The organism is Herbaspirillum sp. 1130, assembly GCF_017833835.1.
GTDB lineage: Bacteria > Pseudomonadota > Gammaproteobacteria > Burkholderiales > Burkholderiaceae_D > Herbaspirillum > Herbaspirillum huttiense.
Map to the genome: position 1 here is coordinate 622,364 of NZ_JAFICQ010000004.1, position 56,405 is coordinate 678,768.

The following is a 56,405-nucleotide window of genomic DNA, read 5'->3' on the forward strand; positions in this document are numbered from 1 at the left end:
AGCGCGTGTGCCGCGCTGGCGAAGGAGTGCCGTCCGATCGTCTTTTCCCGGCCTGGCGCGAAGAACTGGTCGCGGTGCGGCGCGATGCGGGTGTGGTCTTGCAGCAACTGGCGATGCAGGCGCTGCAGGGTGTTTCCGGCTCACCGGGGCCGGCTGCGCCGCAGGCCGGCGCGGAGCCGGCGACGGCGACGGCGACAGCAGAGGCTTCCGATTTTCCTGATAGGCAGGCGCTGCGGGCCTTGCTATTGTCGAGCAACCTCGAAGCGCTGGACTTGGCCGAAGCCATCGGCAAGCGCCATGGGCTGATGCAGCAGACGCGCTACCAGCAGTTGTGGGAACTGATCGAGAAGCTCGATTTCCCGGCGGCATTGGCCCATCTCGATGACCATTTCGGAGAACCTCGTTGAAACGCATCCTGGAAGAACTCTCATCTCTGCGCGGCAGCCGTCCGCGCGTACTGCTGTGCGATGACCAGCCCATCAACATCCGTCTCGCCAATGCCCTGCTCAAGGGTGACTACGAGATCTTCATGGCCACCAGCGGCCTGCAGGCCATCGAGCTGTGCGAAAAGGTGGTGCCGGACCTGATCCTGATGGATGTGAACATGCCCGGCCTGAACGGCTACGAGACCTGCGAACGGCTCAAGCAGAACACCGCCACGCTGGGCATTCCGGTGATCTTCCTGACCGGTTTGCAGAGCGAGGAAGACGAGGTCAAGGGCTTCGATGCGGGCGGCGTGGATTTCATCAGCAAACCGATCAACGGCACGGTGCTCAAGGCGCGCGTGCTGACGCACCTGACGCTGAAACTGCAATCCGATTTCTACCGCAACATCGCCGTCACCGATTCGCTCACTGGCCTGTTCAACCGCCGCAAGTTCGACAGCGAGCTGGCCGAGAAATGGGAGCTGTGCAAGCGCTCCGGCCAGGCCATGTCGCTGCTGATGATCGATATCGACTACTTCAAGAAGTACAACGACCACTACGGCGACCAGGCCGGCGACCACTGCCTGGCCGAAGTGGCGCACGCCATCCGCAGCAACTTCCACCGCAGCTATGATTGCGTGGCGCGCTACGGCGGCGAGGAATTTGCCTGTATCCTGCCCATGGCAGGCCGCGAGCAGGCCTTGAAACTGGCACGCGACGTCTGCGACGCCGTGACCCGCCTGCACCTGCCGCATGCCCGCTCCGAAGCCAGCGAATTCGTCACGCTCAGCATCGGCGTGGCCTCGGTCGATGTACCCGGTCACAGCAGCACGCCGGCCGCGCTGATTGCCCTGGCCGACCAGAACCTGTACCAGGCCAAAGCGCACGGCCGGGCGCAGGTGTATTGCGCCACCCCCGTCGAGGACGCTGCCTTGCAGTCCTCAGCGTCCTGATCCCCGCTGCAGCACCGTCCGAACAACACAGCCGGCCCTGAGCCGGCCACCGGCGTTGGCGCTGGAGATGCGCATCCAGCCGCAAGGCAGGAGAGAGATGGCCGCCGTCCTGATCGCGATCCGGCCGTTGTGTCGGCTGCCCTTCCCCATCGGTCGCTGCGCCGCAACGCGATATCGAAAAATAACGAGGAAATATCCGAATAAATTTGAATTTACCGGCCTGAATTTCAAGCTTCGTCGACTATTTTCGACATCCCGGTAAAACTGCGTTTTTCTTCCCGCATGTCCTTGTCAACTGCAACAGTTTCCCCGGCAAGGGAGCGGTGAAGCCCATTGAACCCGTTCGATGCGTCCCTATCGGTCAAGGAAGAAAAACATGACAACTGCACATCTCGCTCATATCGTCGGTGGTGAAGATTCTCACGGCGGACCGCTGGTCCGCCTGCTGGAAGCCGCCGGATTCCATGTCGCCCATCACCCCTCGGCCGACCAGTTTCTGCAGCACACCACCGGTACCGCGCGTGGCGGACTGGTTCTGGAAGTCCACATGCAGAACCTCGACGCGCCACGTCTGCGCTCGCTGCTGGATGAACGTGAACTGGGCCGGCCGCTGATCGTCATCACCGGCGCACCGCCGGCCTCCACCCCGGAGGACAAGCGCTACGGCCCGCACGACCCCGGCCAGCGCCTCATGAGCGTTCCGGCCGGCGATGCCGGCACCCAGCCGATGGTGCGCCAGCAGCTGGTGGAAGCCTTCCGCGGGGCGCTGATGCCCTTCGATGAATCGGGCCCGCAGATGCGGCAGCAGCAGGAGCACCACCAGCGGCTCAAGACCCTGACCCGGCGCGAACGTGAAGTGCTGGAACGTCTGGTGAAAGGACGGTTGAACAAGCAGATCGCCGCCGAACTGGGGACCTCGGAACGGACCGTGAAGGCCCATCGCCAGCAGGTCATGCGCAAGATGAACGCGGGCTCGCTGGCCGCGCTGGTGGCGGCGATGACGCGCTACTGAGTGAAGAAAACTGACGGGGCGGCCGATGCCGCCCACTTGCCCTGCCCCTGCTCCATCACGGTCACCGGAGCTCAGCCGGTGACCGACTCCTCCGACTCCACCCGATTGCGTCCACCGCGCTTGGCCTGATACAAGGCCTGGTCGGCGCGCGCGTAGGCTTCCTCGAAATCGCTGCCGGCGGCGGCCCAGGCCACGCCGAAGCTGGAGGTGACCGGACGCGCCGGCAGGCACTGGAAGCGGTCACCGGCAATCGCCTGGCGAATCCGTCCGGCCAGGATCACGGCCTGCTCCAGCGCCACGCCGGACAGCAGGATGGTGAACTCCTCGCCGCCGACGCGCCCGATGACGCCATTGCCTGCCAGCGTGGTGCGCAGGCGCGCGACCAGCTCGCGGATCACCGCATCACCGGCCGGATGGCCGAATTCATCGTTGATGCGCTTGAAGAAATCGATGTCCAGCACGATCAGGGACATCGGAGATTGCTGCAGGATCTGGTGCGCCTGCTCGAACACAGCGCCGCGATTGAGCGCACCCGTGAGATTGTCATGGCGCGCCTTGTAATCGAGCTCATCGCTCAGTTGCTTCAGGCGCGCATTGAGCAGGTTCAGTTCGCGCTCGGTGCGGTCGCTGCGCGAGATCAGGCGGCGGCTCTGGCGCATCAGCTGGCCATAGTGCTGCACCAGTTCTTCCAGCGCCGCACGATGGCTGGCCGGCTCGCTGGCAGGATCGGCCAGCACCGCATTGGCGCGGTGCAGGGCTTCGGCTTCGGCCGCGAAAAGGTCGCCGCCGTGCATCAGCTCTGGACCGCGTGATCGTGGAAGACCAGCGCGGCGAAATCTTCCTGCAGCTCCTGGCCGAATTCGAAGATGGTGTCGTCTTCCTCGTCGTGGTACCAGTTGAGGACCACTTCGGTGCCGCTCTCGGCCTTCTCGTTCAGGGCATCGAAGAGCGAGAACAGCATCTTGGTGCTGGAGCTGTTGAAGTAGGCCAGCGCCACGTTGACGGTGATGGTGCTGCCCTGCTCATCGTCGGCCAGGAAGCGGCGCAAGGTGGTGATGATCTCGCCCCAGAACTGGGCGGCATTCTCGGGATAGGATTCGCCCTTCAGCGAAAGCGTGCGCTGGTCGAAGCGGAAGTCCACTTCGGGAGAGCTGGCGCTGGCGGCGATGAATAAATTGTCCATGGTGTCGTGTGTCAGAGGCAGCGGGCCCTCAGATGGTGGCCCGGAGATAGAAGGTCTGCGCGCCATCGGCGGCGGGCTGGGAGAATTCGAAGTCCAGCGGTGCACTGGCATCGCGCGCCACCGTCAGGAAACCCAGGCCCGCACCCTTGCTGTCGGCCGGTGTTTCGGCGCGCAGCATTTCCTTGTAGGCCGCCTTGATTTCTTCATTGGTCAGCGAGCGCAGGTGTTCCAGCTTCTCGCGCAGCTTGTCGGCCATCTCTGCATCGACCGGATTGGCGCAATGCAGAAAGTAGCGGCCATCGGTCTGGGTGATGTAGACCGCCCCGTGGCGCATTGGCGGCTCTGTGACTTTTCCTTCCTTCTCATGCAGATCTGCCGAGTAGTGCACGATGTTCTGCGCCATCTCGATGAAGGAAGAAAACAATTTGCGCCGGGTCTGCGCCAGCGCGCCGGTATGCTCGGCGCGCAGCTTCACGGCCTCGGCCATGGCGGCGATGATGGTCTGGGAAAAATAGCCGACGTAGTAGAAGACGATGTCGCGCCGTGCGACATAGCTGTGGAACTCCGCCCACTCCTGCTGGATACCGTTCATGCGTGTGTTCCGTGTTGAGAATCTGGTTGAGAGCCTGGCTGCGCGGCATCCAGGCGGACGCCGAAGAAGCAGATGTCGTCACGCCGCCGCTGCGTACCCTGGTAATGCCCGTGGATGTCCATCACCACGCGGCCCAGTGCCGGCATGGCCAGGCTGCCGTGTTCCAGCAGGGTACGGCGCAGGCGCTGCTTGCCGAAGGCGATGTGCTTAGGGCCGCCGATCTGGTCGATCACGCCATCGGTGCAGACGAAGATCATGGACCCCGGCGCCAGGTGCTGGCTGTGGTTGTCCCACTGCATGTCGTCGGGCGTATCGACGTAGCCCAGGCCGACGCGCTTGCCTTCGATGGTCAGCACCTCGGTGCCATCGGCCACCAGCAGGAACAGCGGCATCTTGGCGCTGCTGCTGGTGAGGGTGCGGGTGGCGCTGTCGAACCAGAAGAAGCAGGCATCCATGCCGTCGTCCGATTCGGAGGGCTTGCCGGACTGGCCATGCTGTCCCAGCACGCGCTTCATGCTGCGGTTCACTTCACGCATGAGACGTGCCGGATCATGCGGTCCGTGCAGCTCCAGCGCCTGCTTCAGTGACGACGAAGCGATCAGGGTCAGGAAGGCGCCCGGCACGCCATGGCCGGTGCAATCCGCGACCGCAGCAAACCAGCCGCCGGGATGCGGTTCGAAATGATAGAAGTCGCCGCCGACCACATCGCGCGGTTCCCACACCAGGCAGGCATCGGCCAGCGCCTCGGTCATGGCCGCGCGCGAGGCGCTCAGCATGGCGCGCTGGATCACGCTGGCGTAGTCGATGCTTTGCATGACCTGGCGATTCTTCTCTTCCTGCATCGCCACCAGTTCGCGCATCAGGGCCAGGCCCGCACCGAGCCCGGCCAGCTGGCCCTGGTCGACGATGATGAAACCATCGGCCAGGGTCTTGTCGCCCGAGGCCACGGCCAGCGCACCCAGAGTTTCGATGGGGGTATCGGCTTCGACGATGAGGGGGTCCTTGTCCATGAACGCGATGCAGCTCTTGCGCTCGTAGAGCTCGCGGTGATACGGCTTGGACATCTGGGACATGAAGATGTGGCGGCTGATGAGCCCGATGGGCCGCTGCCGCTCCACCACTGGCAGGCTCACCAGCTCCTTGTGCTGGCCGAAGATCTCCAGGACGGTAGCGTTGTTCTCATCGAACTGCACCACCGGCACCTGGACCGCCAGCGCTCCCGCTGTCGGTTGGAACAACTTGCTCCCTGTCGCCGGAGTCAGACTGAAATGACTTTCCACCGTGCTCGCCCGCGTCGTGATTTTTGGATAGACCGCGGATCATATTTCATTCCTGTGACAACAATGTGACGCTGTTGAGCGACAAGTTATCTTGCAAACGAGACGGACAGTCTCATCGCATCGCAATCCGCGTTCACGGCTTGCACTGCAAATGGCGAGTGACCGTTTCCCACTGCGCGTGCCAACCAGCGAGATCGGCGCAACGCCAATGCACCAGCGACTGGATGCTCGACTGCAGATGAATCAGCGGATCGGCCAAAATCGGTTCGTGATGTGCGATACGGTTGCGGAACCTGCGCAAGCGCTCCAGTTCCGTGTGAATTACCTGCCGCGCTTGTGCGGGCCGAAGCGGATGCGGAAAATTGGGAAAGCAATGCAGGATCTGACTGTCCCAGATACGTCCTTGATAGCGCACGGTGAACAGATGGCACCAGAAAGCGAACCTGAGCTCGGCGATGACCTTGCCTGTGGCACCGCTCTGCATTTTGCCCCGCGCACGCATCAACTCGGACTGCGGCTGAAAATGCGGTCCTTTGGGATTGGGCAGGCTGCGCTCGAAGTTACGATTCCATGGCCAGTCCTTCCCATAAATACTGCAAAGGGCGCTGTCCACGGCATTTCTGACAGTGACCTCGCACACGTGCAATGACGCAAAGAAGGCCGCAGACATCAAGGCATGCCAGCTGTACTTGTCGATAGGATGGGTATTGGTGGAGAAGCCCGCCGCGCCCTGAAAGGTTGCCAGTCGGGTGGCTGAAAGCGCGCCGATGATGTTGTCGATTTGCGATGCCGTCAAGGTATTGCCCATGTTCCATCTTCCTATCCGTTGGCGCGTGTGCTACCATTTTTCGGTGAGCTTGTGGACACGCGGGCGTCAGCCTCCCCCACAGGACAGATGATATGGAACACGGCCCACTTCGGTGGGCCGTTTTTCATATCAAGCTTGAACGATCAAATTTCTTCCAGACGACTCGCGTTCTTCAGATCACGAAGAACCCATGCGTCCCATCCCTCCCCAATTGTTCCACCAAGCCGAATTCCCAATCGAGATAAGCCTGCATGGCGCTGGCCGCATTGTCGGTCCCTTCATAGGGACGACGATAGCGGTCGATGCGCGATGACAGCAGATGGGTCTCGCCTTTCTCCAGTGGCAGACCGGCCTGTGACCAGGCCGCATTGCCGCCCTCCAGCAGGAACACCGGCTGGCTCACCAGCGCCTGCAGGTCCGGCACCGCAAACTGCGCCAGCAAGGCGCTGCCGCACGTGATCACGAAACGCGTGGCCGAGGGGAAGCGGCGCGCTGCCGCCGCAATCTCCGAGCGCAGCACAAACCAGGCACCCGGAACATGTCCGGCCACATAGCGCGCGCTCAGAGCCACATCCAGCACCACCGTGCCATCATTGGCCTGCAGCCAGCGCTGCAGCTGCTGCGCGCTGATGCGCTGCTCGGGCCGCAGTGCCGCCACCGGCAGCTCGCGCGGGGCGTCGCCGCTGACCGTGAAATCGGCCGCCGTCACGCCGTCGACCACAAATACTTCCCACGCCATCTGTGCCAGCCATGAGGCAGTCATGTCAGCACGCACGCCATCGTCATCCACCAGCACGATGCGAGCACCACGCACGGGGGCATTCATCTCGGTCTCCTGCACCAGCTGCCCGCCAGGCGCGGAGAGGAAGCCCGGCAGATGTCCGGATCGGTATTGCTCGGGCGTCCGTACATCGAAACGGTAGACGGTGCGGTCCGGCTGTGCCAGGTCACCCAGGCGTGCCAGTGCAATGCGCTTGACGCCCGCACGATCAGCCACGCTGCGCGCCTGCCGACGCGCCTGTTCACGCTGGCTGGCCTCGACCGTTTCCGGGAAGCGGCGTGCCTGCCCGTGTTCCAGCGTCTGCCCCGCCAACGTCCAGCCGATGGTGCCATTGCGCAATGCATGGACCGGATTGGGCAGCCCGGCATTGACCAGCGACTGCGTACCGATGATGCTGCGCGTACGGCCTGCACAGTTGACGATCACGCGCGTCCTGGGATCGGGCGCAATGGCGGGCAGGCGCAGCACCAGCTCGGCACCGGGCACGCTGATGGAACCGGGGATGTTCATGTTCTGGTATTCGTCGAAGCGGCGCGCATCGACCACCACCACGTCTTGACCGCTGTCGAGCAGGGCCTTGACCTCTTCGGCCGCCAGCGACGGTGTATGACGCTTCGATTCGACCAGTTCGCCAAAGGCCTTGCTGGGCACGTTGACGTCCTGGAACAGCTCGCCCCCGGCCTCGCGCCAGCCCCGCACGCCACCGGCCAGCACGCTCACGCGCGTGTAGCCGAGCGCACGCAGGCGCAGGGCGGCGCGGACCGCCAGGCCTTCGCCATCATCGAGCGTGACGATGCGGACATCGCGGCGCGGCAGCCGGGCAAAGGCATTCAACTCCAGATGCGAGAACGGAAAATTGGCGGCAAACAGCGGATGGGATTGCGCATGCGGCGCTTCCTCGCGCACGTCGAGCAGGGCGATTTCCTCGCGCGCCAGCAAGGCGGCGCGGACTTCAGCATAGGAACTCACGGGCAGGGAAGCAGTAGCGTGTTCTTGACTCATGGTGTGGCAGCGTCGGTGGACTGGTCCCAGATATTGGGCAAGGTGGAATTGGAATAACCGGAGATGAACGGCACCCGCCGTCCATCGGGATGGTAGACGGAACGCCGCACGGCACCGATGTTGGCACCATAGACGTGGATGCTGATCGAGACCTGGTCGGCAAAGGCATTGCTGACCTGATGCACATCGTGCAGCGGTGGCAGATCCGGCGACACCGCCTCGACCTGCCCGGCCTGCAACAGCGCGCGTTCCCCCACGGGCTGCAGCTGCTGCTCCTGCCAGGCGAAGGACTGCGCATGCTCGGCCCCGCGCAGCACGCCGATCAAACCCCAGACCGTGTGGTCATGTATGGGTGTGCGCTGGCCCGGCCCCCATACAAAGCTCACCACCGAGAAACGCTGCGCCGAATCGGCATGCAGCAGGAACTGCTGGTAGCGCTCGGGATGCGGCTGGGCATAGGCATCCGGCAGCCAGTCATCGTGGGCCACCAGGTTGCGCAGCAAGGCAGCGCCGCCATGCAGGATGGCGGCCTGGTCAGCACGCGCATCGAGCAGCCCGGCAAACCCGGTCACGAACTCGCGCAAGCGCCAGAGCTGCCGGGTGGATGAATCGGGTGTGGACATGTCTCCCTCTCTGTGGACAACGGATGGCTGCGGTCCGCAGCAACCGGTCTGCGCCGGCTCAGACCCAGACTATAAATCATTTGCGCCATGCGCTTGCGACCCGCCCTGCACGGCGTCGCCAGCGCAGGCAGGCGGCGTTTCAGGCGATGACGTTTTCTGCACCATGACCGCCGGCCTTGGCCTCGGCGGCCTCGGTCTGGCGATGGCGCACTTCGGCACGGATCTGCTGCGGGTTCCTCAACAGATTGAGGATGGGGCAAGTCGCCTCCACGGCTTCAAACAGGGCTTGCACTTCCTCCTTTGACGCGGGCGAGTCGAGATGCACCACATAGCCGATGTCATGCGGCCAGACCGGAATGTCTTCATGGCCGGGACGGCCGCCGCGCGGGTCGATGCGGCCGCTGACTTCCACCTCCAGCGAATCGATGGGGACCTGCCGGTGTGCTGCCTGGATCAGGAAGATGTGGGTAACGCACGAACCCAGCACGCCCAGTTGCAGCTCCGGCGAACTCGGCCCCAGGTTGTAGCCGGCGAAGTCCGGCGGGCTGTCGCTGATGACCTGGTGGTCGCGGATGCGGATGCGGCGCACGCCGCTGCGGCCCTCGGCGCTCACGCGCGCAGCCAGCTGGTTGGGGCCGGCATTGCCGGCCGCGATCAGGGCTTCACGCGCCAGCACGGCACTGCGTTTTTCACTCAGGTAATGGTTCAGGGATGTCATGGCGTCCTCCTGCAGGCAAGGGTGGATGAGGCGAAAAAAGGCAGCCAGTGTCCCGCCACGCCACGGCCGCGAGCAAGGAAGCAATCCGCATATCGATAGCCATTTCCTGTCGCATATCCATTGTCGATCTTGTTCGTTTGCGATCACGCGGCGCTATTGCATATTGGCGTTCTTACAAAGCTGGGCTTGCATTGTCCATGCCGGTCCCAGCCCTTCCTTCCATTTGCGGAGCCACGCCACCATGACCCAAGACATCCTGCTGCCCGACCAAGACCTCCACGCCGATCTCGCCAGCCCCAAACGCCGCAGCCTGCTGCGTGCCGGTGGCGGTGCCGCGCTGGCCGCACTGACCGGTGTGGGCGGCACGCTGGCGGCCAGCCAGGCCTGGTCGGCCGGCCCGCCACAGAAGGTCACCTTCGCCTGGAGCCAGGTCGCCTTCTGCCTCTCGCCGGTGGTGGTGGCGCAAGAAAAGGGCTTCTTCGAAAAGAACAACCTGCAGGTGGAATTGCTGAACTGGGGCGGCTCCACCGACCAGCTGCTCGAAGCCCTGGCCACCGGCAAGGCCGACGTCGGCGTGGGGCTGATCCACCGCTGGCTCAAGCCGCTGGAATCGGGCTTCGACGTCAAGGTGATCGGCTCGGCCCACGGCGGCTGCCTGCGCATGCTGGGCGTCAAGGAGGCAGGTGTCTCGGACTGGAAGCAGCTCAAGGGCAAGACCATTGGCGTCTCCGACATCAACAGCCCGGCCAAGAATTTCTTTGCCATCCACCTGGCCAAGCGCGGCGTGAACGTGGAGAAGGACGTCGAGTGGCGCGTCTATCCGGCCGACCTGCTGGACGTGGCCGTCAAGAAGGGCGAAGTGCAGGCCATCGCCGACGGCGACCCCAATCTCTACCTGATCGAAAAGCGCAATCGCGGCGTCTTCGCCGAGATCGGCAACAACGCCAAGGGCGAATACCAGGACAAGATCTGCTGCATCACCGGTGCGCGTGGCGAGTTCGTGCGCAACAACCGGCCGGCGGCCGCAGCCGTGGTGCGCGCCATCATCCAGGCCTCGGACTACGTGGCGGAAAACCCCAACGAAGCCGCCAAGCTCTACGCCAAATATTCTCCCAAGATTCCGGTGGAAGACCTGCGCGCCCTGCTCACCGACCTCACCTATCACAACCACCCGACCGGCACCGTGCTGCGCTCCGAAGTCGAATACTTCGCGCGTGACTTCCACACCGCAGGCGTGCTCAAGAAGAGCACCGATCCGGCGCGCTTCGCCAATCACGTGACGGTCGATGTACTGGCCTGATCGCCAGCCCGCCCTCTACAACGGAGCATGAAATGACTACCACCACTGATCACCTGCCCGGGCAAGCTGGCGCTGCGCCGCAAGCGGCCGCCCTGCAACGCGTTGCGCGCCTGAATCTATGGCGCGGCGGCCTGCTGGCTGCCGTCACCTGGCTGGCACTGGGCACGCTGGTGCTGCAATGGCCGAACAAGGAAGTCGGCTTTTCCGACTGGGCCTATACCGATGAATTCGGCGTGGCGGCGCTGACGGTGGCCGCAGTGCTGGCCCTGCTGTCGGTGGGCGGCCCGTGGACGGCGCGCGTGGTGTTCCTGCTGCGTCCGGCGGCACAATGGCTGATCGCCCTGCCGCTGCTGCTGGGCGTGTGGGAAATCCTCACCGCCAAGCTGGGCGTGCTGCCCACGCCCTTCTTCGCCCCGCCGCAAGCGCTCATCGAAGTCTATGGCGAGGACTGGCCGCGCCTGGGTCTGTCCACCGCGCATTCGCTGCGGCTGCTGGCGCACGGCTTTGCCAGCGGTGCCACGGTCGGCTTCGTGGTCGGCGTATGGATAGGCTGGTCGCGCATCGCCGGTTACTGGGTGCATCCGGTGCTGCGCTTCCTGGGTCCGGTACCGGCCTCGGCGCTACTGCCGCTGGCCTTCTTCTTCGCACCCTCCAGCTATGCCGCCGCGGTGTTCCTGATCGCACTGGCCAGCTTCTTCCCGATTGCCGTGCTCACGTGGTCGGGCGTGGCCGCCGTCAGCAAGAGCTACTACGACGTGGCCCGCACGCTGGGCGCGTCGGAACGCTTCCTGGTGCTGCGGGTCGCGATTCCGGCGGCACTGCCGCAGGTCTTCGTCGGACTCTTCATGGGACTGGGCGCGGCCTTCTCGGTGCTGGTCACCGCCGAGATGATGGGCGTGAAAGCCGGGCTGGGCTGGTACCTGCAATGGGCCCAGGGCTGGGCCGCCTACAGCAACATGTATGCGGCGCTGTTCGTGATGGCCATCCTGTGCTCGGGACTCATCACGCTCTTGTTCAAGGTCCGCGATCACGCCCTGTCGTGGCAGAAAGGCACCGTCAAATGGTAAGCATCACTTCTCCCGCCGCCGTCCCTGCGGCCACTGCGGAGGCCGGCGTGACCGGCGCGCAGATCGATATCGAACAGGTCAGCCACTGGTTCGAGCGCAAGGGCGGGCAAGGTCCGCTGCAAGTGCTGGACGAGGTTTCGCTCAAGGTTGCGCCCGGCGAATTCGTCGCCCTGCTCGGTCCCAGCGGTTGCGGCAAGTCCACCCTGCTGCGCCTGGTGGCCGGGCTGGAACCGGCCACGGCCGGCCACATCCGGCAAGACGGCCAGCCCATCACCCGGCCTGATCCCTCGCGCATCGTGGTGTTCCAGGACCCGACGCTCTATCCCTGGCGCACCGTCTGGGACAACGTCGCCCTGGGCCTGCAGGCACGCGGCCTGCTCAAGCAGCAGCGCCATCGCGTGGACGATGCGCTCACGCTGGTGGGCCTGGAGGAATTCGCCGATGTCTTCCCGCATCAGCTCTCCGGCGGCATGGCCCAGCGCGTGGCCTTGGCGCGGGCGCTGGTCAATGCTCCGCAACTGCTGATCCTGGATGAGCCGCTGGGCAAGCTGGACTCGCTCACGCGCCTGTCCATGCAGAGCGAACTGGTGGCGCTGTGGCAGCGGCGCGGTTTCTCTTCGCTGCTGGTGACGCACGATGTGGAAGAGGCGCTGTTCCTGGCGCAGCGGGTCATCATCTTCGGCCAGCGGCCGGCCGCCATCCGCGCCGAGATCCAGGTCGACCTGCCCTACCCGCGCCATCGCGGCGATCCGAAGCTGGCGCAGTTGCGCCACGAAGCCTTGCGCCACCTGGGCCTGGATGCCAGCTGGTAAGCGATGTCGTGGACGGATAGCCTGCAGCTCGATTGGGAAGCCTGCATCAACCTGATCCTGCAGACCATGCAGGCATTGCAGCTAGGCCTGTTGCAGTTGCTGGGCTGGCTGCATCTGGTGCCGACCATCGATGGCCAGCCGGCCTGGCCCTTTGCACTGCGCCTGTCCGGCGAAGTGATGTTGATCGACCGCAACGTGGTGCGCGCCCTGCTCGCCGCGCTGGCCTGGCAGGGCGCAGCCTTGCTGTTGCTGGCCCTGGCCTGGCGCTGGCGGCGCGGCCGCTGGCCGCTGCTGGGCGTCGCCGTGGCGCTGGGCTGGTGCGCGCCGTGGCCCGATGCCGCGCTGCTCACCACGGCGGCCACGCCGACCAGTTTCCAGACCTCTCCTGCGCCTTTTTCAGCCACCAGCATCGTGCGCGGTGAGCAAGTCTATGCACGCCATTGCCTGGCCTGCCATGGCGCCGATGGACGCGGCAACACGCCCCTTGCCCTGTCGCTGCCGATCGCCCCGCCCAACCTGTCCAGTGGCTTGCTGTGGCGGCGTTTCGACGGCGACCTCTACTGGAGCCTGCGTCATGGCAAGGGCAGCATGCCCGGCTATGCCGAGCGCCTGAGCGTGACCGAGCGCTGGGACCTGATCGATTTCATGAAAGCCAATGCCGCCGGCGTGGCGGCCCGCGAGACCGGCACCTGGCCGCGTCCGGTGGCCCTGCCCGACCTGGCGCTGGATTGCCGCCGCGCTGGCGTGACGCATGCACGGCAATGGCAGGGCCAGCGCATCCGGCTGGTGGTGGCCGGGACCAGTGCACCGGCGGAAGACCCTCGGCTGCAATCGGTGCTGCTGGGCAGCGACGGGCGTGCACCGCGCAGTGCGGTCGGCACCATCGATTGCGCCAGCCATGACGCCAGCGCCTTGCGCGCCATCGCCATCCTCACGGGTCTGACGGTGTCGCAATTGCCCGGTACCGAACTGATCGCCGACCGCGACGGCTGGCTGCGTGCGCGCAGCAGCGACGGGGCCTGGTCGCAGAGCGACATGCTGTGCCGCTCTCCCCTGGCAGGCGCGGCGGCCAAACCCGCCAATGCAGAAGCGGCCGGCGGCATCGACCAGCTCATCGCTGCCATGGATGCCGAACCGGTACGCTTCATCAAGGGTGGCTTCGTGCATTAGCGGCCGGCACGCACCTCATCTTCAGCCTCTCCGTCATCACCGTCAGTGAGCGGCCGTACCCACATCACGGTGCGGGACTACAGACCGGCTCGTATGGACTTTTTACTATTAGAACCCATACATGGAGGACAGCATGAGCGATACCAAACCCGAAGGCCTTCCGCCCCAGCACCAAGCCCATCAACCCGGCAGCGAACAAGAGATGCACCCGCGCCCGCACAGCGCACCGGCCGGCCAACCCGGACGGCGGCTGGCAGGCAAGGTCGCGCTCATCACGGGCGGCGACAGCGGCATTGGCCGTGCCGTGGCGCTGGCGTATGCGCGCGAAGGGGCAAAGCTGGCCATCGTCTATCTGGATGAGGAAGAGGATGCGCGACTGACCCAGAAAGACATCCAGGCCATGGATGCACCCTGCCTGCTGATCCCGGGCGACGTCGGTTCGCCGGAGTTCTGCCGCAGCGCCGTGCGGTCCGTGATGGATGCCTATGGAAGGCTGGACGTGCTGGTCAACAATGCGGCCCAGCAGTATCCGGCCCAGAGCATCGAGCAGATCTCGGCCGAGCAGCTTGAGCACACGTTCCGCACCAACATCTTCTCGATGTTCTATCTGGTCAAGGAAGCCATGCCCTTCCTCACGCGGGGCGCGCGCATCATCAACACCACCTCGGTGACCGCGTATCGCGGCAGCAAGCATCTGGTGGACTATGCCGCCACCAAGGGCGCCATCGTGGCCTTCACGCGTTCGCTGTCGCAGCAGCTGGCACCGGCCGGCATCCACGTCAATGCAGTGGCACCGGGGCCGATCTGGACGCCCCTGATTCCCGCCAGTTTCAGTGAGGAAGAAGTGGCCAGCTTCGGCAAGAACGTGCCGCTGGGACGGCCGGGACAGCCCGATGAGGTGGCACCGGCCTATGTCTTTCTTGCCACCGAAGGCGCCTCCTACATGACCGGTCAGGTGCTGCATCCCAATGGCGGGGAGATCGTCAATACCTGAGCTTGTCTGCAGGCATTGCCTCAAGCTGTCCCTACATGCAGGGACGGCGGGTTGCCTCAGGAAAACCCCGATGGCAGCCATGTTGCCGCCGGTGCATGATGAGCTTGCCCCATGACTTCGCGAGAGTCCACTCATGCACAAGACCGCCCTGATCGCTACCACCCAGCCCGAAGTCAGCCGTGCGCTGACCGAATGGCTGGCCATCAACGACATCGACATCCAGATCGCCAGCAGCGGCACTGACGCCATCGAGCACATTGCCCTGGACCGCCCTGACGTGGTGCTGGCCCAGCTGGCCATGGAAGGCATGAGCGGCCTGCGTCTGGCGCATTACCTCAAGGCGCAGGAGCAGCTGGCCGACGTGCCGGTGATCCTGCTGTGCCGCGATGAGCGCGAGATGGATCTGGTCAAGGGCAAGTGGCCGGCTTTTCTCTGTGCCGGCGCGCTGCATCCCGCCCTCATCTCCGAACTGAAGCGCGAGCTGGTCAACTGAAACTCAGGCGACCGTCTTTGCCGCACGCCGGCGGCGGCGCCATTGCGCCACGCCCAATCCTGCGCCCGCCACGGCCGCCAGCAACAGCGCCGCGCTGAGCGCGCGATGCTGCGCGACCCAGCGGCGCGTGCTGCGCCATGCCTGCACGTACGGGAAGCGGGCGGCGGCGGCAAAGTCCGGCTCCACGCAGTTCTGGCCGAAGTCGGCCGAGAACGGCACGGCCGCCCCTTCCTTCACGTAGCGCAGATAGAGTTGTTCTGCACGCGGCTGATCGTAATAGACGAAATTCACCCCTTGGCACAGCACCGCCGCGAAGGCTTGCGAGCGTGCGGGCAAGGCATCGGCGGATTTCATGACGTAGTCCGCCGCGATATCCCGATAATGGAAACGCTTGTAGGGCTTGGCTTCAGTGGCGGCATAGCGCTGGCGCTCGCCATCGGTCACCAGCGGACCGGGGAGATCGGCCTGGGCTCTGGCTTGCGGGTTGTCCGGCAATGGCTTGTCCTCGTTGCCATACATGCCCATGCCGCGTCCGGCACCGCCCGGATAGCTGCCGCCGTAGACGGCATAGTCCGGTCCCTGTTCATAGCCCATGATCTCCATGCCCTGGCGGCGCGCAATGACGGCGGCCTCGTACCAGCCCTGGGCACGGCTGCTGGCGCGCCAGGCATGCTGCCCGCGGTCCAGTGCCTGGCCGTACTCGCGCGCCTTGGCGCGCATGCGCCAGCCGGCCGGGACTTCGTGGCCCTCGGCATCGTAGGTGCTTTGGATGAAGCGCTCGTCGCGGTCGTCCGGGAAGTAAGGCAGCGCTTCTTCCACGCGCCCGTCGCGTACCAGGCGCCGCGCCAGCAGCTGGCGCAGGTTGTCTTCGACGGTGATGGCCGACAGGCCCACGGCCACCCAGCGCACCGACTGCGGTCCTCCACCCTGCTTCTGCACTGCCTTGGCCACGGCCTCCGCTGTCGGCATGGGCGAGGCCGGGGCATGGGCATCGACGTAGGTTTTCAGTTCATCGGTGGTCAGCACGCGCTCGGCCACATAGGCCATGTCATTGGCGTAGGCATAGTCGCCGTAATAACCGCCGCGTGACTGTCGCGCGCTCTCGCTGGCGGCCCGATGGAACTGCGCCAGCGCTTCCACATATTGCCCGCGCGAGAGCGTCAGCACGCCCTGTTCGCCCATGAGCAGGCTGGCATTGGATGGGTCCAGGCTGGCGTCATTGCGCGGGAAGGCCTGCGCAGCGCGCGCGTAGGCTTGCACGGCGGCGGCGGTGTCCCCCTTGCGCAGCGCCAGCTTGGCGCGTACCCACCAGGACAAGGCGGTCTCCTGCCGGTTCGCCAGCGTGGCAGCGAGGTCGTAGCGGCCGGTGCGATAGGCCAGCGCGGCCACGCGGTCGGCCCCTTCGATCTTTTCCGGGCCGCGCCGCTTGAGGGCATCGACCAGGGTCACCAGGACGCTGTTGGGCTTGACCTTGGCACTGCGCGCCGCATCGGGATAGCCGGACGAACCGCTGTTGGGCGCGGACGGATCGTAGTAACTGTCGCCGTTGCCGCTGCCTTCGGCCATGTCGCCCACGCGCGCCAGCGCATAGGCCACCAGCAGGCGCTGTGCGACCGGATCATCGATCAGCGCCGCGCTGATGTCGGCGTGTCCCAGGCTCCATGAGGCCAGTGCCGTCAGCGAATCCTGCGCGTTGGTTGACCCGCGTGCCGCCTGCTCTGCATACAAGCGGATCGCCTGCTTGAAATCGGACGGCGGGATGGTCTCGCCGCAATCCCGCCCTTCATTGAAATCGGACCAGTTGCAGGGACCGCTCTGCCCCGACAGCATCAGCCGCGCCTGCTCGCCGTAACTGGCCACGGCCAGCCCCAGCGGATCGGGCGCGCCGCCCACGGCCAACGTGCGCGCTCTGGTGAAACTGGCAATCGCCTCGGCACGCCGTCCCTCAATGGCGTGCAGACGGCCCAGCATGAAGGCCGCCCATACCGCGCGTTCGCTGGCCTGCTGCGGCGGCAGTGCCAGTACCGCTTCGAAACGTTGGCGTGCCGCTGCCAGGGCATTGGCGCGAAAGTCCTGCGCCCCTGCCGTGTAGAGACGAATGGCCGGCGGCAAGGCCGCACCGGCCGCATAGGCGGACTCGCCATCGGAAGCGGCGCGCATGGCCTGCAGGGCAGCCCACTGCGCGCCCTCCAGCTGGCCCTTCTCGATCATGCGCAAGGAATGCGGATCGTCGGGCTGGCCTGCAGCCTGTTCGTAGCCGCTGCGTTCATCGGCTTGCAGCTTGTCGGCCGGGGTCACCAGATGCGCAGCTTCCCAGGCGAAGGAATTGGCGGGCGTATTGCTGAGGGTACCGGCGCGGTCATCCAGCAATTGCAGCGGAAAATCCGGCCCGCAGGCCACCACCGTGGCCGCACCCAGCACCAGCAGGCTGCTGGCGGCGCAGGCGATTTTGGTCATGCGGCCCAGGCGGGGCAGGCTGCGCTGGCCCGTGGCGCGGGGGGCAACGGCAGAACACTTCATTTTTGTCATCAGGATCCCATTTCCAGTGTGAGTTCGGGGGCCGGCGTGCCGTCGGCACAGCGCAGCCAGCCGATGGTACGGCTGCTGCCGGCGCGCAGCAGGCCAGCCTGGCCCAGGCGCAGGTAGCGTCCCCGGGCATCGCTTTCCAGCGTGTAGCCATTGATGCCGTCACCACTGCAGACGTTCCCTGAAGACGCTGCATCCCGTGGCGCGAGGTTCACCCGCACGCGCAGCGGCAAGGGCGCGTCGGCATTGCCGGCATTGTCGATGCGGATATCGGCGGGCGCGTCGTTGCCCTGTCCGGCGACCAGTTGCACCGCCAAGCCTCCCTTGAGCGGCTTGCGTTCCAGCACGGCCAGCCAGGTCGAGAGACTCCAGGCGCGGCGGTCATCGCCGGTCGGCAGGCGAAACCAGATCAGCCCGGCCAGTCCCGGCGGCGGGGCCGCTTCCACTTCGGCCACGAAGCGCGCCATCACTTGCGGTTCAGCCATCAGTTCACGCCCCAGGCCGCCGGTCAGGAGCGCACGTTCGCTTTCGACTGCGGCGATGCGGCCCTGGCTGTCCCAGCTCACGCGCGAGCCATAGGCCGGCAGCGCCACGTGCCAGGGGCGGCGCGTCTGCGCGGCGTACTGGCGCATCCAGTCGCGGGCGCGCTCGCCATCGAAGAGGCCCAGGCGCGGATCGAGCACGGCGTGGACCTGCAGCGTGGAAGCATCGGCCACGGCCAGTAGTGGCGCCAGCTGCGGGCTGGCCAGCCAGGTCGGCAAGGCCGTCACGGTCAGATCCGTCGGGGCAATCCGGGCCTTGAGGCTGCGCAGGAAGGCGGTGTATTCGGGCAGGCGCGCCGTGGCGCAGTCGTAGTCGATTTCCAGCGCAGCCGGTTGCAGGCCGCGCTGGCGCCAGGCGGCCAGCAGTTCGAGCAGATGATCCTGGATCGCGGCCGCATCGAAGCGCGCCAGCTGGCCGTTGATGCGCACCGTCATCAGCAGCGGGCGGCCGGTATTGGCCAGCGCCTCGGCGTCGGGCGTGATGTCGATCCAGCGGCCGGAGGCCCCCAGTTCGGCCGCCAGCACGTGCCAGCGCGCCACCTGGGCATTGGAAGCGGAGAGTGCGGTGCGCAGGGACGGAGTCCACTGGCGCTGCCAGATGTAGACGTCCTGGGATAGCTTTTCGGCAGGGAGGGGATGGCGGGAACACGCCGCCAGCAGCACCGCCAGCAGTATCCAGGTCAGACACAGGCAACTGCGCCCGGCAAAGCGCGCGGGCAGGAAGGCGAGGGGCATGGTCGTCGGCGAGGTGGAGTTCCGGTTGGCCGGCATTGTACGCGAGCCGACGCCCAAAAAACCAAGGCCCGGCACCTTGCGGTCACCGGGCCTGGTCAGCCTTGCAGGCGGGGCGCGATCAGGCCTTGTAGCCCTTGCTGCTCATCGGCACGAAGGCCAGCAGCACGCCCAGGATGGACAGGCCGATCACGTACAGCGCCGGCCCTTGCGGGTCAGCCTTGATCCACAGCGAGATCAGCACCGGCGTCAGTCCGCCGAAGACCGCATAGGCCATGTTGTAGGCGAAGGACAGGCCGGTAAAGCGCACCGGCGGCGGGAAGGCGCGGGTGGAGACGATGGGGGTCAGCGAGATGCTGCCCACGAACAGGCCCACCAGTGCATAGCCCCAGATCAGCGACTCGGGCGAACCCGGCAGCTGGCCGTAGAACCACCAGGTCGACAGGCCCAGGCCACCCCAGCCGATGATCATGCTGGCGCGGGTACCGATGCGGTCGCACAGCCAGCCGATGGCCAGGCAGCCGATGGTCAGCATCAGGGTGCCGGCGCAATTGGCCTGCATCACCAGCTTGGCCGGCAAGTGGTGTACGGTCTGCAGGTAGGACGGCGTCATCAGGATCACCACCACCACCGCGCCCGACAGGCACCAGGTCATGCCCGCGGTCAGGACGCTGGCGGCGCGGTGTTCGCGCAGCACGGTCTTGAGCGGCAGTTCATTGGATTCCTTGCGGCGCGCCGCCAGCTCGCGGAACACCGGGGTCTCTTCCAGATAGCGGCGCAGGTAGACCGAGACCAGTCCGAACACGCCGCCCAGGATGAAGGGAATGCGCCAGGCGTAGCCCGCCACTTCAGCCGGTGCGTAGACGCTGTTGATGAAGATGCCCATCAGCGAACCCAGCAGGATGCCGCCGGTGATGCCGGCGGTCAGCGAACCGACGCCGAAGCTGTAGCGGTTGGCCGGCACGTGTTCGGCCACGAAGACCCAGGCACCGGGCATTTCACCGCCGATGGCAGCGCCCTGCAGGGTACGCATCAACAGCAGCAGGATGGGCGCGGCCACGCCGATGCTGGCGTAGGTCGGCAAGAGGCCGATGACCAGCGTGGGGACCGCCATCAGGAAGATGGACAGCGTGAACATGCGCTTGCGGCCGATCACGTCGCCGTAGTGGGCGATGATGATGCCGCCCACCGGACGCGCCAGGTAACCGGCGGCGAAGATGCCGAAGGTCTGCAGCATGCGCAGCCATTCCGGCATGTCGGCCGGGAAGAACAGCTTGCCGACCACCGCCGCGAAGAACACGTAGATGACGAAGTCGTAGAACTCCAGCGTGCCGCCCAGGGCGGACAGCCCCAGGGTGCGGTAGTCGGAGGAAGTGAGCGGTCGGTGCTGGGACTCGTTCAGAGCCCCGGTAAATTCAGCAGATTCAGCGGAAGTGGTCATGATGGTTCACTAACGGCAAAGCGGCGACCCGGTCCGCCGCCACATCGCCCCGGGACAATGACGCCCATGGCAATGCCGCAGCGGGCCGGATGGCCTGCTTCAACTTGTTCGTTCGGGTGGCCGCAGAGGGCATGCCAGGAAAGATCAGGACATGTCTGCGAAGGACAGATTCAGCGGAAAACGTAAAGCGAAGAAATACGATTTAGCGTCGAAACTTGCTTAATGATACCCCAAAAACCGGCAAAGCTTCCGCAACGCAGCATTTCTTGCTGCCCGGGCAGGGGCTGGCAGCATCCCTGCCGGTTCCGGGCCGATATGAAGTTTCCTGACCTGGAAAAGCAAAGAAGCTCGCCAGGCAGCCACTGCTGCAAAGCGAGCTTCATGACAATGTGAAGCAACTGACCAAAATCCGGGAGCGCCCTGCCCGCCCCCGCACATGCGAGCCGGCAGCGGCAGCGCAGCCTCAGGATTCCAGCACGATATCGACCGCCGAGGACCGGCGCAGCATCAGGAAGCCTTCGCCATAGATGTTACGGATTTGCATGGGCGCTTCCTCCAGCGAGCGCAATTTCTGGCGCACGCGGTAGATCAGGGCATCGATGCGATGCGCATCGTATTCCTCGCCGCCGGAACGCAGCAGGTCGAACAATTGCGCGTGCGAGACCGGATAGTTGGGGCTTTGCAGCAACGCCGCCAGGGCAGTGCTTTCCTTGTCGGTGAATTGCAGTGCCACCGAGCCATTGCTGGAGAGGCGTCCCGAGCGGCGGTTGAAGGCCCATTTCTCCGACTGCGGCGAACTCTGGTGCGGCGCGGTCTTCATGCGGCGCGCCAGGGCCGTCAGCGTGGCCGAGACTTCTTCCAGCTTGACCGGCTTGACCAGGTAATAATCGGCCCCGTCGCTCATGCAGCGCACCCGTTCCTCGCTGCGGGTAGCAGCGGTCAGGATGATGATGCCCATGGACGGGAAATTCTGCCGCAACGATGCCAGTTCGGGCAGCAGGCTGCCGTCTGGCAAGCCGATGTCGGATAACAGGATGTCGGGCTGACGACTCTTGAGGATGTCCCTGGCCTGGCCCAGTGCCGAGCAGACCGAGATCTCGTAACCCAATTCCCCCACATGTGCGCTCAACGTGTTACGCCAGTCGAGATCGCTTTCTACGATAAGTACTTTCATCACTCTTGTGTTCCGGACGAAACCTGTTTTTATGACTGCCGGAGCATCCCCGCTCCCCCTCCGGAACCTGACCCCGGAGCCAGCTGCAGGCGTGGAAATGCTTTCCATAATCACAACGTTATACAGAAAATATCTGCGGATAAAATCATAAAAACTCGCAGATGCCTTACACCTGAAAACTCCACTGGGCCTGGCTTTGCGCGTGTTGGCGCAAGAGGCCGGTGACCGTCCCGAGCAGGTGGTCGACCGAACAGGGTTTGAGCAGGAAAGCGGCGATCGTGGGAATGCGCGCACTGGCCGCCGGCAGGTGGGCGCTGATCAGCACCACCGGAATCGGGGAAAAACGTTCATGCGACTTGATGTAGCGCGCCAGCTCCATGCCATCCATGCGCGGCATGCGCAGGTCGGTCAGCACCAGGCTGGGGGCCTGCTCCTGCATCTGCGCGATGGCATCCACGCCATCGGCCGCCGCCACCACCTGCAGTCCGCCCTGCTGCAAGATGCCGCACAGCATCTCGCGCGACTCGGGATGATCTTCCACGACCATCACGGTCGGTGCCTTGCTGATAGTTGCCACCACGTCTCCCTCCTGCCCTCTGTCCCGCACCAGATGTCACGGTGACTTGTTGTGACTGATGGTGATGGTTGGCGACAAAACGCGATATCAGGAAATTCCTGAAACTTGGACAACATTGCGCAAACGCAAGGCACAAGCGGGGCCGGCACGCAGCCAGGGGCGTGCGGGCAAAAGCGAAGGGAAGCAAGACGCAAGGCCGCGCCCGGCCAAGGCAGAGCTTGGCTGCAGGCGGACTCAGACGGGGGGATGGATCAGGGGCGTGCGGTCAGCAGGCGCTGGATTTCGGCCAGCATTTGCTCGAAGAAGACCGGCTTGCGCAGGAACAGGTTGTGACTGGATTGCGACAGATCGTGACGTTCCGGGGCACCACTGCACAGGATGATGGGCAGCGTGGCGCCTCCCGGCAACGCGCGCAGGGCCGCACACAGCTCCAGCCCGTTCATCACCGGCATCATGCAGTCCGAGATGACCAGGTCCGGCCAGGCCTGCTGCGCCTTGGCCAGCGCGTCGGCCCCGTGCACGGCGGTCACCACCCGATAGCCATGCAGCTCCAGCAGCATGGCATAGGTATCGGTGATATCGATCTCATCGTCGACGATCAGGAGCAGGGGCAGTGCCGCCTGCTGTGGGGGTGACGCTCCGGACATGGTCAACGTCCATCCGCAACCGGCGCGGCAAGTGGGGTCACCAGGCCATCGATCTCGATGCCGGCATCCGAAATGTTCATCAGGCGGCTGGCACCGTCGTAGCCGTTTTCGCGCAGTTTCATCACGGAAATCTGGCGGCGGTTGACGCTGTCCTTCACTACGTATTCCAGCAGCATCATGTTTTCGTACAGCTGCGAGGAATTGGGGTCGACCTGCGGCTGCGATTCGCGGAAGTACGGCAGTTGCTCGGTGATGAAGGTGGTCACGCCGCGCGCGCGCAGTTCATTGGTCAGCGCCACCAGGAAGGGACGCATGCGCTGCTGCTGCACCACGATGCTGCGCAGGCCATCCACGCCATCGATCAACAGGCGCGTCACGCCACGGCGCGCGATGTTGTCCAGCATGCGCTTGGCGAGGTCGTCGCACAGCATTTCCAGCGGCAGCTGCCACATCACCTGCAGCGCGCCGCTGTCGATATGTTCGTCAAGCTGCATGCCGGCCTTGCGGGCCTTGGCCAGCAGGCGTTCGGGGGATTCGTAGAAGCCCAGGATCAGGCATTGCTGGCCGTCCTTGAGGCCTTGTTCGATGAAGTGCAGCCCCATGAGCGTCTTGCCCACGCCGGGGCTGCCCAGCAGACAGGTCAGCGAACCGCTGACCACGCCGCCGCCGATGCACTTGTCCCAGGACGGGATACCGACGCTGACATAACGATCCGAGGTACCCGGCACCTTGCCGGCGCGAGTGGCGGTGGCTTCGAAGCGGGGGAAGATCTCGACCCCGCTCTGGTTGATCTCGAAGACGTGCTTGCCCAGCAGGTGATTGGCCCCGCGCAGCTTGAAGACCTTGATCTCGCGCTCCAGCTGCATGCCGGACTCGTGCTGGCTCAGTTCGATGACGCCATCGACCAGGGTGTTTTCGGACTCGGGCATGTTGCCTTCCACCGGCGACAGCAGCAGGGTGGTGCAATTCATGGTGAACACCAGCGCATTCAGGGAATGCATGAATTCGGACAGGTTCAGGTCCGACGGACCGGAATCCCGCACCGAGCGGAACCCGTCGATGATCAGCATGGCCGGGCGATGGCGATTCAGTTCGGCACTGATCAGGCGCAGCAGGCCGCGCAGGCCTTCGCTGGCCAGCGCACCGTAGCCGCTCAACATCTGCATCTGGTCGCCGACCAGGCTCTCATCGAAAAAGTCAAAATTGCTCACATGATTGAGCATCTTGGCGTGCGATTCGGCGATCAGCGTCAGCAGCATCACCTTGTTGCCGCTGCGTGCCTGCGCAAAACCGACCTGCGAGGCCAGCGTGGTCTTGCCGCTCCCGGCCAGTCCCTGGATCAGATAGAGGCTGCCCGCCGGCAGGCCGCCGCCCAGGATTTCGTCGAAACCGGCAATGCCCGTGCTGATCAACGAAATGCGGCTGGGCCGCAGCGTCGCAGCGGCAGCAGGTAAGGGAGACTGCGGGAGATGGCTCATGTGGATGAAGGCTCGGTGCTTATTATTGTGCAAAGATTTAATGAGTTTTTCGTCATTATACGATTGCCCACGGTATGACTAAGGTTGTCATACACCGCAAAAGTTGCACCTTGGGGAGGTAAATACCTGCGCCGCGCGCAGGCGCGCGAGCAAGGCCGCAGGGGCCGGGAAGGCGGCGGGAGGTAGGGGGCTGGCCGCAAGCTCATCAGTACGCGTGGCCGGCCACCCAGGCCCGGCCACGGACTGCGGGCAATCAGCGCAGCTTGAAGACGCTGACCGTATTGGCCAAGCCGGCCGCCTGTTCCTGCATGGATTGCGCGGCGGCGGCGGCCTGCTCCACCAGGGCCGCGTTCTGTTGCGTGACTTCGTCCATCTGCGACACGGCGCGGTTGATCTCGTCGATCCCCACGCTCTGTTCGGTACTGGCCGCCGAGATCTCGGAGACCACATCGGTCACGCGCTTGACGCTCTCCACCACTTCCGACATGGTCGACCCGGCCTGGCGCACCAGCGTGGTACCAGCCCCGACCTTGCTGACCGAATCGTCAATGAGCTGCTTGATCTCCTTGGCAGCGGAAGCGGAACGCTGGGCCAGCGAGCGCACCTCGGAGGCCACCACCGCAAAACCGCGCCCCTGCTCGCCGGCGCGGGCCGCTTCCACGGCGGCGTTCAGGGCCAGGATGTTGGTCTGGAAGGCAATGCCATCGATCACGCTGATGATTTCGACGATGCGGTTGGAAGCATCGTTGATCGCTTCCATGGTCTGCACCACCTCGCCCACCACACCGCCGCCACGCGCGGCCACGCCCGAGGCGGCCATGGCCAGCTGGTTGGCCTGGCGGGCGTTGTCGGTATTTTGCTTGACGGTGGAGGTCAGTTCTTCGAGGGCCGACGCGGTTTCTTCGAGGGCAGTGGCCTGCTGCTCGGTACGGCGCGACAGGTCCAGGTTGCCGGTGGCGATCTCGGTGGAGGCGGTGGCGATGCTGTCGGTGCCATTGCGCACCTGGCCCACCACCTGGCGCAAGCCCTCGTTCATGGTCTGCAGGGCTTGCAGCAGCTGGCCGGTTTCATCCTTGCTGTGCACGCTGATCTCGGCCCCCAGGTCACCCCCGGCCACGCGGCGGGCGATGCCCACGGCATCCTGCAAGGGGGCGGCGATGATGCGCCCCATGGTGATCGCCAGGCCCATGCCGATGGCCAGGGCCGCGATCAGCAGTCCCAGCACGCCCACACGCGACTGGCTGAAGGTGTCATCGGCACCGGCGGTGGCGGCATCGCCGCCCTCCTGGTTGATCTTGATGAGCTTTTCCAGATCAGCGAGGATCTGCGGATAGAGCTTGTTGGAGTAGCCGAGGAAGAGATCGCGCCCCTGCGCATTGTCCTTGGCCAGGAAGGCGGCCACGATCTTCTTGTGCTCGGCCAGGAATTCCGCAATCTGCGCCGCGACCTTGGGATAGATCTCGCGCTCCTGCGGGGTATCGAGGGTGGCGGCGTAATCCTTCATGGTCTTGTCCAGACCGGTCAGGATGGCCTGGCTGCGCGAGACCAGGCCATTCATCGCCTCGACATCGCCGTCGTAGATCGCCAGCTGCGATTCGGTGCCGCGCAGGCGCACGAAATACAGCTTGATGTCGCCCAGCTTCTTCTGTGCCGGCATCCAGTCGCGCGAGATTTCAGAAGACGCATTCTTGACCTTGGCCAGCTGCTTGATCGAAAAGATCCCCAATATGGCCATCAGCACCAGCACCGCCAGGAATGCCAGCTGCAGTTTCCTGGCAATCTTCAGATTCTTGAACCACCCCATCATCACCCGCCCCTGATCGAATTGAATGTCACCCATGTCGCAACGGCACGCCTGTTGTTCTTCTGAGTGGCGTACCGTTCCCCGCGAGAATTATCACGAAATCTCCCCTGCACCAATCGCCGGAAGAGAAGCGCTTTTATGGCGCAGATGCCTTGCTGCAACACCTTCCTGCACGCCGGGGCAAACCCTGTTAACATGCGCAGCGTTCATGCTGCAGCATCACGTCAGCAAACAGTCAGCAAACAGTCAGGCATCAGTGAGCAATACAGTCGCAACGAAGCACCAATACAGCACCGATACAGTAGCAAACCACCAGCAATACAGCTGAAAGACAGCTGCACGCATCCTCCACCACAAACCGCATCGTCCTGGCCATCGAGGCCGCCGCCTTCGGGCCTTCCTCGCACCAGGTACATGCCAACGCCGCCAATGAACCGATTTCCCCGTCAAGTCACCATGTCCCGGCGCAGCCTGCTGCTGACCGGCGTGAGCCTGCTGGGCAGCTACGTCGCCTTGTCCAGCCTGCCTTCCTGGGCCATCCCGCAGCCTGACAGCCCGCAACTGGCCCCCTTCATGCGCCTGTCCGCGCTGCTGGTCAATCACCGCCTCAATCCGGCGGTGGGTGCGCGCATGCTGGAAGTGGCCGCGCGCGAACACGCCGACCTCGACACCCTGATGCGCCAGTTGCTGGCCATCGCCGAACAGAAGCAGGCCCGCAAGGTGGAAGACTTCTTCGCCGATATCCCCGCCGGCCCGCAGCAGACGCTGGCCTACTGGATCATCTTCGCCTGGTATACCGGCTGCTCTTCGCCCAAGCGCAATGCCACGGTCTTCACTTATGAAGAAGCGCTGACCTACCAGACCACGCTGGACGTGGTCGCCATCCCCTCCTACGGCATCAGCGGTCCCAACCGCTGGCGCCAGGTCACGGTGCCGCTGGCCGACATGCCGCGCTTCTGATCCCTGCAACCTGTGGAAAATCAACGTATGAACAGCAACAACAAGGCCGAGGTGGTCATCGTCGGCACCGGCGTGGTGGGCGTGCTCATCGCCGAACAACTGCTGGATGCCGGCATCCCCGTACTGATGCTGGAAGCCGGCCCGCGCGTGGCGCGCGCCGAGGTGGTGGAAAATTTCCGCAACCTGCCGCTGGCGCTCAAGGGCGATCCTTCCTCCTGCTATCCGCCGCGCCCGTGGGCACCGCATCCCATGCCCTCCAGCGAGAATCCGGACGATCACTACCTGGAACTCTCCGGTCCCGACAAATACGCCCAGACCTTCATCCGCTATGCCGGCGGCTCCACCTGGCACTGGGCCGGCACCTGCTGGCGCCTGACGCCGGAAGACATGCAGCTGCACACGCTCTACGGCGTGGGCCGCGACTGGGCCTTCGGCTACGACGTGCTGGAACCGTATTACACCCGCGTCGAACACAAGCTGGGCATCTGCGGTCCGTCCGACCCGGCCCTGCAATGGCCGCCGCAACGCTCGGCGCCCTACCCCATGCCGGCCCTGCCCTTCAGCCCGGGCGAGCAACGCTTCACCGACGTGGTCCGGGAACTGGGTTACCACAACATCCCGACGGCCCAGGCGCGCAACAGCGGCATGCCCTACGATGAGCGCCCGGCCTGCTGCGCCAACAACAACTGCGTGCCGGTCTGCCCGGTCGGTGCCAAGTACGACGCCGCCACCGCACTGGCGCGCCTCGAATCCAAGGGTGCCACCATCCTCACCGATGCCGTGGTGTACCGGGTCGAGACCGATGACGCCAACCGCGTGAACGCAGTCAACTACTTCGATGCCAACAAGGTCAGCCATCGCGTCACCGGCAAGATCTTCGTGCTGGCCTGCAACGGCATCGAAACGCCCAAGCTGCTGCTGATGTCGGCCAACAGCCGCAACCCGCACGGACTGGCCAACAGCTCCGACCAGGTCGGCCGCAACATGATGGACCATCCGCAACTGACCATGACGCTCACGCTGTCCGAACCCTACTGGTCCGGTGTCGGTCCGGTGGTCAACAGCGGCATCATGGAAACCTCGCAGGGCAGCTTCCGTTCGGAACATGCAGGGGCCTACTTCCGCTACAACAATTTCGCGCGCAACCGTTTCGTCACGTTCGCCGCCTTGAAGAAGGGACTGGTCGGCCAGGCGCTGGACGAGGAAATCCGCCGCATGACCGCCTGCACCGCCGATGTCGTGCTGGCGCATGAAGTGCTGCCCGATGCCGACAACCGCCTCACGCTCTCGGCCAAGAAGGACTGGCTGGGCCTGCCGCGTCCGTCCATCCATTACGACGTGGGCGACTACACCCGCAAGTCGGCCGAACAGTATTCGCTGCCCATCGGCCGCAAGATCGCGCAAGCCATGGGCGCCACCGACATCAAGGTCAGCCCCGCCTTTGCGCAGAGCAAGCACATCATGGGCGGCACCATCATGGGACTGGATGCGGCCAATTCGGTAGTCGATCCCGACTGCCGCGCGCACGATCACGACAACCTGTTCCTGCCCGGTGGCGGCGCCATGCCCAGCACCGCCTGCGGCAACAGCACCCTGAGCATGGCGGCACTGGGCCTGAAGGCGGCCGATGCCATCGTGCGCCAACTGCAGAAAGCCTGAGGACGAGCATGCGACCATTGAACCTCCTCGCCCTCGCCGCTGCCCTGCTGGCCACGTCTGCAATGGCGCAGACACCCGAGCCGGCGAGCGCGCCACCTGATGTGCCCGCTGCAGCACCGGCCCCGACCGTCTCGCCCGAAGCGGCACTGATCGAGCGCGGCCGCTACCTGGCGGTGGCCTCCGACTGCATCGCCTGCCACACCGCGCCGCGCGGCAAACCCATGGCCGGTGGCCTGGCCATCGCCTCGCCGGTCGGTGAGATCATCGCGACCAACATCACGCCCTCCAAGTCGCACGGCATCGGCAACTACAGCGAAGCGCAATTCGCCGCCGCCCTGCGGCGCGGCGTGCGCGCCGATGGCGCCAACCTGTATCCGGCCATGCCGTACACCGCGTATGCCGCATTGAACGATGCAGACGTGCATGCCCTGTATGCGTATTTCATGAAGGGCGTGGCCCCGGTCGATACCCCGACCCGCGAAACCGCCCTGCCCTTCCCGATGAATATCCGGGCGTCGATGAAGGTGTGGAATGCGCTGTTCCTGAAGGACCAGCCGCTGGCCCCGGCCCCGCAGCGTTCTGCGCAATGGCTGCGCGGACGCTACCTGGCCGAAGGCCCGGCGCATTGCAGCAGCTGCCATACACCGCGCGGCTTCCTGATGCAGGAGAAAACCAATCTCGCGCTCTCCGGTGCCCAGGTCGGCCCCTGGTATGCGCCCAACATCACGCCGCATCCCACGGCCGGCATCGGCACCTGGAGCCAGGATGAGCTGGTCGCCTATCTCAAGACCGGCCGCGTGGAAGGCCGTGCCCAGGCCGCCGGCAGCATGGCCGAGGCGATCACGCACAGCTTCTCCAAACTGACCGACGAGGACCTGCGCGCCATCGCCGTCTACCTCAAGGAGACCCCGGCCATCGGCCCGGATTCGTCGACGCCGCCCACGCTGGGCACGCGCTTCGAACAGGGCAAGGCCGGCAATGCGCTGGCGCAGTTCCGTGGCCGCACGCTGGGCGCCGACAGTCCCGAGGAGATCCGCGGTGCGCGCCTGTTCTCGGCCAGTTGCGCTTCCTGCCACGGCTACAACGGACAAGGTACGCGCGATGGCTACTATCCTTCGCTGTTCCACAACTCGGCCACGGCGGGCGTGAATGCCAACAACCTGATCGCCACCATCCTCTATGGCGTGGAGCGCGAGACCGAAGACGGCGGCCATGTCTTCATGCCGCCCTTCGGCGACCAGCCCAATGCGCTCAACAAACTCTCCAACGAGGATGTGGCAGCGCTGTCGAATTATCTGCTGAAGTATTACGGCAACCCCGACCTCAAGGTAAAACCCGAGGACGTGGCCGTGATCCGCGAGGGCGGCCCGCGTTCGCCGCTGCTGCTGGTGGCGCGCATCGGCATGGGCGTGGGCGCGGTGGTGGTGGTATTGCTGCTGTTGCTGGGCACACTGATGCTGTTGCGGCGCAAGCGCATCGATCCCGAGCACGACTGGAAATAATTTACCTGCCATACAAAAAGCGCTGTTCCCCTCACAAGGAACAGCGCTTTTTTTACTTCCTTTCTTCAGCCAGACCGGATCAGGACTTGGCGTAACGCCCTTCCAGATCAGCCTGCGCACGCAGACGCTCATACTCGTTGAGCGGCATCGGCTGGGCATCACGCTCGCCCAGTTTTTCCAGCGGGATGCGATAGGTCTCGCGGGCGGACAGCGCTGCCAGTGCCGACACGATGGTGATGCCGAAGGCGATGCCGCCCACGGTCAGCCAGATATTGCTGGAGCCCGGAGGTGCCACCGCGGTGAACAGTGCCGGCAGCATGGCCGTGATGGCGGTCCCCAAGTTCTGCGCGATGGCCATGGCCGAGACGCGCGAACGGGCCGGGAACAGTTCCGGATAGAAGCTGGGGAAGACCGCGTTGTAACCCTGGTAGACCACGCCCCACATCAGGATCGACATCACGAAAGCCAGTTCGACGTTGCGGATGCTGATCGCATACAGGTAAGCGAAGGCGAACAGGCCCGCCAGCAAGGAACCGACGATGATGGGTGGACGGCGGCCGATGCGATCCGACAGCTTGCCCACATAGGGAATCACCAGCACCGCCACGATATTGCCGACCACCGGAATCCACAGGTAGACATCCTTGGCGAAGCCGATGCCATAGGCCGGCTGCACCGCATAGGCCGCGCCGAAGATGGTGGCCACCACCGGGATCACGTTCATGAGCGCCATGCAGACCACGCGCAGCATGTTGGGCGAACTGTCGCGGAAGGCTTCCACCACCGGCGAGCGGCGCTTCAGTTCATTCTTGTCGGTGGCCTTGAACAGCGGGGTCTCATCCACGGTGCGGCGGATGATCCAGCCGGCGATGATGACCAGGAAACTCAGCAGGAAGGGAATGCGCCAGCCCCACACATTGAACTGCTCGGCCGGCATGTAATGCGCCAGCGGCAGGAACACCGCGGCCGCCAGGATCTGCCCGGCCTGCACCCCTTGCAGGGTAAAGCTGGAGTAGTAGCCGCGCCGTCCGAAGGGCGAGTGCTCCAGGATCATGGAACTGGCCCCGGAGATTTCACCAGCCACGGCAAAGCCCTGGGCCAGGCGCATGATGACCAGCAGTGCAGGTGCCCACAGGCCGACCTGGTCATAGGTCGGCAACAGCCCGACGCCGATGGTGGAAAAACCCATCAGGAACATGCACCACAGCAGCACCTTCTTGCGGCCGTGGGTGTCGCCCAGGTGGCCCAGCACGAAGGCGCCGATGGGACGCGCCACATAGCCCACGCCATAGGTGGCCAGCGAGGCGATGATGGCGGTGGTCGGATCGCCCTTGGGGAAGAACAGCTGCGGGAAAATCAGCGAAGCAGCCGTGGCGTAGATGAAGAAGTCATAGTATTCGAGCGCCGAGCCGATCCAGCCGCTGGCGGCGGCCTTCTTGCTCTGCTGCGAGTGATCGCTGGAATGAGAGGATTGCATGGTGTCTCCGTGGTGTTGCCGGGCAGGCCGTCATGCTGATGCGATGACGGCCTGCCGATATTAAGAAATGGCTGGCTCAGGGGCGAACTCAGAAGCGATGCAGGATACCCATCTGCAGTCCGATCAGGCTCTTGCCATTGATGTCGGCCCCGGCCAGGTTGCTGCCCGGTCCGGCCGAGCCGCTGAAGCGCCAGCCGGCATTGGCCTGGTTCTTCATGTAGTTGGCGAATCCATAGAGCGTGGTCCGCTTGGAGAGGTCATAGTAGGCGCCCACGTTGCCGCCCTGTGCACCACCATCCTTGTGGGAGGTGTCGACCATCACGCCATACAGCGCGCCGATGCGCAGCTGCGGGGTCAGGCGATAGTCCGCCGAGACCTGGTAGACGTTGTAGAAGCGCTGGATATTCGGATCGTTACCGGCAAAGAAATTGTTGGGATTGCTGACATTGTTGAGGATGGTCGCGGCATTGTTGCCATTGGCGTTGGCGGTGGTGTTGTTGCTCCGTACGTAGGCCAGGTAGATCTTGCCCGGGCCATAGTCGTAGTCGGCATACACGTTATGGTATTGCACCGTATTGCTGTACAGGCCGCCGGCATTGGGTTTTGCCACCAGGCCGGCATAGCCTGCGCGATACGGGCCGTTAGTGTAATCCAGACCGAACTGATAGACACCACGGCGGCCCAGTCCCTCGCCTGCGGTCTCCGGCATGGCGTAGTGGATATCGAACTGGAAGCCGGCCCAGCGCGGCGACTTCCACGACAGGTCATTGTCGAAGCGCGACGGCACGCCGAAGGTATTGATGATGGAGCCGTAGGTGGTGCGCTCGGTATAGTCGATGGCACCGCCGATGAAGAAGGGCACACTGTTCTGGCGGCCCACGCGGAATTCCCCTGCGGCCGGGGTCTTGATGCCGACCCAGGACTGGCGGTCGAACAAACGTGTACTGTCGGCCAGGCCGCCGGTGTCGCCGGCGAATCCGTTTTCCAGCGTGAAGGTGGCGGCATAGCCGCCGCCCAGATCCTCATAGCCTTTGAGGCCGATGCGGCTGCGCAGGATCGCGCCATCGTTGAGCGCCCACAGGCTCTTGCCGCTGCTGCTGTGCATGTAGCCCAGGTACTGGTCGACCGTGCCATACAGAGTGACGTTGCTGGTGCTCTGCGCCAGGGCCGTGGTGGAGGCGGCCAGCAGCAGGCCCATGGCGACGGGCGTGCGCAGTGCGCTTGTCGGGCGGGTGGATCGTGGTGTCATGTCTCGGATCTCTGTTGTGTTTGTGGTTGTGGTGATGGTGGTGGAGCGTGACTCCCGGCACACGCAATGCGTCCCCTGCCGGCGCGCTGCGCGGCATGTTCCGAACGGGAGGAAACGGAGGGCCCGCTGCACCCTGGCGTGTTCAGGGAAGGGGCCGGTGGATCAGGATGAAGGACGCTGCGGTGTCATGGGGTCTCCTCTGTTGTGATCATGCGGCCCGCCCCCTGAAGGGACGGTGTCGCATCGTCAAACCCGCTCGCTATGGTTTTGTTGTGGCGAGCCGGTGGTGCTGCTGATGCTGATGCTGATTTCTGATTGTTGACTGCAGGTTAAGGATCGCTTTATGCGTCTACGCCGCCACCGCTTCGCGCACCCGCAGGCCGCGCCGCAGCACCTGGTCGGTCACCCACTTGGCCGAGCGGCGCGCGCGTTCGGCCACCACGGCCGGCGACATCTGCAGGTAATCGTCATTGAACACTTCAAAGCTGTAGTCGCCGCGATAACCGCCGCGATGCAGGCGCCGCACCATGTCGGAGAGCTCCAGCGAATGCTCGCCCTCACCGGGGAAGACGCGCAGATGGCGCGCCGTCTCCAGCCGTTCTTCGGGCGTACGGATCTCGCGCCACATGAAATCGGACAACTGAACCATGACGATGCGGCGGCCGGGAATGGCATCCAGGTCTTCCAGCGCGCCGCGATTGGCAAGGATGTGGAAGGAATCGATGACCACGCCGAGATTGGCGTGATCGGCCATCTCCACCACTTCCCAGGCCTGCATGTATTGATTGATGTGACGCCCCCAGGACAAGGCTTCGAAGCCCACGCGGATGCCCAGCGGCACCGCCAGGTTGGCCAGCTTGGCCAGGTCGCGCGCGATGTGGCGGGTGTCGCCGCTGGCGTGTTGCGAGGTCGAGGAGCACACCATCAGCAGCGGCGCACCGACCGCCTTGCAGATCTGCAGCAGGTTGCGGGCCACGTCCACCTTGTAGTCGTGCAGGCTGCCCTGCAGGCCTTCGTAATCGCGCATGACCTGGATGCCGGTGACGCGCACGCCGCTTTCGCGCACCAGCTTCACGGCCGCCTCCAGTCCGCCGGGATAGCCGACCAGGTCCTTGGACCACAGCATGAGCTGCGAGAAACCAGCCGCCTTGGAGGCGGCCAGTTTGGATTCCAGTCCACCCGGCAGGGTGATGGTATCCATGCCGAAATTGTCGAGGTTCACAATGCCTCCAGATGACGGAAGTCGTCCGCGGCCACACCCGGCCAGCCGAACAGTTCGAGATACAGCGGCGCCTGCTCGATGAGCATCTCCTTGCCCTTCTGGATGCGGCAGCCCTTGGCCTGCGCCTGCACCAGCAACTGGCTCATCTCGATCTTCATGCCGCAGTCGGCGACGATGGCCTCCGTACTCACGCCTTCCAGCGCGAAGGGCATCGGGTCGCCCACGTGCATGCCCAGCGGCGTGCAGTTCACCAGCAGGTCGACACCGCTGGCGTCGGGCTGCGCAAAGCGCACGCGGGTCGCCGGATAGGCCGCCTCCACGCGCGCCAGCAAGGCTTCGGCCCCGGCGCGATTGGTATCGAAGACGCTGATCTCGGCCACGCCCTGCGCCGCCAGCGAGGCGACGATGGCGCAACCGACACCGCCGGTACCGACCACCAGGGCGCGCGTCCTGTTCCACACCAGCGGACGGTCGGCGGCGGTGCGCGCCAGTGCGCGGATGAAGCCTTCGCCGTCGATCAGGTCGCCCCAGATCACGCCCTCGGCATCGCGATAGACCGCATTGCAGGCACCGGCCACACGGGCGCGCAGGGTGGCCTGTTCGACCGCCTCCAGGGTCATGGGCTTGTGCGGAATGGAGACGAAGATGCCGCCCACGTTTTCCGTTTTCATGAACATCCGCACGGCCTCGCAGTAGCGCTCCGGTTCGATCTTGAACGGGATCACGCGCGCATCCAGCCCGTGGCGCTTGAAATAGGCGTTGAAGAGGGTCGGTGCCTTCACCTGTTCCACCGGCCAGCCGATGACGGGGAAGATGCGGGTCGTGCCTGTGATTTCCTTCATGGTCTCAGTTCTTGTCTTTCTGGCTGCGGACCAGTTCGAAACTGACGCCGCCCTTGTAAAGCTGGGTGAGCGCACCGCGCTCGCTGATCTGGGTAGGCGCGCGGTCGACGAAGATCACGCCGCGCTCCTGCAATTGCCGCACCGCCTGCAGCACGTCGGGCGTGCCCAGGCCAAGGCGCAGCCACTCTTCTTCCCACTGGATGTCTTCGGTGCCTTCCGGGGGTTCCACCAGCTGGATGTAGAACTGGCGGCAGGGGCTGGCCAGCAGGTTGCCCTTGGGCAGGATGCCGAAGAACTGCCCCTCGGGCAGCACCGAAAATCCCATCAACGAGGAATAGAAGTCGATCCATTCACGCGTGCGCTCCGGCCCCACGGCCTGCACCAGGCCGAAGAAATGCATGCCCGACAGCGCCGTGGTCTTGCGCCGCTCCTGGCTGGAGGGCTTGAAGTCGACGTCGTAGATGGAGAAGTCGCGATAGCGGTCCACGAAGTAGATGATGGAGTCGCCACAGCCATGCACGCCCGGGATGTTCAGTTCCATCGCCCCGGCGCGGGTGGGAATCGGCCAGGCCCCCAGTTCGGTCACGCGGCGATAGGCCTCGTTGGCATCGCGCACCCGCAGCGCGATGGCGCTCAGGTTGGTGGCCTGCACCTCATGGTCGAAACCGGACCAGGCCGATACGTCGGCGTTGACGATCACGTTCATCTCGCCCTGGGTGTAAAGCACCACTTCGCGCGAGCGATGGCGGCCGACCTGTTCGAAGCCCATGCGCTCCAGCACGGCACCCAGCGCCAGCGGCTCGGTGGTGGCGTATTCGATGAACTCGATGCCATCGATGCCCAGCGGATTGGTGGGGACAGGATTGTTTTCTATGGTGTTCATCATGATCCCGATGATTTGTCTCGGAGCCGAGTATAGCCAAGCCCACCCCCTGCAAAAAGGCCGATATGAAGCAATACGTGCGATAATCGCGCAACTTGTTCGCCAATCACTCATTTCTGGACTTTTTTTACGATGATCGACCAAAACTCGGTAGAACTGGACATCCAGAAGCGAGACCTGATCGAAGGATTGATGAAGGGTTTTGACGTCATCACGGCCTTCACCAGCGAGTCGCCGCAGCTGACCGCCAGCGAAGTGGCCGAGCGCGTGGGCCTGACCCGCAGCGCTGCGCGCCGCTATCTCCTGACGCTGGTGCATACCGGCATGGCGGCCTCGGACGGCAAGAAATTCTGGCTCATGCCGCGCCTGTTGAACCTGGGCCAGTCCTATCTGGAATCGGCCCGCGTGCCGCGCGCGGTGGTGCCCTTCCTGCAGCGACTGACGCAGCAGCTGCAGGAGTCCACCAACTTCTCGCTGCTCGATGGCGACGAGATCGTCTACGTCACCCGCGTCACGGCCGCGCAGCTGGTCAATGCCGGTTTCGAACCCGGCACGCGCCTGCCGGCCTACACCACCACGGCCGGCCGGGTGCTGCTGGGCATGCGCGAGGATGCGGAGATCACCGCCTATCTCGACCGCGTGACCCTGATCCCGCACACCCACATGGCCATGACCGACAAGGCCGCGCTCTTTGCCGAGATCGTCACCATGCGCAAGCAGGGTTACGGCATTACCGAGAACCAGTTCGAGATGGGCATGCGCGGCATCGCCATCCCGGTGAAGAACCGCAATGGCCGCGTCATCGGCGCCCTGAGCGTGACCTCCAACATCGCCGCCTGCTCGCGCGAGGACGCCATCGCGCGCGGCGTGCCGGCCCTGCAGACCACGGCCAACACGCTGATGATGTGGGTATGAGGACCATGCACAAGAGGAATCCGCGATGAGCGATGTGGAGAAAATCGACGCGCCGGAAGAGGGCAGCGAGGCCGGCGAAGGCGGCCTGGCCCGGCGCGACTGGATCGCCGGACTGGAGAAGGGCTTGCTGATCCTGGAGGCCTTCGACTACGACAACCAGCGCATGACCTCGGCGCAAGTGGCGGCCCGCACCGGGCTTTCGCGCACGGCCGCGCGGCGCTACCTGCTCACGCTGGAACACCTGGGCTACCTGCACAGCGAAGGCAAGACCTTCGCCCTGACGCCCAGGGTGCTGAAAGTGGGCTGGTCGTATTTCGATTCGGCACCGCTGCCGCGCATCCTGCAACCGCACCTGCAGCAGATCACCGGGCAGACCGGCGAGGCCGTCTATGCCAGCGTGCTCGATGGCTGGGACCTGGTCTTCATCGCGCGCAATGGTACTTCACGCGTAATGACCACCGGCTTCGTGCTGGGCGCACGGGTGCCGGCGCAACTGGCCTCCCCGGGCATCGTGATGCTGGGTGCGCTGCCCGAGCAGCAGGTGCGCGAGTGGCTGGCCACCTGTGCCATGACGCCCTTCACGCCGCACACCATCACCGATCCGGATCGCCTCTACGAATTGATCGCACAGGCGCGCCAGCAGGGTTATGCGTTGGTGGAGCAGCAATTGCAGACGGGAGTACGCGGCATTGCGGTGCCGCTCAAGAATCGGCATGCCAAGGTGGTGGGTGCGCTCAGTCTCAGTTTTCCGCTGGCAGTGGAATCGCAGGAACAAACACTGGCGCGCGTGCTGCCCGCTTTGCAGCAGGCAGCCAATGCGCTGATCCATCAGGTGTGAGGGACCAGCGCGTGCTGCCGATTACAGGTCGGTGAAGACGGTCTCGGCCGCCAGGCGCGACTTCGGCAGCTTGGCGTTGAAGTCATCGGCACCGCTGTAGCCCAGGCTCACCAGCACGACACTGCTGAAGCCCTTTTCGCGCAGGCCCAGTTCTTCGTCCAGCACCTTGGCATTGAAACCTTCCATCGGCACCGCATCCACTTCCAGTTCGGCCGCGCCCAGCAGCAGCGTGCCCAGCGCCAGGTAGACCTGCTTTTCCATCCAGTGCTGGGCATCCTTCAGTTCATAGCGATGCAGGTTGCTGTAGAGCAGGCGCGAACCGCGCTGGCCGGCCTTGGCCTCGGCGTTGACGAAACGGCCGTCGGCTTCTTCCTTTTCCAGCAGGGCTTCCAGGTGCGGTTCGCTGATGCCGGTGCGGGCGCACAGCACCAGGACATGCGAGGCGTTGAGGATCTTGGGCAGGTTGTAGGGATAACCGGCTTCGGCAGCCTTGCCGATGCGGGCCTTGGCGGCATCGCTGGAAGCCACCACGAAATGCCAGGGCTGCGAATTCACCGAGGACGGGGCCAGGCGCAGCAGCTCGCGCAGTTCGGCGATGATGTTCTCGGGAACCTTGCGGCTGGGATCGAAGGCCTTGGTGGAGTGGCGTTTACGGGCGGCGTGGAGCAGGCTCATGGGGGTTCCTTGCGTTTAATGGTGTTGGCGTTGAGCATTCAATTTTGCTTAATGCTCTGAAATGCGCATCAATGATCGACTGCGGCTTGAATGACATCATCGGGCAGGATGCGGTTTCAAAAAAGCGGAGCGTGGCAGAAACATTTTCAAAAATAAATTGAAAGTAGAATGAGCGCTTTGATTCGTCTTCTTCATCGTTCCCGCTCATGATCCGCCTGGAAGACCTCGCCATCTTCGTCTGTGCCGCCGACAACGGCAGCCTCTCCGCCGCTGCCCGCCAGCACGATGTGACGCCGGCCGTGGCCAGTGCCGCCATGAAGCGCCTCGAAGGCGAACTCGGTGCCCGCCTGCTGGCGCGCTCCACCCGCAGCCTGCGCCTGACACCCGATGGCGAACGCTACCTGCAATACGCCCGCAACGTGCTGGCCGAAGTCAATGCCGGACGCGATGCGGTGGCCCATGGCCGGCGCGTGGTCGGCGGCAACCTGTCACTGTCGGTGCCCTCCGATCTCGGGCGCAACCTGATGTGCCAGTGGCTCGATGAATTCCTCGCCCAGCATCCGGCAGTGAGCCTGCAGGTACGCATCAGCGACCGCGTGGCTGACATGTTCCGCCAGCCGGTGGAAGTAGCCATCCGCTACAGCCCGCCGGAAGATTCCAGCCTGGTGGCCCTGCCCCTGGCCCCGGACAACCGCCGCGTGCTGTGCGCCTCGCCCGATTACCTGGCTCGCCACGGCCGCCCGCGCACGCCGGCCGACCTGCGCCAGCACAATTGCCTGCGCTATCTGCTGTCGGACATGCTGCATTCGCAATGGACCTTCTTCAAGGACGGTACGCCGGTACAAGTGCAGGTCAGCGGCGACCGCGTCTGCGACGATGGCGAACTGGTACACCGCTGGGCCGTGGAGGGCCGGGGCATTGCCTACAAGTCGCGGCTGGACGTGCTGGCCGACCTGCGCAACGGAAAACTGGAAGCGCTGATGGAGGATTACCAGGGCGAGGCGTCACCGCTGAACCTGGTCTGCACGCATCGCATGAGCCTCTCGCCCACCGTGCGTGCCCTGCGTGAATTGCTCGGTGAGCGCGTTGCGCGTTATCTCACCGATCGCTAGTCAGAAAACATCAAGCCTTGCTGAGCACGCGGCGCAAACCCAGCGACGGCAGCGCCGGCAACACCAGGCCCAGGCACAGCAGGCCCATGCCCAGCAGCAGGTCCGCCGAGAGCGTCTCGCCGAAGATCAGCGAGGACAGCGTCAGGCCCACCACCGGCACCCCCAGCATGCACACCGACACCGTCACCGGCGAGAGGCGCTGGGTCATCTGCAGCACGATCAGGAAGGTCAGCGCAGTAGCCAGCGGACCGGTGTAGGCAATCACGCCCCAGGAGTGCGGATCGGCCAGGAAGGTCGGTGCACCGTCCACCAGCAGCGCCAGCACGCACAGCGGCACGGCGGCCACCAGGGTCTGCCAGGGCAGCAGGTCGAAGTCCAGCTTCACGCCCGGCGTCATCTTGATCTGCAGGATGTTCATGGCCCAGGACAGCGACGCCGCGCCCAGCATCAGGTAGCCGATCATGCTGTGCATGTCCGCATGCAGCAGTGCCGGCAGCACGATCACGGCCATGCCCGCATAGCTGCAGACGGTGGCCAGCGATTGCTGGGTGCTCAGCTTGTGCTTCAACACCAGGGCTGCGCCCGGCACCACCCAGATCGAGGTGGCATAGGCGATCAGCGAAGCGCGGCCCGGCATGACGAAGTGCAGCGCGCCGGTCACCAGCGCCGTGAACAGGCCCATCTGCAGCACGCCCACCCCGGCCACCACCGGCCACTCCTGGCGGGTGGGCAGGCGCAGCTTGCCGAGGGCTGCGGCGATGATGAAACTGAGGATGGCCGCCGACAGGAAACGGCTGGCCGCAAACCACAGCGGCGGGATGAACTGGCTGCCGAACTTCATCACCGGCCAGTTGCCGCCCCAGATGCAGATCGCCACCACCACGCACACCAGGAACAGCCGGCTCATCGGCTGCGGCCGGGAGGAAGCGGGGCTGGCGGATCGGGCGGGTGCGGCAATGGCGGTGGACATCAGGGGCTCCAGAGGGGAAACGGCGCGTTGCAGCAGGCATGCTGCAGCGCATCCAAACGGCTCCCATGGTAGAGAAGAGGCGGCCAATAGTGCTGCCGTATTTGATGGCAGGAAACGCTCCTGGCAGCACTTTCTGCTGCCAAATCGTGTTTTTGAAAATTATTTATCCGCGATAACGCATTTGGTGCAGCATGCACCACTGCGGGCCGGCGAGCGCCCCATGTAAAAAGGGCGGCCTGCCGTCCCGCAGCAACCGCCCCGCTTTTGGTCGATGTGAAGGAAAAAGCGGCCAGGCGGCCGACCAGCCTCAGCGCACGGCCAAGCCCCCCTGCCCCGGTCGATCCAGGGTGAAGACCCCGACCAGATTGACCAGCTTGTCCGCCTGCTCCTGCAGCGACTGCGCGGCGGCGGCGGCCTGTTCCACCAGGGCGGCATTCTGCTGGGTGGTTTCATCCATCTGGGTGATGGCTTCACCGACCTGTTCGATGCCGGCGCTCTGCTCGTGGCTGGCGGTGGCGATCTCGCTGACGACCGTGGAGACGCCCTGGATGCTGGCCACCACTTCCTGCATGGTCTGCCCGGCCTGCTGCACCAGGTGGGTACCGGCATCGACCTTGCCGACCGAGTCATCGATCAGCTGCTTGATCTCCTTGGCGGCAGCGGCCGAACGCTGGGCCAGCGAGCGCACTTCGGAAGCGACGACGGCAAAGCCGCGCCCCTGCTCACCGGCGCGCGCCGCTTCCACGGCGGCATTCAGGGCCAGGATATTGGTCTGGAAGGCGATGCCGTCGATGACGCTGATGATGTCCACGATCTTGCGCGAGGAGGCATTGATGGAGGCCATGGTCTGCACCACCTGCCCCACCACTTCGCCGCCCTGGATCGCCACCTTGGCAGCCCCCGAGGCCAGCTCGTTGGCGTGCTGGGCATTGGCGGCGTTCTGCTTGACGGTGGAGGTCAGCTCTTCCATCGCGGAGGCAGTCTCCTCCAGCGAACCGGCCTGCTGCTCGGTGCGGTTGGAGAGGTCCATGTTGCCGTTGGCGATTTCATCGACCGAGGTCTTGATGGAGGTGGTCGCGCCCTGGATGCCCTGCACGGTATCGACCAGGCGGTCACGCGTGTAGGCCACGGCCGCCACCAGGCTGTGCTGGTCGCCGCCGCTGGTGCGGATGGTGCCGGTGAGGTCGCCGCCGGCGATCTTGCGGGCCATCTCGGCGGCTTCGGCGGGCTCGCCGCCGATGGAGCGGAAGATGTTGCGCGAGACCAGTCCGGCGATGATGGACAGCAGCACGCCCAAGGCCACCAGTACCACGACGGCCTGTACCAGGGCGCGGCGGAAGTCGGCCTCGATGTCATCGGAATAGACGCTGCAGATCAGGTCCCAATTCCAAGGCTTGAAACGCTTGACGAAGCCCATCTTGGGACTCGGCTTGTCGCTGCCGGGGCGCGGCCACCAGTATTCGAGGAAACCCTTGCCGGCCGGCGAGGCACCGGCTGCGGCGATCATCTTGTAGAGCTCGTTGCCCTTGGCATCCTTGAAGGAGAGCATGTTGCGGCCATCGAGCTTGGTGTTGATGGGATGCATGACGATGGTGGAGTCCGCGCCCACCAGGGTGGCGTAGCCGTCGCCGGTATAGCGCTGGTCGCGCACGCGGGCGATGGCGCCTTGCTGCGCCTCGGCGCGGGAGAGCTTGCCGTCGGCCTCCAGCTTGGCGAAGCCGGCCACGGTGGTATAGGCCATTTCGGTCACGTCCTCCAGGCCGCGCTGGCGTTCGGCGATCTGCAGGTCACGGGTCTGGTAGGCGTGCCAGACGGAGAGGAACAGCAAGGCTATCCAGGAAAACACCAGGGGTAGCCAGAGTTTTTTCTTCAGCGAGAGTCGATTCATCATGGGCGTGGAGGCGTGGTCGTTGTCGGAAATGTCGAACGGAACGTCATTGGCGGGAATGACACGACCACGCGGCCCCAGCTTGCCGCCAGGCAATGCATGGCGATCCTCCCCCCATGCAGATTACGGCTTGCAACACGCGCGCTAAAGGCCAAACTGACAATTAATCGATAAATTATTTATAAATTCCTGTTATTCAGGAATCTGCACCTTGGGCCGGGCCGGATCCGGCAAGCCGCAGGGGAGGAATTGCCCGCGCCCCGGTGTGCCCAGTACCTCACCATCGCGCCAGACAATCTCGCCGCGTGAGAGCGTGAGCACCGGCCAGCCCGTCAGCTGCATGCCTTCATAGGGGGTGTAGTCGACGTCGTGATGGAGCATGCTGTTGCTGACCGTGACCTGGCGATGCGGATCCCAGACGGCGATGTCGGCATCGCTGCCGATGGCAATGGTGCCCTTGCGCGGATAAAGGCCATACATCTTGGCCGGGTCGGTGGCGGTCAGGGCCACGAAGCGGTTGAGATCGATGCGGCCCTTGCCCACGCCTTCGGAGAACAGGATGGGCATGCGCGTCTCCAGTCCCGGCGTGCCATTGGGGATGTAGCGGAACGGCACCTCCTTGCCGCCCGGCTTCTTGCCTTGCGGATCTTCATAGCGGAAGGGCGCATGGTCCGAAGAGAACACCGTGAACAGCCCGCTGGCCAGGCCATCCCAGACATATTGCTGGTTGGCCTTGTCGCGCGGCGGCGGGCTGCAGACGCACTTGGCACCGTGGTAGCCGTCATCGAGGTGATCCGCCGTCAGCACCAGGTATTGCGGGCAGGTCTCGGCGTGGATGCGCAGGCCGTGGCCGTGCGCCCAGCGGATCTGTTCGATGGCTTCGCGGCCGGAGACATGCACGATCAGGATGGGCACATCCACCAGCTCCGAGAGCGCAATGGCGCGATGGGTGGCTTCGCGCTCCACCATCATCGGGCGCGAGTGGGCGTGATATTTGGGCGCGGTCAGGCCGGCCTCTTCCAGCTGCTCGGTGAGCCAGCCGATGCAGTCGGCGTTTTCCGCATGCACCATGACCAGCGCGCCTTCCCGCCGCGCCAGCGCCAGCAGGTCGAGGATCTGGCGGTCATTGAGCTTGAGATCGTCATAGGTCATGTAGATCTTGAAGGAGGTATAGCCCTCGCGCACCAGTTGCGGCAGTTCGTTCTTGAGCACCTCTTCGCTGGGGTCGCTGACGATCATGTGGAAGGCATAGTCGATCACCGCCTTGCCCTCGGCGCGGCGATGATAATCCTCCACCGCCGCGCGCAGCGAGCCGCCCTTGGCCTGGGCCGCAAACGGGATCACCGTGGTGGTGCCGCCGCAGGCGGCCGAGATGGTGCCGCTGCGGAAATCGTCGGCCATGCGCAGGCCCTCTTCCATCGGCTGGTCCAGGTGGCAATGCGCATCCACGCCGCCGGGCAGCACCAGCTTGCCGCTGGCATCGATCTCCTCGCGGCCGGGCGGCAGGCCCCGTCCCAGCATGGCGACCTTGCCGTCCTTGATGCCGACGTCGCATTGCATGATGTCGGAGGCCGTTGCAACAGTGCCGTTGCGGATCACCAGGTCAAAGCTGTCCATCCGTATTCCTTTCGAACAAGCGTGGTTCACCCCGCGCCGCCGGCCTGCGCCGGGGCGTGAGACTGAAGATGAAAATGGAAGAGGCCGCCGATGCGGCCGGTGCCCGCGCCAGCGTGAGCGTTAGCGCACGTCGCGGAACAGGCTGCCCCAGCCGCGAATGCGCGAGGGATCCGCACCGGCCTGCTGCAGCGATTTCCACACCACGGTGGAGATGGTGTCGTAGATCGGGATGCCGACCTCGCGCTCCAGTTCTTCCACCAGCGGCGCTCCGCGCAGGTTGGTGCAGAAGATGGTGATGGCCTGCGGCTTGTCTTTGGCCACCTCATGCACCATGGCGCGCAGCTCTTGCGCGCCCACTTCGGAGAAGGAGAAATTGTCCTGCTTGCGCAGGTGGCGTTCGGAGACGCACTCCAGGCCCGAGGCCGCATAGTTTTTGATGATGGCGGCCTGCACGTCGTCCAGGTAAGGCGTGACCAGCCCGAAACGCTTCACCCCGGTGAGATCGAAGATCTCGTTCAGGGCCAGCACCGAGGTGCAGGCCGGAATGCCGGTGGCTTCGGTAATGCGGCGGCACAGGCGCTCATCGGCATCGAAACCCAGCCAGCCCGAGGACGTGCCATTCCACGCGATGCTGCCGACCTTGGCATGCGAGAGCAGTTCGGCTGCGCGCAGGATTTCACTATCGTCGAACTGCGCCAGCGCCTGGTTGGACAGCGCGATCTCGGTCACGCGGAAGCGGCCGAAGTGGGCGCTGGCTTCCGGGATGTCGGCCAGCATGGCGGTGGTGACCGGCTCCAGCGTGGTGTTGGAGGACGGCGTGAGCATGCCGAGCAGGGTGCGGGGGATCATCTTGTTTCCTTTCAGGCTGCCAGCAGTGCAGCGTCGGCATGGGCCAGCGCCGATTCCTCGCGGATCAGGCTCAGCACGTGGCGTTTGTACTGGTTGAATTCGGGCGTGGTGGTATCGCGCGGACGCGGCAGGTCGATGTCGATCAGCTCGCGCATGCGGCCAGGACGATGCGTCATCACCGCCACCTTGGTGGCCAGGATCAGGGCTTCGTCGACGCTGTGGGTGACGAAGACGATGGTGCCCTCGTAGCGCTGCCACAGGGCCACCAGTTCTTCCTGCATTTCCATCTTGGTCTGCGCATCGAGGGCGGCGAAGGGTTCGTCCATCAGGATCACCGAGGGGTTCTGCAACAGCGCGCGGGCAATGCCGACACGCTGCGCCATGCCGCCCGAGAGTTCGCTCGGATAGTGGTTCTCGAAGCCCTTGAGCTTGACCGTCTCGATGAAGGGCTGGGCCGCCGCGCGCCGCTCGGCCGCACTCTTGCCCTGCAGCTTGAGCGAGAAGGCGACGTTGTCCCACACCGGCAGCCAGGGCATGAGGTTGGCCTGCTGAAACACCATGCCGCGATCCGCGCCGGGGCCGGTGATGGGCTTGCCGGCCACCGTGACCACGCCGCTGGTCGGGAATTCAAAACCGGCGATCATGTTCAGCAGCGTGGACTTGCCGCAACCGGAGGGGCCGAGCAGGCAGAGGAATTCCTTCTTCTCCAGACGCAGGCTCACGTGGTCGATGGCCAGCATGTCGGTGCCGCGCTTGCGGTCCTTGAAGACCTTGACGATATCGTTCAATTCGATGAATGCCATGATGCGATGTCCTTGATGGTTGAATGCGTGCTCAGGCCTTGCTCTGCACGGTGGCCACGTGCTGCCAGCGCAGCATGGAATGCATGATCTGCTTGAGGATCCAGTCGGCCAGGAAACCCAGCAGGCCGATGCTGATCATGGCCGCGATCACCAGGTCATAGCGCAGGAAGTAATACGAATCCCACAGCGCATAGCCGAGCCCGCTCTTGACGGCCACCATCTCGGCGGTGACGGTGAGCATCCAGGCGCTGCCGATGCCGATGCGCAGGCCCGCAAAGATGCTGGGCATGGCGGCCGGCAGGATCACGAAACGCAGCAACTGGCTCTGCTTGGCACCGGCCATGGCGGCTGCGCGCAGCAGATTGCGGTCGGCGGTTTTGACGCCGTGGACGGTATTCATCAGGATCGGGAAGAAGGCCCCCAGGAACACCAGGAAGATGGCCGGCTTGTTGGCGATGCCGAACCAGATGATGGCCAGCGGAATCCACGACACCGGCGGAATCGGCCGCAGCATCTGCACCGTCGGTTCGATGGTGCGCTCGACCCAGCGCCACCAGCCGATGGCCACGCCCAGGGCGATGCCCGAGAGCGCCGCGATGAGGTAGCCGGCGGTCACGCGCAGGCAGCTGGCCATGGCGTCGTAGATCCATTTGCCGCTGCTGTCCTGGGCCGCTTCATTGATGCCGAAGATCCAGTCCATCCAGGTGGCGAACACCCGCGAGGGTGCCGGCAGCAGCGAGGCCGGAATCACGCCCGAGCGGGAGAAGGCCTCCCAGAACAGCACCAGCAACAGCGGCACCGCAAAGCGCCACTTGGCTTCCGACAGGGATTGTTTCCATCCGCTCATGATGATTCCTTCAATGCTGTGGGGTGCTGGATCAATAACCCAGTTCGGTCTTGGGCTTGCCGGTCACGCTCATCAGGAAGCTGTAGTCCATGTTCTTCTCGGCCAGCGCAGACACATCGGTAGAAACGTATTTCAGGTCCTTCATCATCCCGGCGATGGCCTTGGTTTGCGTGCGGTACATGCGGTAGTCGGGATAGGCATTGTTGAGGGCTTCGGTGGCGATCTTGGGATCAAGGCCGGTGCCCTTGACGATGCTGTTGATCCAGCCCTGCTTGTCCTTCTGCAGGCCATCCACCAGCTTGACCACGGCGGCCACGGTTTCCTTGACCTCGGCCGGATGCTCCTTGATGACATCCGAACGGGTGACGATCAGGTTGGTCAGACGCCCCGCCGCCTGGTCATACGGATACGCAAAATGCTTGCCAACCCCGGTCATGCGGATCTGCGACGCGAAGGGTTCGACCGAGCAGATCAGTTCCACCTCGCCGCGCGAGAGTGCGGCGGCGTGGTCCGAGGGATTGGGGATGTTGACGAACTGCACGTCCTTGGACGGATCGATGCCGTGGCCGGCCAGTTCGCCGCGCATGTGCAGGTCCTGCGCATTGCCGCGCGAGGCGGCGATGCGGAAGGGCTTGCCTTCGGCCTTGTATTGCGCGATCAGCTTCTTGAGGCCGGCCCAGTCATCCGAGGCCAGCTTGCTGTCCTTGCCGACCAGCATCTCCGAACCGCCGTTGACCTGGCCCGACACGGCCACCAGGTCAAAGCCCTTGTCCAGACCGCTGACGTAGGCCAGGTAGGTGACCTGGGCGATGTCCACGCTCTTGGAGACCAGCGCAGTCAGCGCATCGCTGCCGGCGGTGAAGTTGATGCCTTCGATCTCCACGTTCTGCGCCAGCCCCGGCACCATGGCCATGGACATGCAATGCGCACACTTGGCATAGGCCAGCTTGATCTTGGGCTTGGCCTGGGCCATGGCCGAACCGGCGCCCAAGGTACTGCAGGCCACGAGGCCGGCCAGGGCAAGCGCCTTGAAGAACAGGCCGGAGGGGGACTTGCGGACTTGCTGTTGCATGGTTTTCTCCCAGGTGGACAATCGGAACGAATTATTTTGTGACAATCCTGTTTTCTATTGCCACCGTTTATGCAAAGCCTGTGCCAGCTTGAAAAACGCCTGTCGCACGGTTTGGGAAATCGTCCCAAATCCCTTTTGCAAAGCGCTTTCCCATAGAATTTTCCGACTTCAATTGCCGACGAGAAACGAGAGCGCACGCACCAAAGCAATCCAATCCAGCCAAGCCGGAGCACAAATCCGCCCCGCAAGAGTGCAACATTCATCACCCTATTTTGTGACAATCCATTCCCACAATTTTCCGCTATCATGGCGGGCAAACCCATGTCATCACAGAGACCCATGCGCCCGACTTCCGCCAGCAGCCCCCGCAAGAAAACCAGCAAGCACGAGCATCCGGACACCAGCCCCCTGCCCGGCCAGGCCTTCAGCGTGCGCCCGCTGGCCGGCGACGCCATCTATGAGCGCATCGTCGGGGCCATCATGGAACACCGCCTCGCGCCGGGCACCAAGCTGGTCGAGGAGAAGCTGGCCGGCATCTTCAGCGTGAACCGTACGCGGGTGCGCGAGGTGCTGGCGCGGCTGGCGCATGAGGGCCTGATCACGACCATCCCCAATCGCGGCGCCTTCGTGGCCAGCCCGACGCCGGAAGAGGCGCGCAACATCTTTGCCGCGCGCCGCCTGCTGGAACCGGCGCTGCTGCGCCACCTGTGCGAGCACACGCGGCCCGAGCACATCGCGCTGTTGCGCGCCCACGTGGCCGAAGAAGCGCAGGCCCGCGCCAGCAATGACCGGCGCGCCATCATCCGGCTCTCGGGCGAATTTCACATCCGTATCGCCGACATGGTGGACAACCCGGTGATGAGCAAGATGATGCGCGAGCTGGCATCGCTGACCTGTCTCATCATCGTGCTGTACGATTCGCCGACGGTGCCGGCCTGCACCCACGACGACCATGGCGACATCATCGACGCCATCTCCGACGGCCGCACCGAAGACGCCGTGGCGACCATGCTGGCGCACCTGCACCACATTGAAAGCGTGCTCGACATGTCCGCGCCGCAGGGCGAGGACGAAGATCTGGAAGCATTGCTGGGCATGGTGTAAGGCAACACACGGTGCCCATCACCAATGGAGGAGACAACATGCAAGACGCAAGCCAGGACCTGTTGCTGCGCCATGACGCGCAGGGCATCACCACCCTCACCCTGAACCGGCCGGCGCAATTCAATGCGCTCTCCGAAGCGATGCTGGAGGCCTTGCAGGCGCAGCTCGATGCACTGGCGCAGGACCCGCAGGTACGCTGCGTGATCCTGGCCGCCAACGGCCGCGCCTTCTGCGCCGGCCACGACCTGCGCGAGATGCGTGCCACGCCCGAGCAGGCGTATTACCAGCAATTGTTTGATCGTTGCAGCCACCTGATGCAATCCTTGCGCGCGCTGCCGGTGCCGGTCATCGCCAAGGTACAGGGACTGGCCACGGCAGCCGGCTGCCAGCTGGTGGCGGCCTGCGACCTGGCAGTGGCCAGCGAGGCTGCGCGCTTTGCGGTCTCGGGCATCAACGTCGGTTTGTTCTGTTCCACCCCGGCGGTGGCCTTGACGCGCAACCTGCCGATCAAGCGCGCCTTCGAGATGCTGGTGACCGGCAAATTCATCGATGCCGACACCGCCGCGCAATGGGGACTCATCAACCAGGCGGTGCGTGCGGATGAACTCGATGCGGCCACCGAAGCGCTGGCGCGCGAGATCTGCAGCAAGCCTGCCATCTCGATTGCGCGCGGCAAGGCCATGGTGTACCGCCAGCAGATGATGGCGCTGCCCGATGCCTATGCGCATGCAGCCGAGGTGATGGCATGCAACATCATGGATGCGGAGGCGATGGAGGGGATACAGGCGTTTCTGGAGAAGCGGCCGCCGCAGTGGGAATGAGCTGGCGCTTCTTTATGTGAAGTTTACGGGACCGGGTTCAAGTTTTACCAGGATTAAACGCCGGCGATTCTAAGCTTGCGGCTCTTCAACCCACGGAGCCACCAGCATCATGAATCGCCGCACCCAACAACACATCCAGGATCCCGCACAGCAAGACATGGCACCGCTGGGCCAGCGCCGCCTGCGCAATGCGCAACTGGCCGGTCTGGCTACCCTGGCCGCCGCCGGCGCGCTGCTGGCCATCGCCGTGATCGCACCGGCCCAGGCGCAGGAAGCCGCACCGGCCACCCCCGATGCCAACGCCTCTCCGCTGCACCTGGCCGGCAACATCGGCATCGTCAGCCAGTACGTCTTCCGCGGCACCACCCAGACCAACCAGAAACCGGCCCTGCAAGGCGGCTTCGATCTGACCCATGACAATGGCCTGTATGCCGGTGTCTGGATGTCCAACATCAGCTGGATCTCGGATACAAACCCGGCCGCCTCGGCCAGCCTCGAAGCCGATGTCTACGGCGGCTGGAAACCGGCACTCACCGACTGGCTCACCGGCGACATCGGCGTGCTGCACTACGCCTATCCCGGCAGCTATCCGGCCGGCATGACCAAACCCGATACCACCGAGGTCTACCTCGGCGTGGATGCCAAGTGGATCGCCTTCAAATATTCGTACAGCACCGGCAATACCTTCGGCAATGCCGATACGCGCGGCAGCACCTATGCCGACCTGTCCGTGACGCATGAACTCTTTGCCGGCATCACCGGACTGGCCCACATCGGCCGCCAGCGCTATACCGGCCCCAATGCGTCCAACCTCTCCTACACCGACTGGAAGCTGGGGCTCACGCGCGACTTCTCCGGCTACGTGCTGGGGCTGGCCTGGACCGGCAGCAATGCGCCCGACGCCGGCTACACCCTGCGCGGCAAGAACATCGGCAGCAACCAGTGGATCGCTTCGGTCAACAAGAGCTTCTGAGCCCTGTCCGTCTTCTGACAAGAGAACATCACAAGGAGGTGCATCATCATGCGTAGCCGTTTGCACTGGAAACGTGGCGAGGATCGCCTCCACCCGCTCTCGCCGCGCCATCTGTTCCTGCGTACCGCCCAGCGCCGGCGCTATCGCTGCGTGCTGGTGGCGCTGCTGATCTTCGTGCTCTGCGCCAGCATCGCGCCGCTCACCCAGGCCGTTGCGCCCTACCGCGCACCGGAAGACTACGGCCCCTCGCGGCAGGCCCTGCAGCACCGCGACGAGTGCCGACAGCAGATCAGTGCCTTCATGCCCGGCAAGATCGAGAGCGAGGAATTCGTGGCTCGCACCGACCACGAATACTTCCGCTACGTGGTGCGCCATGCCCTGCGGGAAGTACTCTTCATCTGCGATGCACGCACTGGCCAGATCCGCCGCCAGATTGATATCTGGGGGGATCTTTAGGTTCATATCACGCTAGAACCGCCGCCCCTCGGGCGTTTCGGTCCTGAATCCACAGCCGGGCTGGACAATCAGGCGGGCTGACGGCAAGATGCGGCATCCTTATCGATGCCCCTACTGACCGACCTGCCCATGCAAGCCGACTACGCCACCATCCTGCAGTGGATCTACCTGTTCAATTCCCTGGCCCTGGCCCAGCTGGCCCTGAAGCAACTGGGCCGACGCCGCAAGGCGCGCGCGCTGGAACAACGCTTCCGCGCCGCCCAGACCGCCGAATGGCGCAACACCGCACCTGAGTTCATGAACGCGCGGCTCGGCACCCCGCATGCCCAGGAGACGCGCGAAGACGGCACCCTGCTCTATCGCTGGCGTGGTGAACGGCACTGGCTGGAAGCGCTCTATCGCGAAGGCCGCTGCGAGAGCGTGGAGGTCTCCGATCATCTGGAAGAAAGCTTCCCGACCGTCAATACCTATTTCAACTGCGCCGTGCTGGCGGCCCTGGTCTGCGCCTGGAAATTCTCGGGACTGGCCGATGCACCGGAGCTGCCGGTGGCCGCTGCCGGCAAGCAATACCTGGCCAACTTCATCGTCTTTCTGGCCGGGGCCTGGCTGCTCTCGTTCGTGCTCAAGCGCCAGCGTCTGCTGCTCAATCTGGGCTGCATCGTGATGGTGGTACTGGCCCTGCCGCTGCTGAACTGGCCCTGAGGCCGGTTCACTTCAGTTTCATTCGGCCACCACATCGGCCACCCGATAGCCCACGCCGATTTCGGTGAGGATGTGCACCGGCTGGGCCGCATCGCGTTCCAGTTTCTGGCGCAGGCGCTGCATGTAGATGCGCAGGTAGTGGCCATCCTCCGCATGCGAAGGACCCCATCCGGCCACCAGCAATTGCCGGTGCGTGATGACGCGCCCGGCATCGCGCAGCAGGGTGGCCAGCAGACGATATTCGATCTGCGTCAGGTGCAGCGCCTCGCCGTTGCGGCTCACGCTGCGGGCCGGCAGGTCCACCACCACATCCCCAAGACGATAGCGGCCGCTGGACTGCCCTGCGCCTGACGCCCGCGCATGGCGGCGCAATTGCGCGCGCATGCGGGCCAGCAGCTCGGGCATGCCGAAGGGCTTGACCAGGTAGTCGTCGGCGCCGGCATCGAGCGCTTCCACCTTCTCGGACTCCTGCGTGCGGGCCGAGAGGATCACGATGGGCACGCTGCTCCAGTTGCGGATCTCGCTGATGACCTGCTTGCCGTCGCCATCGGGCAGCCCGAGGTCGAGGATGATGAGGTCGGGCTTGCGGGTGCCGGCTTCGGTGACGCCTTCGCGTGCGCTCTTGGCTTCGTGGACGATGAAGCCCTCCTGTTCGAGCGCACTCCTGACCAGTTTGCGGATGTGCGGATCATCTTCGATGAAGACGATGTTGCCTGCGTGTTCTTGCATGGGGTGTCCTTATTCCTCCGGCAGGGCGGGTTGCGTTTCCACCGGCAGCATGAAGCAGACGGTCGCACCCTGCCCGGCTTCCTGCGGCGCGATCCAGATGCGGCCCTGATGCGCCTCGATGATGGCACGGCAGATCGCCAAGCCCAGGCCGACGCCGGGGGTGGACGATTCATTGTCGCCGCGCGTGAATTTTTCAAAGGCGTGCTGCGTCATGGCCGGCGGAAAGCCGCGCCCGTGATCGCTCACGCAGACCTTGACCTGGGGCTGGCCATCGCTGTCTTCCACGTGCGCACTGATGGCGATGGGGCTGCCGGCAGGCGAATACTTGATGGCATTTTCCACCAGGTTGGCCAGCACCCGTTCCAGCAATACCGCGTCCACGCGCAAGAGCGGCAGGTCCGGCGCGATGCGCGTTTCCACCTGGCGCCCTTCCAATGCTTTGGAGAGCAGGCGCAGGGCCGAGCCGGTCAATTCTTCCAGTGCATTCCATTGGCGATTCAAGGTCACCACGCCTGCCTGCAGGCGCGCCATGTCCAGCAGGTTGTTCATCAGCCCGACCATCTTCTGCGACTGTTCGCTGATGGTGCGCGCCATGGCGCGAGCATCCTCATCCAGGCGCTCGTTGGCAGCCAGCACGTCGGCGCTGCCCACCAGCGAGGTCAGCGGCGTGCGCAGGTCATGCGAGATGGCCGAGAGCAGCGAATTGCGCAGGCGTTCCGATTCCATGGTCACCAGCGCATCCTGGGCCACCTCGGCATAGTGCAGGCGCTCGATGGCCATGGCGATCTGCGAGCAGAAAATTTCCAGCATCTGGCGATTCTCGGGCAGGGCCAGTTGCGCGGCAGCCAGCTGGCGCTCCTCTTCACTGGCGCCTTCGATGGCAAAGGCCAGCACGCCACGCGTGCGCATGGTGGCCGTCAGCGGCAGGTACAGCGCCGCTGCGGAGGGCAAGGTGGCCGTGCCCTTGCCGGCGGCCTGGCCGTTGTCGTAGACCCATTGCGCCACGCCCGCGTCCACGCTTTTGAGGACGTGCGGACCGCCGCTGTCCTGCTCGGGCTCGGCCAGGCGCAACTGGTCGGCGCTGTCGGGCAGGAAGAAGGCGATGCGCGCCCCGAACACGGCGGCCAGATGGCGGCGGCCGATTTCCAGGATCTGGTCCAGCGTCAGCAGCGCCGACAATTCCTTGCCCAGCATGTAGAGATTGGCGGCGCGTCCTTCACGCTGCATGGCCACGCTGGCCTGGCGGCGCAGGCGCGCCGTGAGCGAGCTGATGAACAGCGACACCGCCAGCATCACGGCCAGTGTCAGCAGGTACTGCGCGTCCGACACCGTGATGGAAAAACGCGGATCGACGAAGAAGAAATCGAAGGACAGCACCGACAGCACCGATACCAGCGCCGAAGCCGCACGGCCATAGCGCATCGCCACCAGCATCACACCGACGAGGTACAGCATGATGACGTTGGCCGGATGCAGCTTGCCATCGAGCACGAAGGCCAGCGTCGTGGTGGCCATGCAACTGGCCACGGCCCACAGCGTGCCCCGCGTGCGGCGACGGCGCGTGAGCAGGGCTTCGGCGGCGCTGGCGGCACTGTCGGTGCGGGCCTGTTCCTGCTGCACGCGGGTGCGGCTGCGGGCGATGGTGTAGAGGTCGATCTCGCCACCGCTGCGGGCGATGCGCTGGGCCAGGGTGCCGCGCGGCCAGCGCAGCAGCTGGCGCAGGCCACCCTCTTCCTGGCCGATCACCAGCTTGCCGGCATTGCGGCTGCGAGCGAATTGCAGCAACGCGGCGGACAATTCCTCACCGCTGATGCTGGCCGTTTCCGCGCCCAGGGATTGCGCCAGTTTCAGATAAGAGACCACGCGTTCGCGCGCCTCCATCGCCTGGCGCTGGCCCGGCAGATCCACGTGGACCGCCAGCCATTCGGCCTGCAGCTTGGCGGCCAGGCGGGCCGCTTCGCGGATCAGGCGTTCCTCGCCGGCACCGCTGCCGACCGCCACCACGATGCGCTCGCGCGCCTGCCACAGCTGGGCGATGGAGCGGTCGGCGCGGTACTGGCGCATGTCGGCATCGACGCGGTCGGCCGTCCGGCGCAAGGCAATCTCGCGCAGCGCGATCAGGTTGCCCTTGCGGAAAAAATGGCGCCCGGCCTTCTCGGCCTGCTGCGGCAGGTAGACCTTGCCCTGCTGCAGGCGGGCCAGCAATTCATCGGGCGGAATATCCACCAGCATGACATCGTCGGCGTCATCGAAGACATGATCGGGCACCGTCTCGAAGACGCGGATACCGGTGATCTGGCCGACCACATCGTTGAGGCTTTCGATGTGCTGCACGTTGAGGGTGGTGTAGACATCGATGCCGGCACGCAGCAGTTCGTCGATGTCCTGCCAGCGCTTGGCATGGCGCGAGCCGGGCACGTTGGAGTGCGCCAGTTCGTCGACCAGGATCACGCCGGGCTTGCGCTCCAGCGCGGCATCCAGGTCGAACTCGGGCAGCTGGCGATCACGGTAGGGCACCATGCGCATGGGCAGGCGCGCGAGGCCGCCAAGCTGGGCCTCGGTCTCGGCGCGGCCATGGGTCTCGACCACGCCGGCGATCACGTCCGTGCCTTGCGCGACCAGCGCCTGGGCGGCTTCCAGCATGGCGAAGGTCTTGCCGACACCGGCCGAGAAGCCGAAGAAGATCTTCAGGCGGCCGCGCGCCTGGCGCTCTTCGTCGCGCATCACGCGTTCCAGCAGGTCATCGGGATCGGGGCGGGTGTTCATATCGGGCGTTCAGGGTTGCTGCATTGTAGTGGCAAAAAGCCGGTGGCACGCGGGTTGCGTGCCACCGGCCATCCTGCAGACAGCGAAGGGCTTACTTGGCCGCTTCCGTCTTGGGCATGGGTGCGGCCGCATCCAGCGCCAGGTTCAGCTTGAGCACATTGACGCGCGGTTCACCGAACAGACCCCACTGCGGGGCCTCGCTGTTGACGCGCACCAGCGCACGCACCTGCTCCACCGTGATGCCACGCGCACGGGCGACGCGACCGGCCTGGTACTCGGCCGCGGCCGGGCTGATGTGCGGATCCAGGCCGCTGGCCGAGGCCGTCAGCAAGTCAATGGGAATCGCACCCTTGTTGTCCGGATCGGCTTCCTGCAAGGCCTTGGCGCGGTCTTCAGCGGCCTGCTTCAGGGCCGGGTTGGTCGGGCCCAGGTTGCTGCCGCCGGAGGCCATGCCATTGTTGGGGAAGGTACCAGCGGCCGAGGGGCGGCCCCAGAAATAAGCCGGACTGGTGAAGTTCTGGCCGATCAGTTCCGAGCCGACCACCTGGCCCTGGCGTTCGATCAGGCTGCCATTGGCCTGCTGCGGGAAGAAGGCTTGCGCCAGACCGGTCACCAGCAACGGATACAGGCCGCCCAGCAACACGCCCAACAGGATGAAAAGCGTGATGGCCGGACGCAGCGGATGGGGAGTCGAGGTTTTCATGTGACTTTCCTTGAGAGTCGTAATCGGGTTCAGACCAGACCGAAGGCGGTCAGCAGCAGGTCGATCAGCTTGATGCCCACGAACGGCACCAGCAAGCCACCCACGCCATAGATCAGCAGGTTGCGGCGCAGGAGCACGGCCGCACCCAGCGCGCGATAGCGCACGCCGCGCAGGGCCAGCGGGATCAGTCCCACGATCACCAGCGCATTGAAGATCACCGCCGACATGATGGCCGAATCGGGACTGGTCAGGCGCATCACGTTGAGCGCGCCCAGCTGCGGATAGTTGGCCACGAACATGGCCGGGATGATGGCGAAGTACTTGGCCACATCATTGGCGATGCTGAAGGTGGTGAGACTGCCGCGCGTCATCAGCATCTGCTTGCCGATCTCGACGATCTCGATCAGCTTGGTCGGATTGGAATCGAGGTCGACCATGTTGCCGGCTTCCTTGGCCGCCTGGGTGCCGCTGTTCATGGCCACGGCCACGTCGGCCTGGGCCAGCGCCGGGGCGTCGTTGGTGCCGTCGCCGGTCATGGCCACCAGCTTGCCTTCGGCCTGGTGCTGGCGGATCAGGGCCAGCTTCTGTTCCGGCGTGGCTTCGGCGAGGAAGTCATCGACCCCCGCTTCAGCGGCGA

At 64.7% G+C, this 56,405-nt stretch carries 54 protein-coding genes (2 of these 54 running past the window's edge); 20 read left to right on the forward strand and 34 right to left on the reverse strand.

Annotated elements, in window-relative coordinates:
- From JOD78_RS20635 to JOD78_RS20645, 3 genes are all read left to right on the forward strand, one after another.
- Positions 1–407, forward strand: the 3' portion of a protein-coding gene (locus JOD78_RS20635) for a CHASE domain-containing protein (RefSeq protein WP_209567530.1). It extends 4,117 nt beyond the left edge of the window; only the last 407 of its 4,524 coding nucleotides appear in the window; its start codon lies beyond the left edge, outside the window; it ends in the stop codon at positions 405–407.
- Positions 404–1,378, forward strand: coding sequence for a diguanylate cyclase (locus JOD78_RS20640; RefSeq protein WP_209567533.1), 975 nt, complete (start codon positions 404–406; stop codon positions 1,376–1,378). The genes JOD78_RS20635 and JOD78_RS20640 overlap by 4 nt, the downstream gene beginning before the upstream one ends.
- A 376-nt stretch (positions 1,379–1,754) precedes the next feature.
- Positions 1,755–2,390, forward strand: coding sequence for a LuxR C-terminal-related transcriptional regulator (locus tag JOD78_RS20645; RefSeq protein ID WP_209567534.1), 636 nt, complete (start codon positions 1,755–1,757; stop codon positions 2,388–2,390).
- Between the two features lie 71 nt (positions 2,391–2,461).
- Here the strand turns inward: JOD78_RS20645 and JOD78_RS20650 are convergent, their stop codons facing one another.
- From JOD78_RS20650 to JOD78_RS20685, 8 genes are all read right to left on the reverse strand, one after another.
- The gene (locus tag JOD78_RS20650; protein ID WP_209567536.1) at positions 2,462–3,184 is read right to left on the reverse strand and encodes a GGDEF domain-containing protein; all 723 of its coding nucleotides are present in this window, start codon (positions 3,182–3,184) and stop codon (positions 2,462–2,464) included.
- Entirely contained in the window at positions 3,184–3,573 is a 390-nt protein-coding gene (locus tag JOD78_RS20655; RefSeq protein ID WP_034336874.1) for a DUF1987 domain-containing protein, read from the reverse strand. Before JOD78_RS20655 ends, JOD78_RS20650 begins: the two co-directional genes overlap by 1 nt.
- A 28-nt stretch (positions 3,574–3,601) precedes the next feature.
- On the reverse strand, positions 3,602–4,165 hold the full coding sequence (locus tag JOD78_RS20660; RefSeq protein ID WP_034336877.1) for a SiaB family protein kinase: 564 nt from the start codon (positions 4,163–4,165) through the stop codon (positions 3,602–3,604).
- Positions 4,162–5,445, reverse strand: a complete 1,284-nt coding sequence (locus JOD78_RS20665; protein WP_121043631.1) for a SpoIIE family protein phosphatase — start codon at positions 5,443–5,445, stop codon at positions 4,162–4,164. The genes JOD78_RS20660 and JOD78_RS20665 overlap by 4 nt, the downstream gene beginning before the upstream one ends.
- 133 nt (positions 5,446–5,578) lie before the next feature.
- The gene (locus JOD78_RS20670; RefSeq protein ID WP_209567538.1) at positions 5,579–6,253 is read right to left on the reverse strand and encodes a hypothetical protein; all 675 of its coding nucleotides are present in this window, start codon (positions 6,251–6,253) and stop codon (positions 5,579–5,581) included.
- Between the two features lie 172 nt (positions 6,254–6,425).
- Positions 6,426–8,036 carry a rhodanese homology domain-containing protein gene (locus JOD78_RS20675; protein ID WP_121043637.1) on the reverse strand — a complete coding sequence of 537 codons (1,611 nt, stop codon included), beginning with the start codon at positions 8,034–8,036 and terminating at the stop codon, positions 6,426–6,428.
- Positions 8,033–8,659 (reverse strand): cysteine dioxygenase, encoded by a 627-nt coding sequence (locus tag JOD78_RS20680; protein ID WP_121043640.1) that lies wholly within the window; start codon positions 8,657–8,659, stop codon positions 8,033–8,035. The genes JOD78_RS20675 and JOD78_RS20680 overlap by 4 nt, the downstream gene beginning before the upstream one ends.
- A 139-nt stretch (positions 8,660–8,798) precedes the next feature.
- On the reverse strand, positions 8,799–9,377 hold the full coding sequence (locus JOD78_RS20685; RefSeq protein ID WP_121043643.1) for an OsmC family protein: 579 nt from the start codon (positions 9,375–9,377) through the stop codon (positions 8,799–8,801).
- Between the two features lie 241 nt (positions 9,378–9,618).
- Here JOD78_RS20685 and JOD78_RS20690 point away from each other — a divergent pair, with 241 nt between their 5' ends.
- The 6 genes from JOD78_RS20690 to JOD78_RS20715 all read left to right on the forward strand — a co-directional run bounded on the left by JOD78_RS20690 (position 9,619) and on the right by JOD78_RS20715 (position 15,213).
- Complete coding sequence (locus JOD78_RS20690; RefSeq protein ID WP_166675583.1) at positions 9,619–10,677, forward strand: ABC transporter substrate-binding protein; 1,059 nt, start codon at positions 9,619–9,621, stop codon at positions 10,675–10,677.
- A 32-nt stretch (positions 10,678–10,709) separates the two neighbouring features.
- A complete protein-coding gene (locus tag JOD78_RS20695) occupies positions 10,710–11,744 on the forward strand; it encodes an ABC transporter permease subunit (RefSeq protein WP_121043646.1) in 1,035 nt (344 codons plus the stop codon).
- Positions 11,738–12,556 (forward strand): ABC transporter ATP-binding protein, encoded by an 819-nt coding sequence (locus JOD78_RS20700; RefSeq protein ID WP_209567540.1) that lies wholly within the window; start codon positions 11,738–11,740, stop codon positions 12,554–12,556. Before JOD78_RS20695 ends, JOD78_RS20700 begins: the two co-directional genes overlap by 7 nt.
- Before the next feature lie 3 nt (positions 12,557–12,559).
- Positions 12,560–13,726 carry a cytochrome c gene (locus tag JOD78_RS20705; protein WP_209567541.1) on the forward strand — a complete coding sequence of 389 codons (1,167 nt, stop codon included), beginning with the start codon at positions 12,560–12,562 and terminating at the stop codon, positions 13,724–13,726.
- A 133-nt stretch (positions 13,727–13,859) separates the two neighbouring features.
- Positions 13,860–14,720, forward strand: a complete 861-nt coding sequence (locus JOD78_RS20710) for an SDR family oxidoreductase (RefSeq protein WP_209567542.1) — start codon at positions 13,860–13,862, stop codon at positions 14,718–14,720.
- Between the two features lie 133 nt (positions 14,721–14,853).
- Positions 14,854–15,213: a response regulator gene (locus tag JOD78_RS20715; protein ID WP_121043658.1), complete on the forward strand. Its 360-nt coding sequence runs from the start codon at positions 14,854–14,856 to the stop codon at positions 15,211–15,213.
- 3 nt (positions 15,214–15,216) lie between these two features.
- Here the strand turns inward: JOD78_RS20715 and JOD78_RS20720 are convergent, their stop codons facing one another.
- From JOD78_RS20720 to JOD78_RS20755, 8 genes are all read right to left on the reverse strand, one after another.
- A complete protein-coding gene (locus JOD78_RS20720; RefSeq protein ID WP_209567543.1) occupies positions 15,217–17,733 on the reverse strand; it encodes a hypothetical protein in 2,517 nt (838 codons plus the stop codon).
- An 8-nt stretch (positions 17,734–17,741) separates the two neighbouring features.
- Complete coding sequence (locus JOD78_RS20725; protein ID WP_209567544.1) at positions 17,742–19,016, reverse strand: DUF3142 domain-containing protein; 1,275 nt, start codon at positions 19,014–19,016, stop codon at positions 17,742–17,744.
- Between the two features lie 118 nt (positions 19,017–19,134).
- On the reverse strand, positions 19,135–20,454 hold the full coding sequence (locus JOD78_RS20730) for an MFS transporter (RefSeq protein ID WP_121043664.1): 1,320 nt from the start codon (positions 20,452–20,454) through the stop codon (positions 19,135–19,137).
- Between the two features lie 463 nt (positions 20,455–20,917).
- The gene (locus JOD78_RS20735; protein ID WP_034331370.1) at positions 20,918–21,628 is read right to left on the reverse strand and encodes a response regulator transcription factor; all 711 of its coding nucleotides are present in this window, start codon (positions 21,626–21,628) and stop codon (positions 20,918–20,920) included.
- Between the two features lie 166 nt (positions 21,629–21,794).
- Positions 21,795–22,208 carry a response regulator gene (locus JOD78_RS20740; RefSeq protein ID WP_232729682.1) on the reverse strand — a complete coding sequence of 138 codons (414 nt, stop codon included), beginning with the start codon at positions 22,206–22,208 and terminating at the stop codon, positions 21,795–21,797.
- Positions 22,209–22,456: 248 nt separating this feature from the next.
- On the reverse strand, positions 22,457–22,852 hold the full coding sequence (locus JOD78_RS20745; protein WP_134136627.1) for a response regulator: 396 nt from the start codon (positions 22,850–22,852) through the stop codon (positions 22,457–22,459).
- A 2-nt stretch (positions 22,853–22,854) separates the two neighbouring features.
- Entirely contained in the window at positions 22,855–24,330 is a 1,476-nt protein-coding gene (locus tag JOD78_RS20750) for an ATPase domain-containing protein (RefSeq protein ID WP_121043674.1), read from the reverse strand.
- 253 nt (positions 24,331–24,583) lie between these two features.
- On the reverse strand, positions 24,584–26,134 hold the full coding sequence (locus JOD78_RS20755) for a methyl-accepting chemotaxis protein (protein ID WP_121043994.1): 1,551 nt from the start codon (positions 26,132–26,134) through the stop codon (positions 24,584–24,586).
- A gap of 429 nt (positions 26,135–26,563) precedes the next feature.
- Here JOD78_RS20755 and JOD78_RS20760 point away from each other — a divergent pair, with 429 nt between their 5' ends.
- The 3 genes from JOD78_RS20760 to JOD78_RS20770 are packed head-to-tail and all read left to right on the forward strand — an operon-like array spanning position 26,564 to position 30,255.
- The gene (locus tag JOD78_RS20760; protein ID WP_198516492.1) at positions 26,564–27,094 is read left to right on the forward strand and encodes a sorbitol dehydrogenase family protein; all 531 of its coding nucleotides are present in this window, start codon (positions 26,564–26,566) and stop codon (positions 27,092–27,094) included.
- Between the two features lie 27 nt (positions 27,095–27,121).
- A complete protein-coding gene (locus JOD78_RS20765; protein WP_121043677.1) occupies positions 27,122–28,753 on the forward strand; it encodes a GMC family oxidoreductase in 1,632 nt (543 codons plus the stop codon).
- 8 nt (positions 28,754–28,761) lie between these two features.
- On the forward strand, positions 28,762–30,255 hold the full coding sequence (locus JOD78_RS20770) for a cytochrome c (RefSeq protein ID WP_134136624.1): 1,494 nt from the start codon (positions 28,762–28,764) through the stop codon (positions 30,253–30,255).
- Positions 30,256–30,334: 79 nt separating this feature from the next.
- Here JOD78_RS20770 and JOD78_RS20775 read toward each other — a convergent pair whose 3' ends face one another.
- From JOD78_RS20775 to JOD78_RS20795, 5 genes are all read right to left on the reverse strand, one after another.
- Complete coding sequence (locus tag JOD78_RS20775; RefSeq protein ID WP_209567545.1) at positions 30,335–31,732, reverse strand: MFS transporter; 1,398 nt, start codon at positions 31,730–31,732, stop codon at positions 30,335–30,337.
- An 88-nt stretch (positions 31,733–31,820) separates the two neighbouring features.
- Positions 31,821–32,930: a porin gene (locus tag JOD78_RS20780; protein WP_199725110.1), complete on the reverse strand. Its 1,110-nt coding sequence runs from the start codon at positions 32,928–32,930 to the stop codon at positions 31,821–31,823.
- Positions 32,931–33,330: 400 nt separating this feature from the next.
- Positions 33,331–34,203 carry a sugar phosphate isomerase/epimerase family protein gene (locus JOD78_RS20785; protein ID WP_034330567.1) on the reverse strand — a complete coding sequence of 291 codons (873 nt, stop codon included), beginning with the start codon at positions 34,201–34,203 and terminating at the stop codon, positions 33,331–33,333.
- Positions 34,200–35,045: a shikimate dehydrogenase gene (locus JOD78_RS20790; RefSeq protein ID WP_209567546.1), complete on the reverse strand. Its 846-nt coding sequence runs from the start codon at positions 35,043–35,045 to the stop codon at positions 34,200–34,202. Before JOD78_RS20790 ends, JOD78_RS20785 begins: the two co-directional genes overlap by 4 nt.
- 4 nt (positions 35,046–35,049) lie before the next feature.
- Positions 35,050–35,931, reverse strand: coding sequence for a 4-hydroxyphenylpyruvate dioxygenase (locus JOD78_RS20795; protein WP_088755638.1), 882 nt, complete (start codon positions 35,929–35,931; stop codon positions 35,050–35,052).
- A 129-nt stretch (positions 35,932–36,060) separates the two neighbouring features.
- Between JOD78_RS20795 and JOD78_RS20800 the strand changes: the two genes are divergently transcribed.
- Together JOD78_RS20800 and JOD78_RS20805 are read left to right on the forward strand one after the other, a co-directional pair.
- Positions 36,061–36,843 carry an IclR family transcriptional regulator C-terminal domain-containing protein gene (locus JOD78_RS20800; RefSeq protein ID WP_039787035.1) on the forward strand — a complete coding sequence of 261 codons (783 nt, stop codon included), beginning with the start codon at positions 36,061–36,063 and terminating at the stop codon, positions 36,841–36,843.
- 25 nt (positions 36,844–36,868) lie between these two features.
- A complete protein-coding gene (locus JOD78_RS20805; protein ID WP_209567547.1) occupies positions 36,869–37,681 on the forward strand; it encodes an IclR family transcriptional regulator C-terminal domain-containing protein in 813 nt (270 codons plus the stop codon).
- 21 nt (positions 37,682–37,702) lie between these two features.
- Here the strand turns inward: JOD78_RS20805 and nfsB are convergent, their stop codons facing one another.
- Both nfsB and JOD78_RS20815 read right to left on the reverse strand, forming a co-directional pair.
- A complete protein-coding gene (gene nfsB / locus JOD78_RS20810; protein WP_209567549.1) occupies positions 37,703–38,356 on the reverse strand; it encodes an oxygen-insensitive NAD(P)H nitroreductase in 654 nt (217 codons plus the stop codon).
- Entirely contained in the window at positions 38,331–38,564 is a 234-nt protein-coding gene (locus JOD78_RS20815; RefSeq protein WP_209567551.1) for a hypothetical protein, read from the reverse strand. Before JOD78_RS20815 ends, nfsB begins: the two co-directional genes overlap by 26 nt.
- Here JOD78_RS20815 and JOD78_RS20820 point away from each other — a divergent pair.
- Positions 38,563–39,468 carry a LysR family transcriptional regulator gene (locus JOD78_RS20820; RefSeq protein WP_034330560.1) on the forward strand — a complete coding sequence of 302 codons (906 nt, stop codon included), beginning with the start codon at positions 38,563–38,565 and terminating at the stop codon, positions 39,466–39,468. The genes JOD78_RS20815 and JOD78_RS20820 overlap by 2 nt on opposite strands.
- 10 nt (positions 39,469–39,478) lie before the next feature.
- Here the strand turns inward: JOD78_RS20820 and JOD78_RS20825 are convergent, their stop codons facing one another.
- The 7 genes from JOD78_RS20825 to JOD78_RS20855 form a co-directional block, all read right to left on the reverse strand.
- The gene (locus JOD78_RS20825; RefSeq protein WP_121043695.1) at positions 39,479–40,438 is read right to left on the reverse strand and encodes a DMT family transporter; all 960 of its coding nucleotides are present in this window, start codon (positions 40,436–40,438) and stop codon (positions 39,479–39,481) included.
- Between the two features lie 307 nt (positions 40,439–40,745).
- Complete coding sequence (locus JOD78_RS20830; RefSeq protein WP_209534335.1) at positions 40,746–42,326, reverse strand: methyl-accepting chemotaxis protein; 1,581 nt, start codon at positions 42,324–42,326, stop codon at positions 40,746–40,748.
- A 192-nt stretch (positions 42,327–42,518) separates the two neighbouring features.
- Complete coding sequence (gene hydA / locus JOD78_RS20835; protein ID WP_209567553.1) at positions 42,519–43,943, reverse strand: dihydropyrimidinase; 1,425 nt, start codon at positions 43,941–43,943, stop codon at positions 42,519–42,521.
- 120 nt (positions 43,944–44,063) lie between these two features.
- Positions 44,064–44,792 (reverse strand): aspartate/glutamate racemase family protein, encoded by a 729-nt coding sequence (locus JOD78_RS20840; protein ID WP_039787027.1) that lies wholly within the window; start codon positions 44,790–44,792, stop codon positions 44,064–44,066.
- An 11-nt stretch (positions 44,793–44,803) separates the two neighbouring features.
- Complete coding sequence (locus tag JOD78_RS20845) at positions 44,804–45,595, reverse strand: ABC transporter ATP-binding protein (protein WP_034330555.1); 792 nt, start codon at positions 45,593–45,595, stop codon at positions 44,804–44,806.
- 31 nt (positions 45,596–45,626) lie between these two features.
- Positions 45,627–46,442 (reverse strand): ABC transporter permease, encoded by an 816-nt coding sequence (locus JOD78_RS20850; RefSeq protein WP_209567556.1) that lies wholly within the window; start codon positions 46,440–46,442, stop codon positions 45,627–45,629.
- A gap of 31 nt (positions 46,443–46,473) precedes the next feature.
- Positions 46,474–47,514, reverse strand: a complete 1,041-nt coding sequence (locus JOD78_RS20855; protein ID WP_166675085.1) for an ABC transporter substrate-binding protein — start codon at positions 47,512–47,514, stop codon at positions 46,474–46,476.
- Between the two features lie 339 nt (positions 47,515–47,853).
- Between JOD78_RS20855 and JOD78_RS20860 the strand changes: the two genes are divergently transcribed.
- The 5 genes from JOD78_RS20860 to JOD78_RS20880 all read left to right on the forward strand — a co-directional run bounded on the left by JOD78_RS20860 (position 47,854) and on the right by JOD78_RS20880 (position 51,570).
- The gene (locus tag JOD78_RS20860; protein WP_209567558.1) at positions 47,854–48,618 is read left to right on the forward strand and encodes a GntR family transcriptional regulator; all 765 of its coding nucleotides are present in this window, start codon (positions 47,854–47,856) and stop codon (positions 48,616–48,618) included.
- A 38-nt stretch (positions 48,619–48,656) separates the two neighbouring features.
- Positions 48,657–49,439: an enoyl-CoA hydratase gene (locus JOD78_RS20865; protein WP_204725955.1), complete on the forward strand. Its 783-nt coding sequence runs from the start codon at positions 48,657–48,659 to the stop codon at positions 49,437–49,439.
- Positions 49,440–49,548: 109 nt separating this feature from the next.
- Complete coding sequence (locus JOD78_RS20870; protein ID WP_121043704.1) at positions 49,549–50,412, forward strand: TorF family putative porin; 864 nt, start codon at positions 49,549–49,551, stop codon at positions 50,410–50,412.
- A gap of 48 nt (positions 50,413–50,460) precedes the next feature.
- Positions 50,461–50,868 (forward strand): hypothetical protein, encoded by a 408-nt coding sequence (locus JOD78_RS20875; RefSeq protein WP_209567561.1) that lies wholly within the window; start codon positions 50,461–50,463, stop codon positions 50,866–50,868.
- Between the two features lie 105 nt (positions 50,869–50,973).
- Positions 50,974–51,570 (forward strand): hypothetical protein, encoded by a 597-nt coding sequence (locus JOD78_RS20880; RefSeq protein ID WP_227022735.1) that lies wholly within the window; start codon positions 50,974–50,976, stop codon positions 51,568–51,570.
- A gap of 18 nt (positions 51,571–51,588) precedes the next feature.
- Here JOD78_RS20880 and JOD78_RS20885 read toward each other — a convergent pair whose 3' ends face one another.
- From JOD78_RS20885 to kdpB, 4 genes are all read right to left on the reverse strand, one after another.
- On the reverse strand, positions 51,589–52,299 hold the full coding sequence (locus JOD78_RS20885; RefSeq protein WP_039787013.1) for a response regulator: 711 nt from the start codon (positions 52,297–52,299) through the stop codon (positions 51,589–51,591).
- Between the two features lie 9 nt (positions 52,300–52,308).
- Complete coding sequence (locus tag JOD78_RS20890; RefSeq protein ID WP_209567563.1) at positions 52,309–55,065, reverse strand: sensor histidine kinase KdpD; 2,757 nt, start codon at positions 55,063–55,065, stop codon at positions 52,309–52,311.
- Between the two features lie 91 nt (positions 55,066–55,156).
- Positions 55,157–55,768, reverse strand: a complete 612-nt coding sequence (gene kdpC, locus JOD78_RS20895) for a potassium-transporting ATPase subunit KdpC (RefSeq protein WP_121043713.1) — start codon at positions 55,766–55,768, stop codon at positions 55,157–55,159.
- 29 nt (positions 55,769–55,797) lie between these two features.
- Positions 55,798–56,405, reverse strand: the 3' portion of a protein-coding gene (gene kdpB, locus JOD78_RS20900) for a potassium-transporting ATPase subunit KdpB (RefSeq protein WP_121043716.1). 1,588 nt of this gene lie beyond the right edge of the window; only the last 608 of its 2,196 coding nucleotides appear in the window; its start codon lies beyond the right edge, outside the window; its stop codon occupies positions 55,798–55,800.

Excerpts from the sequence above, each read along its gene's own strand:
- JOD78_RS20645 (WP_209567534.1), top strand. The coding sequence starts at position 1,755 with ATGACAACTGCACATCTCGCTCATATCGTCGGTGGTGAAGATTCTCAC.
- JOD78_RS20650 (WP_209567536.1), bottom strand. The coding sequence starts at position 3,184 with ATGCACGGCGGCGACCTTTTCGCGGCCGAAGCCGAAGCCCTGCACCGC.
- JOD78_RS20655 (WP_034336874.1), bottom strand. The coding sequence starts at position 3,573 with ATGGACAATTTATTCATCGCCGCCAGCGCCAGCTCTCCCGAAGTGGAC.
- JOD78_RS20660 (WP_034336877.1), bottom strand. The coding sequence starts at position 4,165 with ATGAACGGTATCCAGCAGGAGTGGGCGGAGTTCCACAGCTATGTCGCA.
- JOD78_RS20670 (WP_209567538.1), bottom strand. The coding sequence starts at position 6,253 with ATGGGCAATACCTTGACGGCATCGCAAATCGACAACATCATCGGCGCG.
- JOD78_RS20675 (WP_121043637.1), bottom strand. The coding sequence starts at position 8,036 with ATGAGTCAAGAACACGCTACTGCTTCCCTGCCCGTGAGTTCCTATGCT.
- JOD78_RS20680 (WP_121043640.1), bottom strand. The coding sequence starts at position 8,659 with ATGTCCACACCCGATTCATCCACCCGGCAGCTCTGGCGCTTGCGCGAG.
- JOD78_RS20685 (WP_121043643.1), bottom strand. The coding sequence starts at position 9,377 with ATGACATCCCTGAACCATTACCTGAGTGAAAAACGCAGTGCCGTGCTG.
- JOD78_RS20690 (WP_166675583.1), top strand. The coding sequence starts at position 9,619 with ATGACCCAAGACATCCTGCTGCCCGACCAAGACCTCCACGCCGATCTC.
- JOD78_RS20695 (WP_121043646.1), top strand. The coding sequence starts at position 10,710 with ATGACTACCACCACTGATCACCTGCCCGGGCAAGCTGGCGCTGCGCCG.
- JOD78_RS20700 (WP_209567540.1), top strand. The coding sequence starts at position 11,738 with ATGGTAAGCATCACTTCTCCCGCCGCCGTCCCTGCGGCCACTGCGGAG.
- JOD78_RS20705 (WP_209567541.1), top strand. The coding sequence starts at position 12,560 with ATGTCGTGGACGGATAGCCTGCAGCTCGATTGGGAAGCCTGCATCAAC.
- JOD78_RS20710 (WP_209567542.1), top strand. The coding sequence starts at position 13,860 with ATGAGCGATACCAAACCCGAAGGCCTTCCGCCCCAGCACCAAGCCCAT.
- JOD78_RS20715 (WP_121043658.1), top strand. The coding sequence starts at position 14,854 with ATGCACAAGACCGCCCTGATCGCTACCACCCAGCCCGAAGTCAGCCGT.
- JOD78_RS20720 (WP_209567543.1), bottom strand. The coding sequence starts at position 17,733 with ATGAAGTGTTCTGCCGTTGCCCCCCGCGCCACGGGCCAGCGCAGCCTG.
- JOD78_RS20725 (WP_209567544.1), bottom strand. The coding sequence starts at position 19,016 with ATGCCCCTCGCCTTCCTGCCCGCGCGCTTTGCCGGGCGCAGTTGCCTG.
- JOD78_RS20730 (WP_121043664.1), bottom strand. The coding sequence starts at position 20,454 with ATGACCACTTCCGCTGAATCTGCTGAATTTACCGGGGCTCTGAACGAG.
- JOD78_RS20735 (WP_034331370.1), bottom strand. The coding sequence starts at position 21,628 with ATGAAAGTACTTATCGTAGAAAGCGATCTCGACTGGCGTAACACGTTG.
- JOD78_RS20745 (WP_134136627.1), bottom strand. The coding sequence starts at position 22,852 with ATGTCCGGAGCGTCACCCCCACAGCAGGCGGCACTGCCCCTGCTCCTG.
- JOD78_RS20750 (WP_121043674.1), bottom strand. The coding sequence starts at position 24,330 with ATGAGCCATCTCCCGCAGTCTCCCTTACCTGCTGCCGCTGCGACGCTG.
- JOD78_RS20755 (WP_121043994.1), bottom strand. The coding sequence starts at position 26,134 with ATGGGGTGGTTCAAGAATCTGAAGATTGCCAGGAAACTGCAGCTGGCA.
- JOD78_RS20760 (WP_198516492.1), top strand. The coding sequence starts at position 26,564 with ATGAACCGATTTCCCCGTCAAGTCACCATGTCCCGGCGCAGCCTGCTG.
- JOD78_RS20765 (WP_121043677.1), top strand. The coding sequence starts at position 27,122 with ATGAACAGCAACAACAAGGCCGAGGTGGTCATCGTCGGCACCGGCGTG.
- JOD78_RS20770 (WP_134136624.1), top strand. The coding sequence starts at position 28,762 with ATGCGACCATTGAACCTCCTCGCCCTCGCCGCTGCCCTGCTGGCCACG.
- JOD78_RS20775 (WP_209567545.1), bottom strand. The coding sequence starts at position 31,732 with ATGCAATCCTCTCATTCCAGCGATCACTCGCAGCAGAGCAAGAAGGCC.
- JOD78_RS20780 (WP_199725110.1), bottom strand. The coding sequence starts at position 32,930 with ATGGGCCTGCTGCTGGCCGCCTCCACCACGGCCCTGGCGCAGAGCACC.
- JOD78_RS20790 (WP_209567546.1), bottom strand. The coding sequence starts at position 35,045 with ATGAAGGAAATCACAGGCACGACCCGCATCTTCCCCGTCATCGGCTGG.
- JOD78_RS20795 (WP_088755638.1), bottom strand. The coding sequence starts at position 35,931 with ATGATGAACACCATAGAAAACAATCCTGTCCCCACCAATCCGCTGGGC.
- JOD78_RS20800 (WP_039787035.1), top strand. The coding sequence starts at position 36,061 with ATGATCGACCAAAACTCGGTAGAACTGGACATCCAGAAGCGAGACCTG.
- JOD78_RS20805 (WP_209567547.1), top strand. The coding sequence starts at position 36,869 with ATGAGCGATGTGGAGAAAATCGACGCGCCGGAAGAGGGCAGCGAGGCC.
- nfsB (WP_209567549.1), bottom strand. The coding sequence starts at position 38,356 with ATGAGCCTGCTCCACGCCGCCCGTAAACGCCACTCCACCAAGGCCTTC.
- JOD78_RS20820 (WP_034330560.1), top strand. The coding sequence starts at position 38,563 with ATGATCCGCCTGGAAGACCTCGCCATCTTCGTCTGTGCCGCCGACAAC.
- JOD78_RS20815 (WP_209567551.1), bottom strand. The coding sequence starts at position 38,564 with ATGAGCGGGAACGATGAAGAAGACGAATCAAAGCGCTCATTCTACTTT.
- JOD78_RS20825 (WP_121043695.1), bottom strand. The coding sequence starts at position 40,438 with ATGTCCACCGCCATTGCCGCACCCGCCCGATCCGCCAGCCCCGCTTCC.
- JOD78_RS20830 (WP_209534335.1), bottom strand. The coding sequence starts at position 42,326 with ATGAATCGACTCTCGCTGAAGAAAAAACTCTGGCTACCCCTGGTGTTT.
- hydA (WP_209567553.1), bottom strand. The coding sequence starts at position 43,943 with ATGGACAGCTTTGACCTGGTGATCCGCAACGGCACTGTTGCAACGGCC.
- JOD78_RS20840 (WP_039787027.1), bottom strand. The coding sequence starts at position 44,792 with ATGATCCCCCGCACCCTGCTCGGCATGCTCACGCCGTCCTCCAACACC.
- JOD78_RS20845 (WP_034330555.1), bottom strand. The coding sequence starts at position 45,595 with ATGGCATTCATCGAATTGAACGATATCGTCAAGGTCTTCAAGGACCGC.
- JOD78_RS20850 (WP_209567556.1), bottom strand. The coding sequence starts at position 46,442 with ATGAGCGGATGGAAACAATCCCTGTCGGAAGCCAAGTGGCGCTTTGCG.
- JOD78_RS20855 (WP_166675085.1), bottom strand. The coding sequence starts at position 47,514 with ATGCAACAGCAAGTCCGCAAGTCCCCCTCCGGCCTGTTCTTCAAGGCG.
- JOD78_RS20860 (WP_209567558.1), top strand. The coding sequence starts at position 47,854 with ATGCGCCCGACTTCCGCCAGCAGCCCCCGCAAGAAAACCAGCAAGCAC.
- JOD78_RS20865 (WP_204725955.1), top strand. The coding sequence starts at position 48,657 with ATGCAAGACGCAAGCCAGGACCTGTTGCTGCGCCATGACGCGCAGGGC.
- JOD78_RS20870 (WP_121043704.1), top strand. The coding sequence starts at position 49,549 with ATGAATCGCCGCACCCAACAACACATCCAGGATCCCGCACAGCAAGAC.
- JOD78_RS20875 (WP_209567561.1), top strand. The coding sequence starts at position 50,461 with ATGCGTAGCCGTTTGCACTGGAAACGTGGCGAGGATCGCCTCCACCCG.
- JOD78_RS20880 (WP_227022735.1), top strand. The coding sequence starts at position 50,974 with ATGCCCCTACTGACCGACCTGCCCATGCAAGCCGACTACGCCACCATC.
- JOD78_RS20885 (WP_039787013.1), bottom strand. The coding sequence starts at position 52,299 with ATGCAAGAACACGCAGGCAACATCGTCTTCATCGAAGATGATCCGCAC.
- JOD78_RS20890 (WP_209567563.1), bottom strand. The coding sequence starts at position 55,065 with ATGAACACCCGCCCCGATCCCGATGACCTGCTGGAACGCGTGATGCGC.
- kdpC (WP_121043713.1), bottom strand. The coding sequence starts at position 55,768 with ATGAAAACCTCGACTCCCCATCCGCTGCGTCCGGCCATCACGCTTTTC.